The organism is Pseudomonas sp. GM21, assembly GCF_000282215.1.
GTDB lineage: Bacteria > Pseudomonadota > Gammaproteobacteria > Pseudomonadales > Pseudomonadaceae > Aquipseudomonas.
The window spans coordinates 1-56,729 of sequence record NZ_AKJS01000084.1; the positions used below are offsets into that span (position 1 = coordinate 1).

Annotated in this window: 59 protein-coding genes (1 of these 59 running past the window's edge); 8 read left to right on the forward strand and 51 right to left on the reverse strand. The window is 59.4% G+C overall.

The window, feature by feature from the left end; translation table 11 throughout:
* The 6 genes from PMI22_RS15730 to PMI22_RS15705 all read right to left on the reverse strand — a co-directional run.
* On the reverse strand, window positions 1-1,105 hold a 1,105-nt coding region (locus tag PMI22_RS15730; protein WP_007945684.1), incomplete at its 3' end, for an aminotransferase-like domain-containing protein.
* A gap of 209 nt (window positions 1,106-1,314) precedes the next feature.
* Window positions 1,315-2,127 carry an OmpA family protein gene (locus tag PMI22_RS15725; RefSeq protein WP_007945685.1) on the reverse strand — a complete coding sequence of 271 codons (813 nt, stop codon included), beginning with the start codon at window positions 2,125-2,127 and terminating at the stop codon, window positions 1,315-1,317.
* The gene (locus PMI22_RS15720; RefSeq protein WP_007945686.1) at window positions 2,124-2,480 is read right to left on the reverse strand and encodes a DUF4398 domain-containing protein; all 357 of its coding nucleotides are present in this window, start codon (window positions 2,478-2,480) and stop codon (window positions 2,124-2,126) included. Before PMI22_RS15720 ends, PMI22_RS15725 begins: the two co-directional genes overlap by 4 nt.
* Before the next feature lie 9 nt (window positions 2,481-2,489).
* Window positions 2,490-3,314: a substrate-binding periplasmic protein gene (locus tag PMI22_RS15715; protein WP_007945691.1), complete on the reverse strand. Its 825-nt coding sequence runs from the start codon at window positions 3,312-3,314 to the stop codon at window positions 2,490-2,492.
* Window positions 3,315-3,393: 79 nt separating this feature from the next.
* Entirely contained in the window at window positions 3,394-4,323 is a 930-nt protein-coding gene (locus PMI22_RS15710; RefSeq protein ID WP_007945692.1) for an electron transfer flavoprotein subunit alpha/FixB family protein, read from the reverse strand.
* Window positions 4,324-4,325: 2 nt separating this feature from the next.
* The gene (locus PMI22_RS15705) at window positions 4,326-5,075 is read right to left on the reverse strand and encodes an electron transfer flavoprotein subunit beta/FixA family protein (RefSeq protein ID WP_007945693.1); all 750 of its coding nucleotides are present in this window, start codon (window positions 5,073-5,075) and stop codon (window positions 4,326-4,328) included.
* A 547-nt stretch (window positions 5,076-5,622) separates the two neighbouring features.
* Between PMI22_RS15705 and PMI22_RS15700 the strand changes: the two genes are divergently transcribed.
* A complete protein-coding gene (locus PMI22_RS15700) occupies window positions 5,623-7,287 on the forward strand; it encodes an electron transfer flavoprotein-ubiquinone oxidoreductase (RefSeq protein ID WP_007945694.1) in 1,665 nt (554 codons plus the stop codon).
* Between the two features lie 89 nt (window positions 7,288-7,376).
* Here the strand turns inward: PMI22_RS15700 and PMI22_RS15695 are convergent, their stop codons facing one another.
* From PMI22_RS15695 to PMI22_RS15675, 5 genes are all read right to left on the reverse strand, one after another.
* Window positions 7,377-8,180, reverse strand: a complete 804-nt coding sequence (locus PMI22_RS15695; RefSeq protein ID WP_007945696.1) for an IclR family transcriptional regulator — start codon at window positions 8,178-8,180, stop codon at window positions 7,377-7,379.
* 60 nt (window positions 8,181-8,240) lie between these two features.
* Window positions 8,241-9,551, reverse strand: a complete 1,311-nt coding sequence (locus PMI22_RS15690; protein WP_007945697.1) for an MFS transporter — start codon at window positions 9,549-9,551, stop codon at window positions 8,241-8,243.
* Window positions 9,552-9,716: 165 nt separating this feature from the next.
* A complete protein-coding gene (gene dgoD, locus PMI22_RS15685; protein ID WP_007903915.1) occupies window positions 9,717-10,865 on the reverse strand; it encodes a galactonate dehydratase in 1,149 nt (382 codons plus the stop codon).
* Between the two features lie 47 nt (window positions 10,866-10,912).
* Entirely contained in the window at window positions 10,913-11,533 is a 621-nt protein-coding gene (locus tag PMI22_RS15680) for a 2-dehydro-3-deoxy-6-phosphogalactonate aldolase (RefSeq protein WP_007945698.1), read from the reverse strand.
* A gap of 19 nt (window positions 11,534-11,552) precedes the next feature.
* Window positions 11,553-12,545 (reverse strand): 2-dehydro-3-deoxygalactonokinase, encoded by a 993-nt coding sequence (locus PMI22_RS15675; RefSeq protein ID WP_007945699.1) that lies wholly within the window; start codon window positions 12,543-12,545, stop codon window positions 11,553-11,555.
* A 180-nt stretch (window positions 12,546-12,725) separates the two neighbouring features.
* Between PMI22_RS15675 and PMI22_RS15670 the strand changes: the two genes are divergently transcribed.
* Entirely contained in the window at window positions 12,726-13,169 is a 444-nt protein-coding gene (locus PMI22_RS15670) for a hypothetical protein (protein WP_007945700.1), read from the forward strand.
* On the opposite strand, the gene PMI22_RS15665 is transcribed toward PMI22_RS15670, so the two are convergent.
* A complete protein-coding gene (locus tag PMI22_RS15665) occupies window positions 13,166-13,645 on the reverse strand; it encodes a GNAT family N-acetyltransferase (RefSeq protein ID WP_007945701.1) in 480 nt (159 codons plus the stop codon). The two genes, PMI22_RS15670 and PMI22_RS15665, sit on opposite strands and share 4 nt — an antisense overlap.
* A 273-nt stretch (window positions 13,646-13,918) precedes the next feature.
* Here PMI22_RS15665 and PMI22_RS15660 point away from each other — a divergent pair, with 273 nt between their 5' ends.
* The 3 genes from PMI22_RS15660 to PMI22_RS15650 all read left to right on the forward strand — a co-directional run bounded on the left by PMI22_RS15660 (window position 13,919) and on the right by PMI22_RS15650 (window position 15,289).
* Entirely contained in the window at window positions 13,919-14,572 is a 654-nt protein-coding gene (locus PMI22_RS15660; protein ID WP_007945702.1) for an HD domain-containing protein, read from the forward strand.
* A 100-nt stretch (window positions 14,573-14,672) separates the two neighbouring features.
* On the forward strand, window positions 14,673-14,990 hold the full coding sequence (locus PMI22_RS15655) for a hypothetical protein (RefSeq protein ID WP_007945703.1): 318 nt from the start codon (window positions 14,673-14,675) through the stop codon (window positions 14,988-14,990).
* Window positions 14,991-15,034: 44 nt separating this feature from the next.
* A complete protein-coding gene (locus PMI22_RS15650) occupies window positions 15,035-15,289 on the forward strand; it encodes a hypothetical protein (RefSeq protein ID WP_007945704.1) in 255 nt (84 codons plus the stop codon).
* 188 nt (window positions 15,290-15,477) lie between these two features.
* Here PMI22_RS15650 and araH read toward each other — a convergent pair whose 3' ends face one another.
* The 22 genes from araH to PMI22_RS15540 all read right to left on the reverse strand — a co-directional run bounded on the left by araH (window position 15,478) and on the right by PMI22_RS15540 (window position 35,491).
* Window positions 15,478-16,446, reverse strand: coding sequence for an L-arabinose ABC transporter permease AraH (araH, locus tag PMI22_RS15645; RefSeq protein WP_033049225.1), 969 nt, complete (start codon window positions 16,444-16,446; stop codon window positions 15,478-15,480).
* Window positions 16,447-16,458: 12 nt separating this feature from the next.
* Window positions 16,459-18,003 (reverse strand): L-arabinose ABC transporter ATP-binding protein AraG, encoded by a 1,545-nt coding sequence (araG, locus tag PMI22_RS15640; RefSeq protein WP_007945710.1) that lies wholly within the window; start codon window positions 18,001-18,003, stop codon window positions 16,459-16,461.
* A 64-nt stretch (window positions 18,004-18,067) separates the two neighbouring features.
* Complete coding sequence (locus PMI22_RS15635) at window positions 18,068-19,072, reverse strand: substrate-binding domain-containing protein (RefSeq protein ID WP_007945711.1); 1,005 nt, start codon at window positions 19,070-19,072, stop codon at window positions 18,068-18,070.
* 122 nt (window positions 19,073-19,194) lie between these two features.
* The gene (locus tag PMI22_RS15630; RefSeq protein WP_007945713.1) at window positions 19,195-20,013 is read right to left on the reverse strand and encodes an SDR family oxidoreductase; all 819 of its coding nucleotides are present in this window, start codon (window positions 20,011-20,013) and stop codon (window positions 19,195-19,197) included.
* A gap of 196 nt (window positions 20,014-20,209) precedes the next feature.
* Window positions 20,210-21,085, reverse strand: coding sequence for an SMP-30/gluconolactonase/LRE family protein (locus PMI22_RS15625; protein WP_007945714.1), 876 nt, complete (start codon window positions 21,083-21,085; stop codon window positions 20,210-20,212).
* Window positions 21,086-21,127: 42 nt separating this feature from the next.
* Complete coding sequence (locus PMI22_RS15620) at window positions 21,128-21,844, reverse strand: FadR/GntR family transcriptional regulator (RefSeq protein WP_007945715.1); 717 nt, start codon at window positions 21,842-21,844, stop codon at window positions 21,128-21,130.
* 207 nt (window positions 21,845-22,051) lie between these two features.
* Complete coding sequence (locus PMI22_RS15615) at window positions 22,052-22,612, reverse strand: DUF1285 domain-containing protein (protein WP_007945716.1); 561 nt, start codon at window positions 22,610-22,612, stop codon at window positions 22,052-22,054.
* Window positions 22,613-22,628: 16 nt separating this feature from the next.
* A complete protein-coding gene (locus PMI22_RS15610) occupies window positions 22,629-23,234 on the reverse strand; it encodes a DUF4823 domain-containing protein (RefSeq protein WP_007945717.1) in 606 nt (201 codons plus the stop codon).
* 169 nt (window positions 23,235-23,403) lie between these two features.
* Window positions 23,404-24,372 (reverse strand): GTP 3',8-cyclase MoaA, encoded by a 969-nt coding sequence (locus tag PMI22_RS15605; RefSeq protein ID WP_007945718.1) that lies wholly within the window; start codon window positions 24,370-24,372, stop codon window positions 23,404-23,406.
* A 139-nt stretch (window positions 24,373-24,511) separates the two neighbouring features.
* The gene (locus PMI22_RS15600; RefSeq protein WP_007945721.1) at window positions 24,512-25,150 is read right to left on the reverse strand and encodes a TetR/AcrR family transcriptional regulator; all 639 of its coding nucleotides are present in this window, start codon (window positions 25,148-25,150) and stop codon (window positions 24,512-24,514) included.
* 343 nt (window positions 25,151-25,493) lie between these two features.
* Window positions 25,494-26,279, reverse strand: coding sequence for a TatD family hydrolase (locus PMI22_RS15595; RefSeq protein WP_007945723.1), 786 nt, complete (start codon window positions 26,277-26,279; stop codon window positions 25,494-25,496).
* A 97-nt stretch (window positions 26,280-26,376) separates the two neighbouring features.
* Window positions 26,377-27,363 carry a DNA polymerase III subunit delta' gene (locus PMI22_RS15590; RefSeq protein ID WP_007945724.1) on the reverse strand — a complete coding sequence of 329 codons (987 nt, stop codon included), beginning with the start codon at window positions 27,361-27,363 and terminating at the stop codon, window positions 26,377-26,379.
* On the reverse strand, window positions 27,356-27,988 hold the full coding sequence (gene tmk / locus PMI22_RS15585) for a dTMP kinase (RefSeq protein WP_007945725.1): 633 nt from the start codon (window positions 27,986-27,988) through the stop codon (window positions 27,356-27,358). The genes PMI22_RS15590 and tmk overlap by 8 nt, the downstream gene beginning before the upstream one ends.
* Window positions 27,989-28,007: 19 nt before the next feature.
* Window positions 28,008-29,327 (reverse strand): endolytic transglycosylase MltG, encoded by a 1,320-nt coding sequence (gene mltG / locus PMI22_RS15580; protein ID WP_007945726.1) that lies wholly within the window; start codon window positions 29,325-29,327, stop codon window positions 28,008-28,010.
* Window positions 29,328-29,330: 3 nt separating this feature from the next.
* Window positions 29,331-30,146, reverse strand: a complete 816-nt coding sequence (pabC, locus tag PMI22_RS15575; RefSeq protein ID WP_007945727.1) for an aminodeoxychorismate lyase — start codon at window positions 30,144-30,146, stop codon at window positions 29,331-29,333.
* Window positions 30,146-31,390: a beta-ketoacyl-ACP synthase II gene (gene fabF / locus PMI22_RS15570; RefSeq protein WP_007945728.1), complete on the reverse strand. Its 1,245-nt coding sequence runs from the start codon at window positions 31,388-31,390 to the stop codon at window positions 30,146-30,148. The genes pabC and fabF overlap by 1 nt, the downstream gene beginning before the upstream one ends.
* A gap of 110 nt (window positions 31,391-31,500) precedes the next feature.
* Window positions 31,501-31,737: an acyl carrier protein gene (acpP, locus tag PMI22_RS15565; RefSeq protein WP_003442511.1), complete on the reverse strand. Its 237-nt coding sequence runs from the start codon at window positions 31,735-31,737 to the stop codon at window positions 31,501-31,503.
* Between the two features lie 191 nt (window positions 31,738-31,928).
* Complete coding sequence (gene fabG, locus PMI22_RS15560; protein ID WP_007945731.1) at window positions 31,929-32,672, reverse strand: 3-oxoacyl-ACP reductase FabG; 744 nt, start codon at window positions 32,670-32,672, stop codon at window positions 31,929-31,931.
* 16 nt (window positions 32,673-32,688) lie between these two features.
* Complete coding sequence (gene fabD / locus PMI22_RS15555; protein WP_007945732.1) at window positions 32,689-33,627, reverse strand: ACP S-malonyltransferase; 939 nt, start codon at window positions 33,625-33,627, stop codon at window positions 32,689-32,691.
* Between the two features lie 125 nt (window positions 33,628-33,752).
* The gene (plsX, locus tag PMI22_RS15550) at window positions 33,753-34,763 is read right to left on the reverse strand and encodes a phosphate acyltransferase PlsX (protein WP_081502783.1); all 1,011 of its coding nucleotides are present in this window, start codon (window positions 34,761-34,763) and stop codon (window positions 33,753-33,755) included.
* A gap of 4 nt (window positions 34,764-34,767) precedes the next feature.
* The gene (gene rpmF / locus PMI22_RS15545) at window positions 34,768-34,950 is read right to left on the reverse strand and encodes a 50S ribosomal protein L32 (RefSeq protein WP_003179396.1); all 183 of its coding nucleotides are present in this window, start codon (window positions 34,948-34,950) and stop codon (window positions 34,768-34,770) included.
* 13 nt (window positions 34,951-34,963) lie between these two features.
* The gene (locus PMI22_RS15540; RefSeq protein ID WP_004371317.1) at window positions 34,964-35,491 is read right to left on the reverse strand and encodes a YceD family protein; all 528 of its coding nucleotides are present in this window, start codon (window positions 35,489-35,491) and stop codon (window positions 34,964-34,966) included.
* A gap of 106 nt (window positions 35,492-35,597) precedes the next feature.
* Here PMI22_RS15540 and PMI22_RS15535 point away from each other — a divergent pair, with 106 nt between their 5' ends.
* The gene (locus tag PMI22_RS15535; protein ID WP_007945735.1) at window positions 35,598-36,176 is read left to right on the forward strand and encodes a Maf family protein; all 579 of its coding nucleotides are present in this window, start codon (window positions 35,598-35,600) and stop codon (window positions 36,174-36,176) included.
* 46 nt (window positions 36,177-36,222) lie between these two features.
* On the opposite strand, the gene sppA is transcribed toward PMI22_RS15535, so the two are convergent.
* The 3 genes from sppA to rluC are packed head-to-tail and all read right to left on the reverse strand — an operon-like array spanning window position 36,223 to window position 38,848.
* Entirely contained in the window at window positions 36,223-37,212 is a 990-nt protein-coding gene (gene sppA / locus PMI22_RS15530; RefSeq protein WP_007945736.1) for a signal peptide peptidase SppA, read from the reverse strand.
* A gap of 24 nt (window positions 37,213-37,236) precedes the next feature.
* Entirely contained in the window at window positions 37,237-37,899 is a 663-nt protein-coding gene (locus tag PMI22_RS15525) for an HAD-IA family hydrolase (RefSeq protein ID WP_007945737.1), read from the reverse strand.
* Complete coding sequence (rluC, locus tag PMI22_RS15520; RefSeq protein ID WP_007945738.1) at window positions 37,886-38,848, reverse strand: 23S rRNA pseudouridine(955/2504/2580) synthase RluC; 963 nt, start codon at window positions 38,846-38,848, stop codon at window positions 37,886-37,888. The genes PMI22_RS15525 and rluC overlap by 14 nt, the downstream gene beginning before the upstream one ends.
* A 699-nt stretch (window positions 38,849-39,547) precedes the next feature.
* Between rluC and rne the strand changes: the two genes are divergently transcribed.
* Window positions 39,548-42,730: a ribonuclease E gene (rne, locus tag PMI22_RS15515; protein WP_007945740.1), complete on the forward strand. Its 3,183-nt coding sequence runs from the start codon at window positions 39,548-39,550 to the stop codon at window positions 42,728-42,730.
* A 188-nt stretch (window positions 42,731-42,918) separates the two neighbouring features.
* Here rne and PMI22_RS15510 read toward each other — a convergent pair whose 3' ends face one another.
* The 12 genes from PMI22_RS15510 to PMI22_RS15455 all read right to left on the reverse strand — a co-directional run bounded on the left by PMI22_RS15510 (window position 42,919) and on the right by PMI22_RS15455 (window position 54,382).
* Entirely contained in the window at window positions 42,919-43,515 is a 597-nt protein-coding gene (locus tag PMI22_RS15510; RefSeq protein WP_007945742.1) for a nucleotidyltransferase family protein, read from the reverse strand.
* Window positions 43,512-44,495, reverse strand: coding sequence for an XdhC family protein (locus tag PMI22_RS15505; protein WP_007945743.1), 984 nt, complete (start codon window positions 44,493-44,495; stop codon window positions 43,512-43,514). The genes PMI22_RS15510 and PMI22_RS15505 overlap by 4 nt, the downstream gene beginning before the upstream one ends.
* Entirely contained in the window at window positions 44,495-46,816 is a 2,322-nt protein-coding gene (locus tag PMI22_RS15500) for a xanthine dehydrogenase family protein molybdopterin-binding subunit (protein ID WP_007945744.1), read from the reverse strand. The genes PMI22_RS15505 and PMI22_RS15500 overlap by 1 nt, the downstream gene beginning before the upstream one ends.
* Window positions 46,813-47,283: a (2Fe-2S)-binding protein gene (locus tag PMI22_RS15495; protein WP_007945745.1), complete on the reverse strand. Its 471-nt coding sequence runs from the start codon at window positions 47,281-47,283 to the stop codon at window positions 46,813-46,815. The genes PMI22_RS15500 and PMI22_RS15495 overlap by 4 nt, the downstream gene beginning before the upstream one ends.
* A gap of 241 nt (window positions 47,284-47,524) precedes the next feature.
* Window positions 47,525-48,544, reverse strand: a complete 1,020-nt coding sequence (gene murB, locus PMI22_RS15490) for a UDP-N-acetylmuramate dehydrogenase (protein WP_007945747.1) — start codon at window positions 48,542-48,544, stop codon at window positions 47,525-47,527.
* Window positions 48,541-49,005, reverse strand: a complete 465-nt coding sequence (locus PMI22_RS15485) for a low molecular weight protein-tyrosine-phosphatase (protein ID WP_007945748.1) — start codon at window positions 49,003-49,005, stop codon at window positions 48,541-48,543. The genes murB and PMI22_RS15485 overlap by 4 nt, the downstream gene beginning before the upstream one ends.
* Entirely contained in the window at window positions 49,005-49,769 is a 765-nt protein-coding gene (gene kdsB, locus PMI22_RS15480; RefSeq protein ID WP_007945750.1) for a 3-deoxy-manno-octulosonate cytidylyltransferase, read from the reverse strand. The genes PMI22_RS15485 and kdsB overlap by 1 nt, the downstream gene beginning before the upstream one ends.
* Window positions 49,766-49,951, reverse strand: a complete 186-nt coding sequence (locus PMI22_RS15475) for a Trm112 family protein (RefSeq protein WP_007945752.1) — start codon at window positions 49,949-49,951, stop codon at window positions 49,766-49,768. Before PMI22_RS15475 ends, kdsB begins: the two co-directional genes overlap by 4 nt.
* A gap of 25 nt (window positions 49,952-49,976) precedes the next feature.
* The gene (gene lpxK / locus PMI22_RS15470; RefSeq protein WP_007945754.1) at window positions 49,977-50,987 is read right to left on the reverse strand and encodes a tetraacyldisaccharide 4'-kinase; all 1,011 of its coding nucleotides are present in this window, start codon (window positions 50,985-50,987) and stop codon (window positions 49,977-49,979) included.
* Window positions 50,987-51,418 carry an ExbD/TolR family protein gene (locus PMI22_RS15465; RefSeq protein WP_007945755.1) on the reverse strand — a complete coding sequence of 144 codons (432 nt, stop codon included), beginning with the start codon at window positions 51,416-51,418 and terminating at the stop codon, window positions 50,987-50,989. The genes lpxK and PMI22_RS15465 overlap by 1 nt, the downstream gene beginning before the upstream one ends.
* On the reverse strand, window positions 51,415-52,050 hold the full coding sequence (locus PMI22_RS15460; protein WP_007945756.1) for a MotA/TolQ/ExbB proton channel family protein: 636 nt from the start codon (window positions 52,048-52,050) through the stop codon (window positions 51,415-51,417). Before PMI22_RS15460 ends, PMI22_RS15465 begins: the two co-directional genes overlap by 4 nt.
* Window positions 52,051-52,147: 97 nt before the next feature.
* Window positions 52,148-54,382, reverse strand: coding sequence for a DNA internalization-related competence protein ComEC/Rec2 (locus PMI22_RS15455; protein ID WP_007945757.1), 2,235 nt, complete (start codon window positions 54,380-54,382; stop codon window positions 52,148-52,150).
* Between the two features lie 141 nt (window positions 54,383-54,523).
* Between PMI22_RS15455 and PMI22_RS15450 the strand changes: the two genes are divergently transcribed.
* Window positions 54,524-55,039: a DUF2062 domain-containing protein gene (locus tag PMI22_RS15450; RefSeq protein WP_007945759.1), complete on the forward strand. Its 516-nt coding sequence runs from the start codon at window positions 54,524-54,526 to the stop codon at window positions 55,037-55,039.
* 98 nt (window positions 55,040-55,137) lie between these two features.
* Here PMI22_RS15450 and PMI22_RS15445 read toward each other — a convergent pair whose 3' ends face one another.
* Window positions 55,138-55,917, reverse strand: a complete 780-nt coding sequence (locus PMI22_RS15445) for an ABC transporter permease (RefSeq protein WP_007945760.1) — start codon at window positions 55,915-55,917, stop codon at window positions 55,138-55,140.
* Window positions 55,914-56,729 carry the 3' portion of an ABC transporter ATP-binding protein gene (locus tag PMI22_RS15440; protein WP_007945762.1) on the reverse strand. The gene runs 117 nt beyond the window's last position, so 816 of the gene's 933 nt are visible here — the last part of the coding sequence; the start codon falls outside the window, past its right edge; its stop codon occupies window positions 55,914-55,916. The genes PMI22_RS15445 and PMI22_RS15440 overlap by 4 nt, the downstream gene beginning before the upstream one ends.

Sequence of the window (56,729 nt, forward strand, 5' to 3'; positions counted from 1 at the left end):
GTAAGTGGCGGTCGTAACCGCCGTTTTCCAGATAAGCCGCAATGCCCATTTGCGTGACGCTGCAGGCCGAATGGGTACTGAATGTCTGCAAGCGCTGAATTTCCTGCTGATACTTGCCGGCAATCATCCAGCCGATCCGCACGCCCGGCGACAGGGTTTTGGAGAAACTTGAACAATAGATGACCCGATCCAGCCGGTCATAGGCCTTGAGCGATTTGGTACGCCCCTGCTCGAACATCAGTTCGCCGTAAATATCGTCTTCGACAATCTGGATATCGAAATCCGACGCCAGGCGCAGCAATTGTTTCTGCCGCTCCTCGGGCATGGTCCCACCCAACGGATTGCTCAGACGCGTGGTCAGCACCAGCGCCTTGATCGACCACTGGTTGGCCGCCAGTTGCAAGGCTTCGAGGCTCATGCCGGTGGCGGGGTCGCTCGGAATTTCGATCACTTTGAGGCCGAGCAAGTCTGCCAGTTGCAGCAGGCCATAATACGTCGGCGATTCGGCGGCAATCAGGTCGCCCGGCCGGGTCAATACACGCAGGGACATCTGCAACGCATCAACACAGCCGTGGGTGATGACCACTTCGGTCGGATCAACCACCACACCGGCATCGCGCATGCGGATCGCCACTTGCCGGCGCAACGGCTCAAAACCGGGGCTGAACATGTAGCTGAACGCCCGCGGGCTATGGAAACGGGTAACTTTGGCCAATTGCTGATGCAGCGCCCGCACCGGCAGGTAATCGACGCTGGGCACTGCGGCGCCCAACGGAAAAACACCTTCGCGGCGGGATTCGACCAACACTTGTTGAATGATACTGCTACGAGTGACCAGACCCGGACGCTCGACCCGGGCGATGTCCGGTGTCGGCGCGGTCAGGGCTGGCGTCTGGTGAACGTAATAGCCAGATTGCGGCCGCGCCCGGATCAACCCCTGGTCTTCAAGATTCGCATACGCCTGCAACACCGTCGCATGGCTGACGTTGAGCTGAGAGCTCATCTTGCGCACCGAAGGTACGCGCTCCCCCGGTTGATAGACACCACGGCGGATGTCTTCGGCCAGTTGTTGAGCAATACGTTGGTAGAGCAAGAGATTGGTCATGACGCAGCACTCGATTTCACGGGCATTTTATTCTTGTGCGAAACAATACCGGAACAGTTTAGAAGTGTACGGGGACAGTTGCCACAATAGTCGACCGTACAGTGCAGTGTCAGCAAAATCTGTACTGCTTTTGCCCTGAGTCAGGCAATTGGCAGGCGTAAAAAAACCCGGCGCTGTCTGGCAGGCCGGGTTTTCCAGAGACGCAGCCCTTAGCGGGCAGCGCCAAGCTGGCCTTTTTCGTCGGAGAACACAATTTCCACCCGACGGTTCTGCGCACGGCCACGCTCGGAGGCGTTCACGTCCACCGGGTATTCATCGCCGTAACCTTCGACCTTTATGCGTTTGTCGTCGATCCCCAGATCCATCAGCACATCCGCCACTGATTGCGCACGGTCACGGGACAGTTTGAGGTTGTCGTGCTTGCCGCCGGTGCTGTCGGTGTAGCCTTCGATCCGTACCACGCGTTTCGGATTGAGCTGCAGGAACTGAACAATTTTCAGCACTACACGGTTCGCCGAGTTTTTCAGCTCGGCTTCACCCGTATCGAACAGCACATCGCCCAATGTCATCACCAGCCCCCGGTCAGTCTGGGTGGTTGCCAACGCGACAATCTGTTCTTCAAGCCACTTGCCCTGCTGCTGAACGCTGAGCAATTTGGATTCACGCAGTGCCAATTGCAGACGCTGGCGCTCCAGTTCGAGCTTTGCAGCACGTTCTTCGTTGAGCACCTGATTGGTGTGTTCACGGGCGATTTCGCTGTAGCGCTGGCTCAGGTAGGCGTAATGCACCACGTCCGAACCGCTGCCCCAATAGCTGGACAGGCGATCAGCGCGAGCCAGGGACTCACCGGCGCGGATGACGTCTTTGGGCGCGATACGCAGCACATTGGAATCTTCCTTGACCTTCTGGAAGTCAGCACCCGCTTCTTGCAATGCGGCTTCACTGTGTTGGCCGGCGCAGCCATACAAGCTGGCGCACCCGGCAAGGATCAAGCTGCCGAGGACTTTGGACTTGAGGCTCATTGGGCATCTCCCAGTTGCTTGCGCAGACGGGTGATGCGGGTATTGAGCACGTTCAGTTGCTCCTCGCTTTTGAGGGTCAGCACCTTGGCCTCGGCCAGGCGCGCATCCAGTTCGGCCTGTTCGGCCCGCATGCGCGCACGCTTGTAGGACTGATCGGCCATGTTGCCTTGGACACGAGCAAATTTTTCTTCAGCCAGTTTCATTTCCGGCATGTCATCGGCGGTGGCGCCCACGGCTTTGGCTTGTACGAGTGCCTGTTCGGTCAGGCGAATCTGTTCATTTGGCGCCGGATCGGCTGCACAACCCGCCAGAGCCAGAACGGCCAGGGCAGCGAAAAGAGGTCGGATACTCACTAAAAATCCCTACTGTTTTGGGGTACTGACTGGTTGTTGCTGTTGCGCTTTCCAACGCTCGATATTGCGTTGCAACGCGGCGTCCGTCAGTCCTGAGGCGGGCAATTCTGTCATCTTTTTGGCCAGCTGTCCGCGCAACCACGGATCGTTGCAGGCGGAGTTATGGGAAACCGCGAGGTACAGACCGGGCTTGTCGATCGGTTGCGGGTGGGCGACCAGGTCGTTGGCCATGTTAAGCGTCTGCGCGATCGCCGTGCCTGAATAGCGTCCGGCGAGGACAAATTCCACCTCACCCAGGAGCAATTTCTGAAAGGCCTGGGTCAGGTTGGGCGTACGGTTGAGGGTCAATTGCTGATCGGCAAAAGTGCCGAATGCCGGAGTCATTCGAGACTTTTCCGACACCGCGCCGGGATGACCGTGAAGGTCCTGGACATCGCTGTAGATCAATGGGGAATTCTTGCGGGTCCAGACCAGGTAGTCGTTTTCCAACAGGGGCGGATGAATGTAATCCAGGGTTTCCAGCTCACTGACGGTCAACGGCGCATCGGCCAGCATATCCATGCGCCCGCTGCGCACTTCGTCCAGCGCCTGGGATCGTTTGCCGGCAAAAAGCAGTTCGACCTTGATGCCCAACTCCCCCGCCACGTGCTGCAACAGATCAGCACTGGCACCGATCAGTTTTCCAGGATTTTTCGGGTCTTGCCACAGGTACGGAGGTGCGTCCGGGCTGCCGGTCACGATCAGTCGCTCGCACTTGCCCGCTGCATTGCCCAGCGCCGGCAACATCGTCAAACCCAGCAGCAATGGCCAGCCGCACACGCGACGCAGATCCATGGCAACACTCTCCACTCAAATCCGGAACAAAAAAAAGCCCGACCAAAAGGTCGGGCTCTTTATAAGTCAGGCCGCTGGATTAAACCAGCTTCTCGAACTCGGGAATGGCTTCGAACAGGTCTGCCACCAGGCCGTAATCGGCAACCTGGAAGATCGGCGCTTCTTCGTCCTTGTTGATCGCAACGATCACTTTGGAGTCTTTCATGCCGGCCAGGTGCTGGATCGCGCCGGAGATACCGACCGCGATGTACAGCTGTGGTGCAACGATCTTGCCGGTCTGACCGACCTGCATGTCGTTGGGTACAAAACCTGCGTCGACCGCGGCGCGGGAAGCACCGACGGCAGCGCCCAGCTTGTCGGCCAGGGCGTACAGGTGTTTGAAGTTATCGCCGTTCTGCATGCCACGACCGCCGGAAACGACGATCTTGGCAGCGGTCAGTTCCGGACGATCGGACTTGGCCAGTTCTTCGCCAACGAAGCTCGAAGTGCCCGCGTCGTGAGCAGCGGCAACGGCTTCAACAGCGGCCGAACCACCTTCAGCCGCCACCGGGTCGAAACCGGTAGCACGCACGGTGATCACTTTCACGGCAGCGTTCGATTGCACGGTAGCGATGGCGTTACCGGCGTAAATCGGACGCTTGAAGGTGTCAGCGCTTTCGACCGAGATGATCTCGGAGATCTGGTCAACGTCCAGCTGCGCGGCAACGCGTGGCAGGATGTTTTTGCCGTTGGAAGTGGCGGCAGCCAAGATGTGGCTGAAGCCCTTGCCCAACTCTGCAACCAGAGGAGCGACGTTTTCCGGCAGTTGGTGAGCGTAGGCGGCGTTGTCGGCCACCAGCACTTTCGTCACGCCAGCGATTTTCGCAGCGGCTTCAGCCACGGCGCCAACGCCCTGACCGGCGACCAGAACGTGGATGTCACCACCAATTTTGGCGGCAGCAGCAACGGTGTTCAGGGTGGCAGGAGCCACAACCTTGTTGTCGTGCTCAGCGATTACCAAGATAGTCATGATTAGATTACCTTCGCTTCGTTTTTCAGTTTCTCGACCAGTTCAGCCACCGACTTGACCTTGATACCCGCGCTGCGTGCAGCAGGCGCTTCGACTTTCACGGTCTTGTTGGTGGAGGCGGTGGAAACGCCCAAAGCATCCGGAGTCAGCACTTCGAGAGGCTTCTTCTTGGCTTTCATGATGTTTGGCAGGGACGCGTAGCGCGGCTCGTTCAAACGCAGGTCGGTGGTGACGATGGCCGGCAGTTTCAGGGAAACTGTCTGCGCGCCGCCGTCGACTTCGCGAGTCACGGCAACGCTGTCGCCGCTGATTTCAACTTTGGACGCGAACGTGCCCTGACCATAGCCGCTCAATGCAGCGAGCATCTGGCCAGTCTGGTTGTTGTCGCTGTCGATCGCTTGTTTGCCAAGGATCACCAGCTGAGGCTGTTCCTTGTCGACAACAGCTTTCAACAGTTTGGCAACGGCCAGGGAAGTCAGATCTTCGGCGGATTCGACGAGGATGGCGCGGTCGGCACCCAGAGCCAGCGCGGTGCGCAGTTGCTCTTGAGCGGTGGACGGACCAACGGAGACGACGACGATTTCAGTCGCAACACCTTTCTCTTTCAGGCGTACGGCTTCTTCCACTGCGATTTCGCAGAACGGGTTCATCGACATCTTGACGTTGGCGAGGTCGACGCCGGAATTGTCCGCCTTGACGCGAACCTTGACGTTGTAATCAACAACGCGTTTGACAGCTACAAGAACCTTCATGGATTCCTCGTTACTCTCCGGTGAAAAGAAAGTCGCCTAGGCGAACCTGGCGGTTGATGCTCATCGGGCGCAAGGGCACCTCTAAAAACGCTGGCAAAAGTGTCAAGTGACCACCGCTCACAATGATGATGACCATTCGTCAGGGGTGACCGACGAGTCATTCATTATCGTGGCGTGTAAACTGCGCGCCATACGTGCGCTGCGCATCACCTTGTACTGCCATCGCCCTGTCTTTAGAGGTGCTCTTGAAACCAACTGTGTGCCTACGGCGAGCGCAAAACCGCCCGTATCTTGACCGGAACGCCTATTCCGGTCAATACGCTAAAATGGCCGTTCGTAAGCCGCGTGACTTTGATTTCTCTGGCTTTGAGCCAATTCAAACAAACGTTTGTATTGGACGCTGAGAGTGGTGTAGATATAATGCGCCACCCAGAGAGAAAGGTGGACTATCGATTGTCCTGATCCGCGCTCGCGCAGGGATTCATGGATGCGACACCAAACCTCCAATTAGAAAAAAAACTGTTGAGCCTTGAGTAGGAGATAACCTGTGGAACGCGAATACATGGAATTCGACGTCGTCATCGTCGGTGCCGGCCCCGCTGGTCTTTCCGCTGCCTGCCGCTTGAAGCAGAAGGCTGCTGAAGCCGGTAAGGAAATCAGCGTCTGCGTGGTCGAAAAAGGCTCCGAAGTCGGTGCTCACATCCTGTCTGGTGCCGTGTTCGAACCACGCGCCCTGAACGAATTGTTCCCGGACTGGAAAGAACTCGGCGCCCCGCTGAACACACCGGTCACCCGCGATGACATCTTCGTTCTCAAGAACGCTGAAAGCGCGCAAAAAATCCCTGACCTCTTTGTGCCCAAGACCATGCACAACGAGGGTAACTACATCATCTCCCTGGGCAACCTGTGCCGCTGGCTGGCCCAGCAGGCCGAGAACCTGGGCGTAGAAATCTACCCAGGCTTCGCCGCTCAGGAAGCGTTGATCGACGAGAACGGTGTGGTGCGCGGCATCATCACGGGCGACTTGGGTGTGGATCGCGATGGCAATCCGAAAGAAGGCCTGTACACACCGGGCATGGAACTGCGTGGCAAGTACACGTTGTTCGCCGAAGGTTGCCGTGGCCACATCGGCAAGCAGCTGATCAAGCGCTTCAACCTCGACAGTGAAGCCGACGCCCAGCACTACGGCATCGGCCTGAAGGAAATCTGGGAAATCGACCCGGCCAAGCATCAGCCAGGCCTGGTAGTTCACACCGCCGGCTGGCCGCTGGACATCATGGGCACCGAGAACACCGGCGGCTCCTTCCTCTATCACCTGGAAAACAACCAGGTGGTGGTCGGCCTGATCGTCGATCTCTCCTACAGCAACACTTACCTGTCGCCGTTCGATGAGTTCCAGCGCCTCAAGCACCACCCGGTGCTCAAGCAGTACCTGGAAGGCGGAAAACGCATCAGCTACGGCGCTCGCGCCATCTGCAAAGGCGGCCTGAACTCGTTGCCGAAAATGGTCTTCAAGGGCGGCGCGCTGATCGGTTGCGACCTCGGCACCCTGAACTTCGCCAAGATCAAAGGCAGCCACACCGCGATGAAGTCCGGCATGCTCGCCGCTGAATCCGTGGCCGAGGCGCTGTTCGCCGAGAAAGACGGCACCGAAGAACTGACCACTTATGTCGACGCGTTCAAGAAGAGCTGGCTCTACGACGAACTGTTCGCCAGCCGCAACTTCGGCCCGGCGATTCACAAGTTCGGCGCGATCGTTGGCGGTGGTTTCAACTGGTTGGACCAGAACATCTTCGGCGGCAAACTGCCGTTTACCTTGCACGACACCAAGCCGGATTACGCCTGCCTGAAGCTGGCGGCGGACTGCAAGAAGATCGACTACCCGAAACCGGACGGCAAGATCAGCTTCGACAAACTCAGCTCGGTTTTCATCTCCGGTACCAACCACGAAGAAGAACAGCCGTGCCACTTGAAACTGGCCGACCCAAGCATCCCGATCAGCAAAAACCTGCCGCTGTACGATGAGCCTGCCCAGCGCTACTGCCCGGCCGGCGTGTACGAAGTGATCACCATGGAAGACGGGGAGAAGCGCTTCCAGATCAACGCCCAGAACTGCGTTCACTGCAAGACCTGCGACATCAAGGACCCTGCACAGAACATCACCTGGGTGACGCCGGAAGGTGCTGGCGGCCCGACTTACCCGAACATGTGAGTTGAACGCCTGAACATCAAGGCTCCCGATCGGGGGCCTTTTTGTTGCCCGCTATTCAATCCAAACCACAAAACCAATGTGAATTGTGTTCAAACCTTCAGACCAAGCTCCGCCGACAGCCGAGCCGTGACCCCTTTGATCAGGGGAATCAGCTCGGCCATTTTTTCCCGCGGCATATACGGCACGGTGCTGGCGATGCTAATGCCGGCGACGATGCGCTTGCTGGCATCACGAATCGGCGCCGCCACACAGCGGATCGACGGTTCGTTGTCCTCCAGATCAAAGGCATAACCGCCCGCCACGTACTCGACCATGCGCTGCTGAAACTGCTCCCAGGATTGCTCCGGGTGCTGCGGCCAAAACAGATTTTTCCCACCCGCCGGCAAGCTGATTTCGTACAGCCGTTGCCACTCTTCCTGCGTGTCATCCAGCATCAGCGCCTTGCCGATCCCGGTGCGAGCCAAGGGCATACGATGGCCGACCCGCGAACGCATTTCCGGGCCATTGCGCCCCGGATTTTTGTGCAGGTACAGCACCTCGTCGCCTTCGCGAATCGCCAGGTGAATGGTGTCGCCGGTCAACGCCGACAGCTCATCCAGATACGGCCCGGCCAAAGTCACCAGCGGCAACTCTTCGCGCGCCTGGAAACCCAACTCGATCAGCTTCGGCCCCAACAGGTAGCCGATCTGCGGCACCACGCGCAAGTAACGCTCGTCCACCAGGCAACTGGCCAGACGATGGGTGGTGCTGCGCGTCGTGCCGATCAGCCGGGCGATCTCCTTGAGATCGCGGGCGCCGTTGGCCACGGCCTGAACCACACCCAGACCACGAAGCAGTGTCTGGGTGCCGGTCGGCGCGGCGTCCTTGGCGATTTTTGGGGCGTCTTCCTGCATATCCAGCCTTTACCGTTGAGCGAGTGAACGGGCGGCATTATGGTCGCCCGATGCCCGTGACTACAACTTGATACGCTCGACTTTGCCCACCAGCAAGATGTAGGAAAACGCGCCAATCAATGCCAGAACCGAGATGTAGGTAATCGCCGGGGCGAACGAATCACCGGTCGCCAGGAAACCGATGACAATCGGCGTGGTGATAGCCGACAGATTGCCGATGAAATTGAACACCCCACCGGTCAATCCCAACAAACGTGCCGGTGCCAAGGTTGAAACCAGCGACCAGGTGATCGATGCCAGTCCGTTACCGAAAAACGCCAGCGCCAGAAACGCGATCACCAGCGGCGTCGACTCGACGAAGTTGGCGCCAATGATCGAGGTGGAAATCAGCAGGCCACCAATGATCGGCAGCTTACGGGCGAAACCTACCGTGTAACCGCGACGGATCAGGAAGTCGGAGAAGAATCCCGAACACAGCACACCAACGAAGGCGGCGAGGAATGGCAGCGATGCCAACAGGCCGGACTTGATAAAGTCCATGCCGCGATATTTCACCAGGTAGGTCGGGAACCACGTCAGGAAAAACCACAGCGTCGAGTTGAGGCAGAACTGACCGAGGTAGATGCCCCACAGTTTGCGTTTGGTCAGGACAATCCCGAGGTCAGTCCAGCTAAATTTCGCTTTGACCTTGGCTTGTTCGGCCTGGATATCCACCAGCCCGCCGCCTTCGCGAATCAGATCGATTTCAGCATCGTTGACGCCTTTGAAATCCCGAGGCTCGCGGTACACCGCGTACCAGATCACCGCCCACAGAATGCCCACCGCGCCAGTGCTGACGAACACCATGTGCCAGCCGAATTCGTGCTGAAGCCAGGCTAATACCGGCGTCAGGAATGCGAGGCCGACAAATTGTCCGGAGGTGTAGAAACCGATGGCCGTGGCGCGTTCGCGCTCGGGAAACCAGGTGGTGACCACGCGGCTGTTGATTGGGTAGGCCGGGGCTTCCAGGGCACCGACCGCCATGCGCAAGACGAACAGGGCGATGAAGCTGCCGGCGAAACCGAGCATGACCGTGGCGATCGACCACAGCAGCAAGGCGACACTGTAGAGGATGCGCGGGGGCACACGGTCCACCAGCCAGCCGCCGGGGATCTGCATCGCGGCGTAGGTCCAGCCGAAAGCCGAGAAGATCAGCCCGACGTGGATCGGATCGATGCCCAGTTCGCTGGTCAGCGCCGGGGCCGCGATGGACAGGTTGCTACGGTCCAGGTAGTTGATCACCACGGTGATAAACAGCAGGACCATGATGAAAAATCGCTTGCGACTGGGCGTCACCAACGACGCTTGCCCAATGAGGGTTTGCGGTTGCATGAGGAGTGCCTTTTCTTATGTTTGTTGAGGTCGTGATCGTTCCCACGCTCCGCGTGGGAATGCAGCCAGGGACGCTCCGCGTCCCAATAGCGGACGCAGAGCGTCCGGTGAGGCATTCCCACGCGGAGCGTGGGAACGATCACCTTGAGGTGGATCAGGGAGCACTCACCACTCAGCAAAACTGCCATCGGCATGGCGCCAGATCGGGTTGCGCCAGCGGTGGCCGACGGCGGCGCGTTCGATCACGTATTCCTCGTTGATCTCGATACCCAGGCCCGGGCCATTCGGGATCTTCACGAAGCCTTTGTCGTAGTCGAACACCCGCGGATCTTTCACGTAATCGAGCAGGTCATTGCTCTCGTTGTAGTGAATGCCCAGGCTCTGTTCCTGGATGAACGCGTTGTAGCAAACCGCGTCCAGTTGCAGGCACGCCGCCAGGGCAATCGGGCCCAGCGGGCAATGCAGTGCCAGCGCCACGTCGTAGGCTTCGGCCATGTTGGCGATTTTGCGGGTTTCGGTGATGCCACCGGCGTGCGACGCATCCGGCTGGATGATGTCGACATAGCCTTCGCTCAGCACACGCTTGAAATCCCAGCGCGAAAACAGCCGCTCACCGAGGGCAATCGGGGTGCTGGTCAGCGGCGCCAGTTCTTTCAGCGCTTCATAGTTTTCGCTGAGCACCGGCTCTTCGATGAACATCAGTTTGTACGGATCGAGTTCCTTCATCAGCACCTTGGCCATGGGCTTGTGCACCCGACCATGGAAATCCACGCCGATGCCGACGTTCGGCCCGACCGCATCACGCACGGCTGCGACGTTCGCCAGGGCCAGGTCGACTTTTTCGAAAGAGTCGAGAAATTGCAGTTCTTCGGTTCCGTTCATTTTAACTGCAGTGAAACCACGGGAGACCGCTTCTTTCGCCGCGCGCGCGGTGTCTGCTGGGCGATCACCGCCGATCCACGAATACACGCGGATCTTGTCCCGCACCTGGCCACCGAGCAAATCACTGACTGACACGCCCAGCGCCTTGCCCTTGATGTCCCACAGCGCCTGATCGATACCGGCCAGCGCGCTCATGTGGATCGCACCACCCCGGTAGAAGCCGCCGCGATAGAGCACGGTCCAGATGTCTTCGATGTTGCGTGGGTCTTTGCCGATCAGGTAGTCAGACAATTCTTCAACGGCAGCCGCAACGGTGTGGGCGCGGCCTTCGACCACGGGCTCGCCCCAACCGGTCACGCCCTCGTCGGTTTCGACCTTGAGGAAGCACCAGCGCGGCGGAACGATGAAGGTGGTGAGTTTGGTGATTTTCATTTTCTTGTCTCTCTTATTAGAGGCAGCGCTCACAGCGCCAAAAAGTCTTAGCGAAGGGCTTTCCAGGCAGCCACGTAGGCCTTGGCATTGACCGCTACGTCCTCTGGGGTCATCCCCGGTTTGAACAATCCGGAACCGAGACCGAAGCCTTTGACGCCCGCGTCGATAAATACCTGCATGTTGTCCGGCGTGATGCCGCCGACCGGCGCCAGAACGGTCCCGGCCGGCAATACCGCGAGCCAGGCTTTGACGACCGCTGGCCCCATTTGCTCGGCAGGAAACATCTTCAGCACGTCCGCGCCCTCGGCCAATGCCGCAAAGGCTTCCGTCGGCGTCGCCACCCCCGGCGACAGGAACAACCCCGCCGCTTTCGCTGCACGCAACACGTTGGGATCACTGTGCGGCATGACGATCACTTGGCCGCCGGCGGCTTTCACGTGCTCGACTTGTTCCGGTGTCAGCACGGTGCCGGCGCCGATCAGGCAATCGGCGGGCAAGGTGCTGCGCAGGATGCGGATACTTTCGTACGGCTCAGGGGAATTAAGCGGCACTTCGATGACGCGAAATCCGGCGGCGTACAGGACTTCGCCGATGACCGCCGCTTCTTGCGGGCGCAAGCCACGCAGGATCGCGATCAGACCGTTTTGCGCCAAGGCGTGTTTGAGCATGTCAGACCTCCAGTCAGGTTTAACGGGATGGATTGGGAGTGATCAGTCCGGCAGCGAGCGCCAACTGCCAGAACCCGCGTTCGGTGGCTTGTTCGGCCAGCAGCACCCGGGCAAAACCGCAGGCGTCGAGGGCCCGGCTGTAGCGGGCACAGAGTTGGGCATTACCGATGAGGATGATCGAAGGCAGGTGCACGCTATTGCGCCGACGTCGCTGGGCGGTCGCCAGCGCTGAGAGCTCATGACCGATCAACAGCCCCGACAGATAATCCCCTTGGGCCATGGCGCTCAGATCACCGGTCAGACCGAGGCTGCGGGCACTGAACACTGTCGACAGCGGGCCGATCTCGCCGTCCGCCGACACGGCCACTTGCACGCCACGATCAAAGGCCTGGCCATCGAAAGCCGCGCCCTTTTGCTGGGTGCGTCCCAGAATGCTGTGCTCGCTGAGCACGGCGAAGATTTCGCCGGTCATGAACGTATCGAAATGCACGATGCAGCCGTCGGCCACTTCCACCCATTTCGAATGACTGCCCGGCAAGCCGATCAATAGATCCTCGCCCGCCTCGCCCTGAAGATTCTGCAGAACGCCCAGCACCTGGGTTTCTTCGCCGCGCATGACGTTCGGCAACGGCGAACGCTGAATCACCCCCGGCACGATGTGCACATCGATACCGCGAAGACTGCGAAGCGTTTGTAGGGAAGTTCCGAGACTGGCGACGTTCGCCGGCGTTTCGCGGTAGGCCGCTTCACGCCAGCCCTGGGCGCTACCGACCATGCCACAGGCGATCACCGGCAAATCCGGCTGCGCATCAAGCCAGTCACCACACGCCTCATCGAAGGCCAGTTCGAAACCGTCTGTGCATGCCTGGCCTTTGATGATTCGCGGCGTCTTGGGCAACTGCATGATCCCAGATGACAACGAACGTTGTTCGAGCACCAGGCCATCCGCAGCGAGTTTGTAAGCACGTAATGAGGTTGTCCCCCAATCGAGCGCGATCAATTGCGCGTGCATCGCTTCACCTGTTTTGTTTATTGGCAGTGAGTGAGCGGGACTATAAACCCGGAGGTGGCACAATCTCAATATATAAATATCACTCCCATATATTGGGATTTACAACTGTAACCAGATTTTTTTCAGCGAATCTCTAGAATGCCGGGCTGATTCACTCACACCCGACTCTCAAGGAAGAAAATGAAATTTGTTACGAAGCTGATGTTGTTACTCAGCATGCTCTGCTCTGCCACAGCGATCAGTGCATCGAAAGAATTGAAAGTAGGGGATATCTGGGCTTACAAGAATCCACCGGGAGAGGCGACATCGACGCTGACAATTCTGAAAATCGAAAACTATCCAAGATTCGGCAAGATCGTGCACATCCGAATCGACGGTTTGCGGTTGAATAGTCCGGTGACAGGCGAGGAGTTCGATCAAATACCTCACCTTCCATTTCAGGCTAAAGCCGTCGAACGCAGTATTACTCACCGAGTAGGAACCGCTGCTGATATTCCGGATTTCAGCGAAGGTTATGGGGAGTGGAGAGCGGCCTTTGATGAAAAGAAGGCCGGAGTTTTCACAAGCACCGTCCGGCGAACGATCGATGACTTGATGACTGGGGAATGGATTGTCGACGACTAGCCCTCGGCAAACTCGCGCAACACCGCCCCATCCATCCGATACCGCACCCACTCTTCCTGCGGCTGCGCGCCCAGCGATTTATAAAATTCGATCGCCGGTTTGTTCCAGTCCAGCACGCTCCACTCAAAGCGTCCGCAATCATTGGCGCAGGCGATTTTCGCCAGGTGGCGCAGCAAGGTTTTGCCCGCGCCGCCGCCGCGTTGTTCGGGGGTGATGTAGAGGTCTTCGAGGTACAGGCAGTTGCTGCCGAGCCAGGTGGAGTAGCTGAAGAAGAATACGGCGAAGCCGATCGGCAGGCCGTCGCGCAGGCAGATCAGGCCGTGGGCGGTGGCGCCTTCGCTGAACAGGCTGCGCTCGATGTCGGCGACGCTGGCGATGACTTCGTGGCGGGCACGTTCGTAGTCGGCCAGTTCAGTGATGAACCCGAGGATTTGCGGTGCATCGCTGGGGGTCGCCGGGCGGATCTCGATCGTCATAGGGACGTACCTTCGTCAAAGGTTGAAAACGCCATACTAAGTTGCCACGCTGCGTCCGTCACATGGGAAATTAATCCAGCGTCACGGACCATCACCTGTAGCAGCTGGCGAAGCCTGCGTCCGGCTGCGTAGCAGTCGTGATATCAGACAGCGCGGTGTTTCAGGAAAACCGCGTGTGCAGGTTTTACGACTGCTACGCAGCCGGACGCAGGCTTCGCCAGCTGCTACAAGGTCGTGTTGCGGCTGAAAACTTTTTCACTTAACAGGATGTTTATGACCACTGATGCTTTCGCACCTCTGCAAACCCTCGCCGCTGAATTGTTGCCCTACGCGCTGGAACCCGCAGAGGACGGTGCCCACGACCTGTCGCATTTGCAGCGGGTGTGGCACAACGCACGGACGATTCAAGCGCAAGAAGGCGGCGATCTTGAGGTGTTGCTGGTAGCCGTGCTGTTGCATGATTGCGTGGCGGTGGAGAAGAACTCGCCATTGCGTTCGCACGCATCGCGACTGGCCGCCGAGAAAGCGTCAGCGGTGTTGGCCGACATGAGTTGGCCCCTCGCAAAAATCAGAGCCGTCACCCATGCCATTGAAGCTCACAGCTTCTGCGCCAATCTCCCCGCCACGTCGCTCGAAGCGAAAATCATGCAAGACGCCGACCGCCTCGATTCCCTCGGCCTGCTCGGTGTCGCCCGCACATTTTACGTTGCCGGGCGCATGGGCAGCGCGCTGTACGACCCGCAGGATCCAGAAGCAATGCACCGTGACTATGACGACACACGCTTTTGCCTCGATCATTTCCACACCAAGCTGCTGCACTTGGCGGACGGTTTCCAGACCACAACCGGTCGAGAGTTGGCGCTGGTCAGGCACGAGCGGTTGAAGCGGTTCATGGAGCAGTTCATGGAAGAAATCGGCGTCGGCTGAAGCCGTCCAAAACCTGGACCGTTCGTCGTTCGTCCGGCACCAATCCAAACGGGAAGCGGACCAACATCAGGTAGAGACTCTATTAAATGGAGACGATGCCATGTTCATGTCCAGGCTGACCGCCCTCGCTCTCACCTCACTGCTGTCCTGCGCTGCGTTCGCCGTCACACTCGCTGAAGGGACAGGCCCGACCAACCCGGTCGAGGGCCCGAAAGCGCCCGCTATCCAGAGCGCACCCGGCATGAACACCGACGGCACTGCTGTCGACAGCAGCCTGCCGCCCGCTACAGGCATTGACCCACGGATTCAGGGTAATGACGCCGGCCGTCAAGGCGGACTGAACATGCCAGACACCCAGTCACCTGACAACTCCGGCACCACCGGTGGCTCGGGCCCCGAGGACGGCGCCAATCAATAGCTCGCCCACGCGAATGACCTCTCCACAACCATCAAGAGGTAAGCATGAACGACGATAAAAACCTGGAAAAAGAAGTCCTGATCCGCCTGTTGCACGCCCACCCGAATGGCTTGGGCAAAGAGGTTCTGGACAATTATCGGGGGGAGAAAGTCGTGGCCAGTACCCTCGCCACCCTGCAGGACCGGGGGCTGATTCAACACGGCCATGTGAGTTGCAATGAGGCTGGCGAGCACACGGTGAATCTGCCGATCAAACTCAGCAGTGCCGGGGTTGAGGCGGCTCGCAAGCTGGATTGCTGAATACGCGGGGTAAAGTTCAGGATCATTTTTGAGTTTACTGGCCCCATCGCGAGCAGGCTCGCTCCCACCGTGGTTCTGCGTCACAAACAGATCCCTTGTGGGAGCGAGACCGGCTTGCCGGCAACGGCGTCGGCATATCCAACATAGAGGCGTCAGATAGATAGCCTTCGCGGGCAGTTAACGGTGTATCAACGCTGTTTCAGTCGGTCGATGACAACCGCCAGCAATAGAATCGAACCACGAATCACATACTGATAGAACGTATCGATGTTTTTCAGGTTCATCGCATTTTCAATAATCGCCAAAATCAGCACCCCGGCAATCACATGCCGAATCATGCCGATCCCGCCACTCAGCGACACCCCGCCCAGCACGCAAGCCGAAATCACTGTCAACTCAAACCCCTGGCCAATCATTGGCTGCCCGGAGGTCATGCGCGAGGCCAGAATCACCCCGGCCAACGCACCAATCACGCCATGTACGGCAAAGATGATGATCTTGGTCCGGTCAACGTTGACCCCGGCCAGCAACGCCGCTTCCTGGTTGCCGCCGATGGCCATGGTGTTGCGCCCATAGGTGGTGTAATTCAGCAGCCAGCCGAAAAACAGGAAGCAGACGATGGTGATCAGGATCGGCACCGGCACGCCAAACAACTGGCCGTTCCCAAAGACGAAGAACTGCTCCTGCGAGACGCCGACCGCTTTGCCGTTGGCGAAGATGTAAGCCAGACCGCGAACAATCTGCATGGTCGCCAGCGTGGTGATCAACGCATTGACCCGCAGCTTCGCAATCACGATGCCGTTGATCAACCCGACAATCAGCCCCATCACCAGCGCAGCACCCACGCCGAGGAACACACTGTCGGTGTCGCGCATCACCACGGCCGCGACCACGCCGGCACAGGCGATCACCGAGCCCACCGACAGGTCAAAGTGCCCGGACGCCAGGCAATACAACATGGTGCACGCCGCGATCCCCGTCGTCGAAATCGCCAACCCGAGGCCGCGCATGTTCAGTGGTGAGAGGAAGTTGTCGATCAGCAACGTGCACAGCACGAAGATCCCGACCGCCGCCAACAGCATCACCCAGTCATCGAGAAAGCGCCTTAGGTCCAGAGGTTTGCGCTGGGTCGGCAGTACGTTGTTTTGGGTTGTCATCATAGTCACCTCTCAGTTCGCCACGCCGTCAGCGCGTTGGCGCGGCAAAGCCAGTTGCAGCAAGTTGGATTCATTGGCCTCCGCGCGAGACAACTCGCCGCGCATCGCGCCTTCGCAGAGCACCAGAATGCGGTCGGAAATACCCATCACTTCCATCAGGTCGCTGGACACCACAACCACTGCGATGCCGCTTTCAGCCAGGTTATGAATGATCTGGTAGATCTCGGCCTTTGCCCCGATGTCGATGCCCCGGGTCGGTTCGTCCAGCAGCAAGACCTTCATTGGCATCGACAGCCAGCGGCCGAGAATGGCCTTCTGCTGATTGCCACCGGACAGGTACATGATTTTTTGCTCGGCGCTTGGCGTCTTCACCTTCAGCGACTTGATATGTTTGTCGGCGTTGCCCTTCTCCCACAGGCCGCGCAACAGACATCCGAAGGTGGAGTGGGCACCGCGTGCGCTGATGTTGATGTTCTCGGCGACACTGGCGAGCGGAATGATGCCCTCCTTCTTGCGGTCCTCGGGGCACAGCAGAATCCCGGCCGCAATTGCATCGCGAGGTGAACGCAGTTTCAGCTCATGGCCGCGCAATTCCAGGTGCCCGGCGGTGTTGCGCTCCAGGCCGCTGAGCAGCCGAAACAACTCGGTGCGCCCGGCACCGACGAGTCCGAACAACCCCAGAATCTCGCCTTTGTGCGCCTCGAAACTCACCGGCTCGCGCAAGCCCGGGCCAAGCAGGCCATCGACTTTCAACGCCACCGCGCCACGCTTGCGGGGGCGGTAATCGTAGATGTCCTGAATGTCGCGACCGACCATGCACGTCACCAATTGGTCGTGGGTCAGTTCGCTCATGTCCTCGAACGTGCGCACGTAACGACCATCCTTGAACACCGTCACTGCGTTGCAGATGCGGAACACTTCTTCCATGCGATGGGAGACGTAGAGCACCACTTTGCCTTCGTCGCGCAGGCGTCCGATGATCGCCATCAAGCGGTCGATCTCGCGCGCCGACAGACTGCTGGTCGGTTCGTCGAACGCAATCACATGCGCACCACGGGACAGCGCCTTGGCGATTTCCACCAGTTGCCGCTGACCGAGAGACAGGCGCCCGACTTTCTCTTGCGGGTCGATTTCATCGGCCAGGCCTTTGAGGCAAGCCAATGCCTGTTGGCGCAAGGCGCCGCGATTGATCAGGCCGAAACTGGCCGGCAGATGCCCGAGGAACAGGTTCTCCGCCACGGTCATTTCAGGCACCAGATGCAACTCCTGATGGATCACCGCGACGCGGCTGGCGATGCTGTCGGCGGTGGATTTGAATGCCATCGTCTGCTCGCCGATCTGCAGGCTGCCACTGCTGGGCGTGTAAGCGCCGCCGAGGATTTTCAGCAGGGTGGATTTGCCGGCGCCGTTCTCGCCCATCAAGGCATGAACCTGCCCCGGATGGGCGACGAAGCTGATGTTGTCCAGCGCCTTCACCCCGGGAAAGGTCTTGCCGATCCCGTTGAAGCGCAAGCTGCCGCCTACGCTGTGTTCGTGTGTCTGTACTTGCGCGTGCATAAAACCACCTCTTTACAGGTCAGGCGGCTCCGTCGCCGGGGCCACCGTTGAAATCAACCGCGCCTCAGTTCCACAGGCCGATTTTTTCCAGTTCCTGCTTGAAGTTTTCGCGCGTGATCAGCGTCACTTCATCCATGGCGGTGTATTTCGCCGGTTCCGTGCCAGTGGTGACCCACTCGTACATCATGCTGGCGGTGTTATAGCCCTCAATGTGAGGGCTAGGCAGCATCGAGCCGAAGAAGCCGCTGTTGGCTTTTTTCAGTTCGCCGATGGCGTCGGTGCCATTGATGCCGATCCCGATGACATTGGCGGCCGCGAAACCGGCGCTTTCGGTGGCGCGCACGCCGCCGAGCACGGTGTTGTCGTTCATGCCGCCGATGATCAGGTTTTTCGCCGAGCCCGGCAGTTTCACCAGCGCGGAGTTGGTGGCGTCCATGCTGCCCGGTACGTCGAGGGTTTTCAGTGCCGAGAACAGGATGTGGTCTTTGGGCATGCCGGCGTCTTCCAGCGCCTTGACCGAACCGTCGGTGCGTTTCTTGCCAGTGTCGAGTTCGTTGAAGGTGTTGATCACCGCGTAGGTGTCCTTCCAGTCCCAGCCACGTTTCTTCGCTTCGGTGGCCATGGCGCTGCCTTGTTTCTGGCCGACTTCGAACGCGGCCATGCCGAGGTACGGAACGTCTTCCATGAACTTGCCGTTGGCATCGACAAAGCGGTCATCGACGGCGATCACTTTCAAGCCATTCAACTTGGCTTTGGCCATGATCGCCGGGCCCAGGGACACGTCGGGCGGACAGATCACGAAACCCTTGGCACCGTTGGCGGCCAGGCTGTCGATGGCCGAGAGGGTTTTCTCGCCATCCGGCACGGCGATTTTGATGAGGGTAAAACCTTTCTCTTTCCCGGCCTTTTCGGCAAATGCCCATTCGGTCTGGAACCAGGGCTCTTCCGCTTGCTTGACCAGGAAACCGATTTTCACTTCCTCGGCCGCCAGCAGCGTACTGCTCAGGCTAACCGCGGTGACTGCCAAAGCGGCACAGCACAGGGAACGGATCCCACGACGACGATTCATAAGCTGACTCCTTGTTATTTTTTTTGAGCGTTATTTGCAGCCGGTACAAACGATGAGTCTAATAGTCATATCGTATGATGATTGGATTTCAGACGAAGTTCCGCGCCTGAAACCCGTTTTACTCAGTCGTGATACATGACCGAGCGTCCACCATCGATGGTGATGCACGAGGCATTGATGAACGGCGCTTCATCGCTGGCCAGGAATACGGCGGTCATGGCCACTTCAATCGGTTGACCGATACGGCGCGGTGGATGCAAGTCAAAGGCGCGCTGACGCTCGGCTTGCGGGTCGGCGAAACCGTTCCAGTAATCCACGTTCAATTGGGTTTCGATGTAGCCCGGCGCGATGGCGTTGACGCGAATGCCCTTCGGCGCGTATTCGATGCCGAGTGCACGGGTCAGGCCGAGCAAACCGTGCTTGGCCACCGGGTACGGGAAGCAGCCTGGGATGATGTGAGAGGAATGGGTCGAAGCAATGTTGATAATGCTGCCGATGCCCTGCTCGATCATTTGCGGCAATACCGCCTTGCAACCGTACCAGGCGCCGTCGAGGTCAATGGCGAAGCAGCGATGCCAGTCTTCTTCGGTCATTTCCAGTGGGTCGCGGAACACATTGACCCCGGCGCAATTGACCAATACATCGATCCGGCCATGAAGGTCGACCGCCAGTCTGGCCATGGCGTGCAGGTCTTGCTGGCGCGATACGTCAGCCTTGATCGCCACCACATCGGCGCCTTGCTCGCGCCAATACGCCGCGACTTTCTCGACTCTTTCTGCCTGGATGTCGCTGATGATCAGCTTGGCCTGCTGGGCCGCGAACGTCGCAACAATGGCCTCACCGATGCCTTGAGCGGCACCGGTCAGCAGCACCACTTTGTTTTTCAGGCGCTCGCCCTTGGGCGGTTCGGCCACTGGGGGCAAGGAAAGAGATTCAGCCATGAATCAACACTCCTTTTTGCAGGCACGACAAAAACCGGGCATCTCTCGATTTCCGGTCAAAAGACTGTCTGGAAAATCGCTGCATCACTTCACCTGTTTTGTTTTTTTAAGTGTGAGTGCGTGTAACTGATGGCCGACTATAAACCCGCCCATCGAATAATCTCAATATATAATTTTGCATCCCATATTTCGGGATCTAACCGGCAAAACGAGTACAGGGCATTCCGGCCACATCCACTCGAATCGACAACACCGCGCCGTCCAGTGGATGGTTGAGCGGGCTCGCAGCGCTGGTGATGTACAGGGTTTTCAGGTCTTCGCCGCCAAATACGCAACTGGTGGGACGGCTGACGGGCAGCTCAATGATTCGATCAACATGACCGTCCGGGGTCAGCCGAAGCAAGCAGCTGCCGTCCCAGCGGGCATTCCACACGTAGCCTTCGACGTCCATGGCCGAACCATCGGGAACGCCACGCTTATCCGGACCGAACCAGACATAAGCGGTGTCCAGATTGCCATCGGCGTGGATGAAATACCGGTACAGCGTGGCGTCCAGGCTGTCGGCGAACAACAGCGTCGTCGCATCATTGCTCCACAGTAATGTGTTGGGAATCCCCAGCCCGCGAAGCAGTGGCGTCACCCGGGCATCACGGTCGATGCGAAACAGGCCGCCGGAACGACGCGTGACAGGCAGGTCTTCGCCGTTTTCGCCAATATTGTTTTGCATGGTGCCGAGCCAGAGCCGGCCCTGCGCATCGCAACGGGCTTCATTAGGGCGATTGCCGGGTTGCGGGTCAGCAATGCAGAGCAAGGTCAGGCGCGGCTCAAGGCCCGGTGATTCGAGGTCCAGCCAATAGACGCCACTGCTCAAAGCGACCAGCGCATCACCGCTTTCGCAGGGGATGAATGCGGAGATATGTTCCGGCATTTCCCAGATCTGGACGTTGGCGCCGATCAGCCGAAGTGCTTGTTTGCCGGCGATATCAACCCAGTACAGCGCCTGCGTCGGCACGTCCCAGAACGGACCTTCACCAAGCCGCGCACGGTGCTGGGTCAGCGCATTCAACGTCATGAAACCTCCTGCCTTGTTGTTGTTTTTTTGTGGGAGCATTTTTTAGCCGGCTTTTTTATCGGCCATGACTTGCGGGTAGAAGCGCTTGATCGCCAGGTCCGCGTTATCGATCAGGGTCATGCAGGCCCACACCCCGCGCGCGGCGTCGCGCGCGGCGATGGCATCGGCCATGTCTTTGTGAATAGGCAATGTGCGGCGCAGTTCGTCGGGGTCGGCGGCGGACACTTCGAATGACACCGCTAGCAGCGCCCCAAGGGCCGGAACCATTTGCTCAATGAACTGATTGTGGCTGGCGGCGAGGATGCATTCGTGGAATATCTGGTCCGCGCGGTTGTAATCGACCCCGCTTTCCACTGCCCTTTCCAGCGCGTTGTAGGCCAGAAGCACGGCTTGCACTTGCTCGACCGTAGCCCGCTCACACGCCCAGCGCACGGCCATGGGTTCGATGGTGCGGCGCAGGTCGAGCAAATCGTCGACGAAGTTTTCCGGCAACCCACTGCGGGACAGCCAGCCGACGACTTGGGGATCGAAGAGGTTCCAGCGGCGCACCGGCAGCACCCGCGTGCCGACTTTCGGCCCGACTTCGAGCATGCCTTTGGCGACCAGGGTTTTGATGGCTTCGCGGATGACCGTGCGACTGACACCCAGTTGCTCGCCCAGATCGGCTTCGACCTTGAGCGATTCGCCGGGCTTCACCTGGCCTGCGGCAATCCAGCAACCCAGCCAGTCAACGGTCGACGCATGAAAACTGCTGGACATGAAAACCTCGAAGCAGGGACGGCAAAAAGCCGTTCGCGATGGAGGCCTACGCTAATCATCATATGATTGACTGTCAATTTGATTTTCGATACTGGCATAAAAAAATGTGGGAGCGAGCCTGCTCGCGATGAGACCATAACATTCAACATCAGTGTTGACTGTGATACCGCCATCGCGAGCAGGCTCGCTCCCACATTTTTGAGCTGTTTAGGGTTCTAGACCGATGGGGAAAAACTCGCCACCGCTCCAAACACCCAACCAGCGCTGCCCGTCGATTTCACGGGTAACAGCGAGCTCCACCAATTGGTAGAACACGTTGCGATGGATCAGGGCTTCGAGGTTGGTGCGCACATGGACATAGGGTGCCGGCTCTTGGGTGACAGGGTCGATCACCACGCGGATCAGGTGTTCTGCGCCTGCCTCGGCAGCTTCATCAACGTTAGTGGTGAACCGCAGAAGCTGCGCGTCGCCCTCGCCTTCCACCTCCACGGCGATCGCCACAAAGGGTGCATCGTCGACCTTGATCCCGACTTTCTCGACCGGCGTGATCAGGAAATATTCATCGCCATCGCGGCGAATGATGGTGGAGAACAGTTTGACCATCGGTTTGCGCCCGATCGGCGTGCCCAGGTAATACCAGGTGCCGTCGCGCGCGATGCGCATATCGATGTCGCCACAGAAATCAGGGTTCCACAGGTGGACCGGCGGCAAGCCTTTGGTTTTGGGGATTTGCCCCAACAAGTCGTTGGCTTTTTGCGGGCCACTCATGGCGTTCTCCTTGAATTTACTGGTTGCTGATCCCGATCAGGCTGCGCGCATATTGTTGCAGCGGCGGGCCAATCAGGTCTTCCGGGCTGGTGTCGTGGAACGTCAGTAAACCGCCACGACTCTTGATGGTTGCAGTATCAATCAAATACTGGGTGCTGGTCTCGATCAACATGATCTGAATCACCCCGCTATCGATACCGAGGCGATCGACGTATTCCTGATCGATCCACTCATCCATGTTGCCGATGCGGTCGTCAGCATTGGCGAATCGGGTATAAAGCAGATAATGGGCACCGGCGCCGCGGGCTTCAGCCATGGCTCGGTCGAGACCTTCGGGGGCGCTAGCGCGGCGTATCATCGGGAAGTATTCGATAAAGCCGTTGAAGGCCTCTTCGGCCACCACGTTTGGACGAGGATAGGGATAGCCCGGTGGCGAGAAAGGTCCTTGGGCGATGTAGATGAACGAGTCCGGCTGAATACGCAGGTTGTTCACACGACGGCTGTTGCTGTGATCCAGCAGTCCCACGTCGCTCATCTGGTAGCGAGTCTCTTCAGCCATGTCGCTGACATTCATGCAGCCACCCAGCGCCATAACGGCCAGCAGCAAAACCAGACTACGCATTCTATCCTCCAGAGGCCGGTGACGGAAAACCGGCGAATGGCCATTGGATGCAGCTTCCGCGCCAGCTCAAGGATGTTGTTGCCTTATAGATAGCAATCGCGAGCAGGCTCGCTCCCACAGGTTTTGCGCAAATCTTTGTGGGAGCGAGCCTGCTCGCGATGAGGGAGTGTCAGCCGCCAATAATCTTCATGACCGTCGCACCACCCGAAAACGCCACTTCCTGCTTGTCGCCCAAGGCTTTCACCAATAGGCGCTGCAAGGCTGGAAGCGCTTGATGGCGAGGCTTGTCGAGCAAGTCGCCGACATAGTGGCGATTGCTCGACGACAGGCAGCCATGCAGCCACCCCGTAGAGGAAAGACGCAAGCGCGAACATGTACGGCAGAACGGAACGCTTTCGTTGGCGATCACGCCGAAATGCCCCATCCCTGGAATTTCATAACGCACCGCTGTTGCGTCTACTGGCGCATCGGCTTGCAGGTATTCATAACGCTCGCCGATCAGGCTCAGCAACTGCTGGAGGCTGACGAACTGTTGCAGGAAAGCATTGGAGTCGGTGGCCAGGTGGCCCATGCGCATCAGCTCGATGAAGCGCAATTCATAGCCGCGTTCCAGGCAGTAATCGAGCAGCGGCATGACCTGATCAAGGTTCTGTCCGCGCAGCGGCACCATGTTGACCTTGATCTTGATGCCCGCTGCGCTGGCCTGATCCATGCCGTCGAGTACCGTCGCCAGATCGCCGCCGCGCGCGATGCTGCGAAAGGCACTGGCGTCCAGGGTGTCGAGGGAAACGTTGATACGACGGATACCGGCGTCCACCAGCAACGGCAGCTTTTTCGCCAGCAATTGACCATTGGTGGTCAGGCTGATGTCTTGCAGCCCCATCTGGCCGACGGCGGTCATGAAGGCTTCGAGTTTGGGGCTGACCAGCGGCTCGCCACCGGTGATGCGCAAACGTTCGATGCCTGCCGCCTCGATCAAATACGCCACGCCGCGCGCCATGGCCTCGGCCGACAATTCATCCTGCGCAGCCACCAGCCGCTTGCCGTTAGGCACGCAGTAGGTACAAGCATAATTGCAGGCTGAAGTCAGACTGATCCGCAAATTGCGAAAACGCCTGCCTTGACGGTCAACGATCATGGATCACTCCGGCGGTGGAAAACTGGAACGCGCAAAACTTGACTCAGAATTCAAGTTTTAGCAAGTCCTATGCCTGAGTATATTCCTGCGGTACTGCGCCATGTAGCTAAATCATGGCGCAATCAGGCAGCTGAATGATTCAGCTGCTCGGGGTATCGCTATCGCGTTTGCGCTTGTTGCCCATGCGCACGCCGATGTCCATCAGGAACTGGAAGAAGCCTTCCTGATCTTCCAGCACATTGCTCCAGAACGGCGAGTGATACAGCGCCACGGCGCCATGCACCAGCGCCCAGGACGCGCAGTAATGGAAGTAAGGTGGCACGTCTTCGAGCTTGCCTTCGCTAATCCGGCCTTTGATCAGCAGGGTCAGGCGTTCAAAGTTGGAGGCGCGGATCTTGTGCAGCTCCTCGACCATCTCCGGCACTTGATTGCCCTTGACCACCTTCTCTTCCAGTCGGTCGAACAAACGATAACGTTGTGGATCGCGCATGCGGAATTCGAAGTAAGCCCGGGACAGCGCTTCCTTGTCCTTGTCGACATCGGCCGAATGCAACAGCTCGTTCAAATCACGCTCGTAATCGAGCATCAGGCGCAGATAAATTTCCGCCTTGGATTTGAAGTGCTTGTAGATCGTGCCTTTGCCGATACCTACGGCATCAGCAATCATCTCGACGGTGACACTGTCTTCACCTTGGTCGAGGAACAGCTTGAGCGCGGTATCGAGAATTTCTTGCTCGCGGCGACGAAACTCACGGACCTTACGAGGTTCTTTATGCATAAGAAAAGGTCTGTTGGGGGTCAAAATTCGAAGCCGCGTATTATGCCTAACTTACGCAAAAATGCACGGATCATCCGACCATATCTGTGTTTCTTGATGATTTCCAGCAGGGTGGTCCAATGATGAGAACTCTTCCGAAGCGGCCGTATTCCAAAATTGTTTAAAAATCGCCGCCGGTAAACTGGACGAGGCGCAATAGTGATCAATACTTGAACTGTCGGCGAGACATCTCCCCCAAGTGTTTCGCCGATATTGGTACCAACGGACCGCGTGCCATTGTTTTACTCCTAATGGTCTTAACCCGGATTCACCCCCCAGAACCCGGGTTTTTTTTGCCTGCGATTTAACCTTTCACATGCGCCAGCGGGAAAAGCCGCTTGAAGTTCTCGGTGGTCTGCTCGGCAAATCGCTCGTAGGATTCACCTCGCAACATTGACAGAAACTCCGCTACTTCACGCACGTACTGCGGCAGGTTCGGCTTGCCGCGATAAGGGATCGGCGCGAGGTACGGCGAATCGGTTTCCACCAACAAGCGGTCGGCCGGCACCTTGCTGGCGACATCGCGCAATGCGTCGGCATTGCGAAAAGTGACAATACCGGACAAGGAAATGTAATAGCCCATGTCCAGCGCGGCCTTGGCCATGTCCCAGTCTTCGGTAAAGCAATGCAGTACGCCGGCCTGCGGCAGTGCCGCTTCTCGCAACAAGCTCAGGGTATCGGCGCGGGCACCACGGGTGTGGATGATGACTGGTTTGCCGGTCTGTCGGGCCGCTTGCAGGTGCAGGCGAAACGACTCCTGTTGCAACTCGGCCGCTTCCGGTTCGTAGTGATAATCCAGCCCGGTTTCACCAATCGCGACCACACGCGGGTGATTAAGCTCGCGCAACAACCAATCCAGCGCGGGCGCAGCGCCTGGTTGCACGTCCAGCGGATGCACGCCGACCGAACAGTCCACGTCATCATAACGCTCGGCCAGGGCTTTTACGTCGGCGGCGTTGTCAACACTGACGCCAATGCACAGAAAGTGCCCTACTCCGCGCTGACGGGCCGCATCGAGTGCAGCATCCAGAGAGCCGTCGTGGGCGGCGAGGTCGAGGCGATCAAGGTGACAATGGGAATCTACGAGCATAAAAGGGCTGCAACTTACATCGTATGAGTGGGACGGTCGGACTTGAAGGCTCCGACCAGATGGGGGGGGCAGATGCTTAGAGTCTAGGCGCAGACGGTCACTTCTGGGTAGGCAAGGACGCCCATTGCACCAGCAGCGCTTCGAGCAACAACACCCGATTCAGGTTCGCCTTGCTCATCACTTTCTGGCGCTGGGCGAGGATCCAGTCCTGAATACCGAGGACTTTGTCCTGACTGGTTTTCTGCGCGAGGTACTGAACCACCTTGCGCATGTCTGCCAGTCCCAGGCCTTCTTCATCCTGAGTCAATTGATAGCGCAGAATCAGGCTCGACCAGTCACAAAACCAGTCGAACAACAGCAACAGCGGGATCGCATTCCAGCCTTCGGCCAGTTGCGTCGGCGACTGTTGCTGCTTGAGCAACTTCTTCACCCCGTCGACCACCAGCGCCCGCTGTTCGCGCACGCCCTGGGCTTGCAAGTTGACGGCTGCCAGTGGCGAACCGGCGGCCAGGGTCAGCAGTTCGATACGTTCTTCTTCCGCGCAGTCCGGCAAGGCTTTGGCCAGCCACGCAAGGCTCATCGCTTCGCTCGGCAACGGGCAGGCTTGCTGGACGCAGCGGCTTTTGATGGTCGGCAACAGACGACTGGTCTGGTGGCTGACCAACAGCAAAACGGTATCGCCCGACGGCTCTTCAAGGCTCTTGAGCAAGGCGTTGGCGGCGTTGACGTTCATCGACTCGACCGGCTCGATCAACACCACTTTGCGGCCGCCCATCTGCGAGGTCTGCACCACGAAGCTGACCAGATCGCGCACCTGATCGACTTTGATCGCCTTTTCGGCTTCCTCCGGCTCCAAGATGTAATTGTCGGGATGACTGCCCGCCTTGAGCAACAGGCAGGATTTGCATTCACCGCACGCGTCGTGCGCGGTCGGGCGCTGGCATAGCAGACTGGCCATTAACCGTTCGGCCAACGCACGCTTGCCGATCCCGGCCGGGCCATGCAGCAGGTAGGCGTGAGCGTGTTGCTTACGGCCGGCCAACTGCTGCCAGAGACTGTCCTGCCACGGATAGGCTTCAGCCACGGGTCAACTCCAGCAGACGCGGCAGCAGAACGTCCAGCGACTGTTGAACCTGCGCCAGCGGCTGGGCCGCATCAACCAGCACATAGCGCGCAGGGTCCGCTTCAGCGCTCTTGAGAAATGCACTGCGCACCGCATTGAAAAAGGTTTGGCCTTCGAGTTCGAAACGGTCCAGTCGACCGCGAGCGCTGGCACGGGCCAGGCCCACTTCCACCGGCAGGTCGAAGATCAGCGTCAGGTCCGGACGCAGATCGCCCTGAACGAAAGTCTCCAGGGTCGCGATGCGATCCATCGACAACCCGCGCCCGCCGCCCTGATAGGCGAAGGTCGAATCCGTAAAGCGATCACACAAGACCACCGCGCCACGGGCCAATGCCGGACGAATCACCTCGGCCAGGTGTTGGGCACGTGCAGCGAATACCAGCAACAGTTCGGTGTCAGGGTTCATGATTTCGTCAGCCGGCGCCAGCAGCACCTCACGAATCCGCTCGGCCAACGGCGTACCGCCCGGCTCGCGAGTCAGCACCACTTCGATACCGGCAGCGCGCAGGCGCTCGGCCAGGTACTCGCGATTGGTACTTTTTCCGGCACCTTCCGGGCCTTCCAGGGTAATAAACAAGCCAGTCACAGGCAGTCCTTAGTCAGAATTATTGCGGGCCTTGCGGGGCGGCTGCCTCCGGCGCGGGCTCAGGTGCAGGCTCAGGCGTCAGCGTCGGTTCCGGCATCGGTTCAGGAGCCGATTCAGGTGTCGGCGCAGGCACCGGTTCAGGCGCCGCTTCAGGTGTCGGTGCAGGAGCCGATTCAGGCGTCGCTGCAGGAGCCGGCTCTTGCGGTGCCACGGATGGCAAAGCCTCGGGATCGGAATCCGGTGAAGCCGCAGGAATCGGCGCCTCGGTATCCAGCGTTTCGCCATTCATCATTTCTGATGCAGGGATCGGCGCCGGGCTGGAACGATAATCGGCACGACGCCTGATCTGGTACTCGCGCACCGCATTGTTGTGGGCATCCAGATCATCGGAGAACACATGGCTGCCATCGCCGCGCGCAACGAAATACAGGCTGTTACCGGCAACCGGGTTCAACGCAGCATGGATGGCTTCGCGACCGACCATGGCGATCGGCGTCGGCGGCAGGCCCGATATCATGTAAGTGTTATAGGGGGTCGCTTCCCGGAGATGGGCGCGGGTCAGTCTACCGCTGTAGCGATCACCCAGACCGTAGATCACCGTCGGGTCGGTCTGCAGCAACATGCCAATCGCCATGCGTCGAACGAAGACCCCGGCAATCTTCCCGCGCTCCTGCGGCACACCGGTTTCCTTTTCCACCAGCGAGGCCATGATCAGCGCCTGATAGGGTTCAGTGTACGGCACGTCAGCGGCGCGCCCGTCCCATTCTTTGGCGAGGACTTCGTCGAGGCGGTCATAGGCTTTTTTCAGCAGATCGACGTCAGTCATGCCACGCACAAACCGATAGGTGTCGGGAAAGAAACGACCTTCGGGAAAGATCCCGCGGTGCCCGAGCTTTTCCATCACCTGACTGTCACTCAACCCGTCGAGGGTCTGCCCGAGTTTTTCGTCTTTGGCCAGGGCTGCGCGAACCTGACGGAAATTCCAGCCTTCGACCAGGGTCAAGCTGTATTGAACCATTTCGCCACGCTTCCACAGCTCGATCAGCCCCTCAACCGTCATGCCTGGGACCATGCGGTACTCGCCGCTGTGCAACGGTTGCTTGGGTAGATTGAAGCGCCAGTAAACGCGCAGCCAGAACGCATCCTTGATGACGCCTTTGGCTTCGAGCCGATAGAAGGTGCGGGTTGGCGTCGTGCCCTTGGGTACTTCCAGCAGTTCTTCCTGGGTGATGTTCAGCGGCTGCTGCAGCGCCGAATGGATTTTCCAGGCAGAAGCGCCCAGACACAGCCCCGCCAGAACCAATCCGGTTTCCAGCAGCAGCAAGAATTTACGTCTCACGTATCAAGCATCCAGTAGCGCGCGGGCAATGGTTTGGAGTTTACGGGTGAGCGGCCCAACCGGCCAGCCCAGAGCAGCATAGGCGCGCACCGGCCAAACGCCATACACGCTGTTGCAGACAAAGACTTCATCGGCCCATTGCAGCTGATCGAGGCTGATGTCGGTGATTTGTGTGGGAATCCCCAATGACTCGGCTTGAAACATTAATTCGGCACGCATCACACCGGCCACGCCACAGCGTTTTAAATCGGCGGTGATCAGCACCCCATCGCGCACCAGGAACAAATTACTGAACACGCCTTCGATCACGCGACCGGCCTGATCGAGCATCAAGCCTTCGGCATGTTCGGTGTCCTGCCATTCGGCACGGGCAATCACTTGCTCAAGACGGTTCAGGTGTTTGAGCCCGGCGAGCAAGGGTTGTCTGGAAAGTCGTGTGGCGCAGGGAAACAGGCGAACGCCCTGCTCTGCATGAACAGCCGGATAAGCAGCAGGAGGATTGCCTTGCAGAATGCGTCGGGCTTGCGCCGAAGGATCGGGGGCATAACCGCGCAAGCTGTCGCCGCGGGTGAGAATGAGCTTGAGCACACCCTCATCGAGCGCTGCGGCGTAGGCCAACAGTTCGCTGCGGATCATCTCGTGATCAACAGCGATTGCCAGGCGCGTACAGCCTTGCGCCAGACGCGACAGATGCCGGTCCAGCAACAGCGGCTGCCCGCCACGCACGGCAATGGTCTCGAACAGACCATCGCCGTAAGCCAGGCCACGATCCTTCAGCGACAGAGTGTCAGCCGGCTGACCGTCGACCCAGCTGTCCATCAGTCAGCGAACCGGCGGAACACCAGTGAGCCGTTCGTGCCGCCAAAACCGAAGGAGTTGGACAGCACCACATCGATGTCCATGTTGCGCGCAGTATGCGGCACGAAATCGAGGTCGCAGCCTTCGTCCGGCTCATCGAGGTTGATGGTCGGCGGCGCTACCTGACTGTTGATAGCCAGCACGCTGAAAATTGCCTCGACCGCGCCCGCTGCACCCAGCAAGTGACCGGTCATGGACTTGGTCGAACTGACCGCGAGCTTGTAAGCGTGGTCGCCAAACACCGACTTGATCGCACAGGCTTCCGCAAGGTCACCAGCCGAGGTCGAGGTACCGTGGGCGTTGACGTATTGAACCTGATCAACGTTGACCTTGGCATCGCGCAGGGCATTGGTGATGCAGCGTGCAGCTCCCGCACCGTCCGCCGGTGGCGAAGTCATGTGGTAAGCGTCGCCACTGGTGCCGAAGCCGATCAGCTCGGCATAGATGGTCGCGCCACGCGCCTTGGCATGTTCCAGCTCTTCGAGAACCAGCGCGCCGGCACCGTCGGACAATACAAAGCCGTCACGGCCTTTGTCCCAGGGACGGCTGGCACGGGTCGGCTCATCGTTGCGGGTCGACAGTGCGCGGGAAGCACCAAAGCCCCCCATGCCCAACCCGCACGCGGCCATTTCGGCGCCACCGGCAATCATCACGTCGGCTTCGTCGTACATGATGTTGCGGGCCGCCATGCCAATGCAGTGCGTACCGGTGGTACACGCAGTGGCGATGGCGTAGTTAGGTCCCTGTGCACCCAGGTGGATCGACAGGAAACCGGAAATCATATTGATGATCGAGCCAGGCACGAAAAACGGAGAGATCCGTCGTGGGCCGGTATCATGCAGCGTGCGGCTGGTTTCTTCGATATTGGTCAGACCGCCAATACCCGAACCCATCGCCACACCGATACGCTCACGGTTGGCGTCAGTGACTTCCAGACCGGAGTTGCGTACAGCCTGAAAACCTGCGGCCAGACCGTATTGAATAAACAGATCGAGCTTGCGAGCTTCCTTGACCGACAGGTATTCCTCGACATTGAAGCCCTTTACCGAGCCGCCAAAACGGGTGGAATAGGCAGAAAGGTCGGTGTGTTCGATCAGACCAATGCCACTGCGGCCAGCCAGAATGCCCTGCCAACTGCTCGGCACATCCGTGCCCAGTGGCGACAACATACCCATACCGGTGACTACGACGCGTCTACGCGACACAGCACTCTCCTTTTTTTCAGATGACGACTTTGCATCATGCCTAAAGAAAAAACCGCACGCCGTGATGGCAGTGCGGTTTTTCCATGACAGCAAGCAACGATTACAAGCTATTAAGCCTGGTGGTTAGTAACGTAATCGATTGCGGCTTGTACAGTAGTGATCTTCTCAGCTTCTTCGTCAGGGATTTCGGTCTCGAATTCCTCTTCCAGAGCCATCACCAGCTCAACGGTGTCAAGGGAGTCGGCACCCAGGTCTTCAACGAAGGAAGCAGTGTTGACCACTTCTTCTTCTTTAACGCCCAGTTGCTCAGCAACGATTTTCTTGACGCGCTCTTCGATGGTGCTCATACCTTGTTTTCACTCCTAATGGACAAATTCAGGCAGCTGGCCAGTGGGTAAGTGTATAGAAAGACTTTTCAGTTTTTCAACTGAAAGCTTCACTCCTCAAACCCGACAGCCCACTGCCTATAAATAGATTGCAGCTTTATAACGGATTTTAGACAGCTCGTATGACATTTTTTTGAAGCAATCCGTCACATTTAACTCATGTACATCCCGCCGTTCACCGGGATTGTAGCCCCAGTAACGTAAGCCGCACCGTCGGATGCAAGAAAAGCGACCACAGACGCGATCTCTTGAGCTTGCCCCAGACGGCCCAGCGGAATCTGCGTCTGCAAGGCTTCACGCTGTGCCTCGGGCAGCTCGCGGGTCATATCGGTGTCGATGAACCCAGGGGCCACCGAGTTTACCGTAATCGAACGCGAACCGACTTCACGCGCCAGTGCGCGGCTGAAACCTTCCAGACCGGCCTTGGCGGCAGCGTAGTTTACTTGGCCTGCGTTGCCCATGGCACCCACAACCGAGCCAATACTGATAATTCGTCCCCAACGGGCTTTGGTCATACCGCGCAAAACACCCTTGGACAGGCGGAACAGACTGTTCAGATTGGTATCGACAACGTCATGCCATTCGTCGTCTTTCATGCGCATCATCAGGTTATCGCGGGTGATACCGGCATTGTTGACCAGGATCGCCGGGGCACCGAACTGTGCGGTGATGCTCGCCAGTACTGCAGCAACGGATTCGTCGCTGGTGACATTGAGCTCAAGACCGGTGCCTTGAATAGCGTTTTCCTTCAGGGTCGCGGCGATGCGCTCGGCGCCGGAAGCGGTGGTCGCGGTGCCAATCACGATGGCACCCTGACGACCCAGCTCCAGGGCGATGGCCTGGCCGATACCGCGGCTTGCGCCGGTGACCAGTGCAACTTTACCTTGCAGACTCATGCAAGCATCTCCTGATTCAGGCCAGCGCTGCACGGGCGGCAGCGAAAGCGTCTGGGGTATTGAGGTTGGATGTCGACACGCCTTCGGCGCAGCGTTTGTTCAGGCCGGCCAGCACTTTGCCGGGGCCGCATTCGACCAGTTGGGTCGCGCCCTTGGCGGCCAGCGCCTGGACCGATTCAACCCAACGCACAGGCTTGTAGAGCTGTTCAAGCAGATCACGCTTGAGGGTGTCCAGATCGGCCGGCACATTGGCGCTGACGTTCTGCACAACAGGAATTTGCGGCACTTGCCAGTCGATTGCAGCGATGGACTCGGCAAAACGCTCGGCTGCCGGGCGCATCAGTTCGCAGTGCGACGGCACGCTGACCGGCAACGGCATGGCGCGCTTGGCACCACGGGCCTTGCAGCCTTCGATGGCGCGCTCGACCGCTGCCTTGGCACCGGCGATCACCACTTGGCCCGGGGAGTTGAAGTTGACCGCGCTGACCACTTCACCTTGCGCCGCTTCGGCACAGGCTGCCAGCACATCAGCATCGTCCAGACCGAGAATGGCGGCCATGCCGCCCTGACCGGCCGGAACGGCTTCCTGCATCAACTGACCACGGCGCTCCACCAGCTTGACCGCGTCACCCAGGGTCAGGCTGCCCGCAGCAACCAGCGCGCTGTACTCACCCAGGCTGTGACCGGCAACGTAAGCCGGACGCGCGCCGCCTTCGGCCAACCACAGACGCCACAAGGCGATCGAGGCGGTCAGAATGGCCGGCTGGGTTTTATCGGTTTGATTGAGCTGCTCTTCCGGCCCCTGCTGGGTCAGCGCCCACAGGTCGTAACCCAGAGCATCGGAAGCTTCTTTGAATGTTTCGAGGACAACCGGATGTTGCGCGCCCAACTCGGCCAGCATGCCGAGGGACTGCGAACCCTGTCCAGGAAAGACGAATGCGAGGGAAGCAGACATGTAACAAGCCCCTAATGATCTTGTCGTCGGAGAATTGATGTCCCAAGTGGGGGACGCAAGAAACTGACAGTTGGATGGCCAAACGAACCAAGCGGTCACATTTAAGCATTGTCCGACGAAATCACCTAAAGCAACAAATCCTCCAGACGACCGTGTATCCGCTCCGGCAGGTTTTCCTGAATCTCGATCAGCGCGCGGGAAATCGCACTTTGAAACCCCTGAACCCCGGCCGAACCATGACTTTTCACCACAATTCCTTGCAAACCGAGGAAGCTGGCACCGTTATGGCGCGCAGGTGCGAGCTCGGCCTGAAGACGCCTCATCAGCGGCAACGCCAGGGCACCGACCATTTTCGACGCGAGGTTTTTCCTGAACAAGGCTTCGATGCGCCCGGCAATCATGGTCGCCAGGCCCTCGCTGGACTTGAGCAGGATGTTGCCGACAAAGCCGTCACACACCACCACATCCGCCTCGCCACGGTACAACCCGTCACCTTCGACAAAGCCTATGTAATTGATACCGCGAGCGGCCTGCAACAAGGTGGCCGCCAGCTTGACCTGCTGATTGCCCTTGATGTCTTCGGTGCCGATATTCAGCAGCGCTACGCGCGGGCGAACAATACCGAGCGTCTCCGCCGCCACCGAGCCCATGATCGCGAACTGCAACAAATGCTCGGCACTGCAATCGACATTGGCGCCCAGATCGAGTAACTGGCAATAACCCTTTTGCGTCGGAATCGCCGCCACCATTGCCGGACGATCGATACCTGGCAGAGTCTTGAGCACAAACCGCGACAACGCCATCAGCGCCCCGGTATTCCCGGCACTGACACAGGCCTGGGCCTTGCCATCGCGCAACAACTCGAGCGCCACGCGCATCGACGAGTCGGGCTTGCCGCGCAAGGCCTGCGCAGGCTTTTCGTCCATGGTGATGACTTCAGACGCGGGGGCAATCGACAAGCGCGAGCGATCCACAGCCGATTGGCCGCAGAGCAATTCTTCAATAAGGGAAGGTTGACCGACGAGGGTCAGGTGCAGCGAGGGTGTAGCAGACAGGCAAGCGAGGCTGGCCTGAACAATGCTGCGGGGACCGAAGTCCCCGCCCATTGCGTCAATCGCGATGACTTGAGCGGACAAGTGATTACTCGTCAGCGCCCTTGTCGATCACTTTACGGCCACGGTATACGCCTTCTGGCGATACGTGGTGACGCAGGTGAACTTCACCGGTGGTTTTTTCTACAGACAGGGTGCTAGCCTCGAGAGCGTCGTGCGAACGGCGCATGTCACGGGCGGAGCGGGATTTTTTGTTCTGCTGAACAGCCATAATTGATTAACTCCTAAACGTTTGGGTCACGCTTTAACTGCGCCAATACACTGAACGGGTTGGACCGCGTTACCTCGTCCTCGCTCGGTTCGGGCTCATCGAGACCCGCCGGCTGCTGGCATTCTTCCGGATGATGAGCAGGCACAATGGGCAAGGCGAGCAGAAGCTCCTCCTCGATCAGTGACTGCAGATCCAAAGGATCTTCGCCCAGTTCCAGCACGTCATAACCTTTCGGCAACGACTGGGTATTCGCACCCTCCTTCACCACAGCATAACTGCATTCGCTATGGATCGGCAGGGTGACCAGCTCAAGACAACGCTGGCAAACCATTTTGACTTCGGTGTCGATAAAGCTGTGGATGACCACAGATTTACGTTCATCTCGTTCAAAAACGAATTTAGCCTGCACCGTACCGACAGTATCGGAAAGCGGGTCGCAGAGTCTCTCCAAATCGGCCAGCAGCAGTTCACCTTGAAGGGTGGTGCCACGGTCAGCCAATTTGCGCGGGTCAACGTGAGGTGGAATCGGGTCATTCAACATAGGCGCAGCATTATAGGGATGCCCCCAGCCATGTCAAAGGAAATTCAGCCCTGTCCGTCACTTGCAGGCCTCCGCTAGAATTCACGCCTGACTTTTGGAGTTGCGCATGCTGCCTTTATTACTCGCTTCAAGCTCGGTGTATCGCCGGGAATTGCTGGCCCGCTTGCAGCTGCCGTTCACCTGCAGCTCGCCGGATATCGACGAGAGTCATAGAGCGGGTGAGCCGGCCGTCGAACTGGTCAAACGCCTCGCCAAAGAAAAAGCCCAGGCACTGGCGGGCAGCCATACCGCCCATCTGATCATCGGCTCCGACCAGGTCGCGGTACTCGGCGACCGGATTATCGGCAAACCCCACACTTTCGAAAAGGCCCGCGAACAACTGCTGGCGGCCAGCGGTGCCAGCGTAACCTTCCTGACCGGCCTGGCACTGCTCAACAGCCAGACCGGCGACTTCCAGGTTGATTGCGTGCCGTTCACCGTCCACATGCGCACACTCGATCAGGCACGCATCGAACGCTACCTGCGCGCCGAACAGCCCTACGACTGCGCTGGCAGCTTCAAGGCCGAAGGTTTGGGGGTGAGCCTGTTTCAAAGCACCGAAGGCCCTGACGCCACCAGCCTGATCGGCCTGCCGCTAATTCGCCTGATCGACATGCTGCTGGCCGAAGGCGTGCAAATCCCCTGAGCACAAAAAACCGGCCACGAAGGCCGGTTTTTATGCAGCCACAGGATCAGCGCATCGATGGACCGTGAAAACCCATCCACATCGCCAACTGTTCCGCCACACTGGCACCGAGCTTTTTAGAGAAGCGATCGAACGGCGATTCCTGAACGGTGAAGTCCACCAGCTCTTTCTCACCAATCACGTCCCGGGCCACCGAGCTGGCGTTACCCAGGCCATCAATCAGACCGAGCGGCAGCGCTTGCTCACCGTTCCAGACCAGACCAGAGAACAGCTCAGGATGCTCCTTGTCCTTGAGGCGGTCGCCACGTCCCTTTTTCACGCTGTTGATGAACTGCTGGTGCGTGGTATCCAGCACGCCCTGCCAGAATTGAGTTTCCTCAGGTTTCTGCGGCTGGAACGGATCGAGGAACGATTTGTGCTCACCTGAATTGTAGGTGCGACGCTCGACACCCAGCTTCTCCATGGTGCCGACAAAGCCGTAGCCCGCCGCCGTCACACCAATGGAACCTACCAGGCTCGCCTTGTCGGCATAGATCTGATCCGCCGCACTGGCAATGTAGTAAGCGCCGGAAGCGCCCAGATCCGAGATCACCGCATACACCTTGGTATCCGGGTGCAGGCCGCGCAGGCGGACGATTTCGTCATACACGTAACCCGACTGCACCGGACTGCCGCCCGGGCTGTTGATGCGCAGAATGACGCCTTTGACTTTCTCATCCTCGAAGGCCGCACGCAGACTGCCGACGATGTTGTCGGCACTGGCCGGCTCTTTGTCGGCGATCATGCCCGTCACGTCGATCAATGCCGTGTAGTTGGCGCTGCTGGTCGCACTCTTTTCAATGTCCATCAGCGGCGTGAACAGGATCAGCGCGACAAACAGGTACACGAACGTCAACAACTTGAAGAAAATCCCCCAGCGACGCGACCGGCGCTGCTCCGTCACACTGGCCAGCAAGGTCTTTTCCAGCAGCTTCCAGCTTTTTTCGTCACCGCTCTCTGCGCTCGCCTTGGCGGGCGCTTTCCATTCGTCGGTCATGACATCTACCCCAGCAAAAATCTATTAAGCCCGCTGACTCAGCCAGGCATGCAATTCTGAAAAACGATCAATGGCCAGTGCCGGCTCGAACAACTTCAGCGCCTCGATCGATTGCGCGCCGTAGCTGACTGCCACCGAATCCATGCCGGCGTTGCGCGCCATCTGCAAGTCGAACGAAGAATCGCCGACCATCAGCGCCTGCTCGGGACGGACCTCGCAATGGGCGAGAATCTGCTCAAGCATCAGCGGATGCGGCTTGCTCGCAGTTTCGTCAGCGGCGCGGGTGATATCGAAATAATCTTCCCAACCGTGCGATTTCAGTACCCGATCCAGCCCGCGACGCGCCTTGCCAGTCGCCACAGCCAAATGATACCCCTCGGCACGGAACGCCTCCATCGACTCGACTACACCCTCGAACAGCGGCGAAGGCACGGCTTCGGAGGCGATGTAGTGATCGGCATAGTGCTGACGAAACGCTACAAGTTCGGTTTCGCCAATCTCGGGATACAGGGTGCGAATCGCCTCAGGCAAACCCAGGCCGATAATGCCCTTGACCGCCAAGTCATCACACAACGGAAATCCGGAGCGCTCGGACGCGACGTGCATTGCCTCGACAATCCGACCAATGGAGTCGGCCAACGTGCCGTCCCAATCGAAAATCAGCAGCTTGTAATCAGAGTGGCGCACTCAATCGCTCCACGGTCTTGGCCCACATTTCATCCACTGGCGCCTGCAATTTCAGCTCGCTGCCATCGGGCAGCGGCACGGTCAGCATGTAAGCGTGGAGAAACAGGCGCTTGCCACCGAGGTCACGAATTTCCTTGCTGAAACCCTCATCGCCATATTTGGTGTCGCCAGCGATGCAATGCCCGGCGTGCAAGGTATGGACGCGGATCTGGTGTGTACGGCCAGTGATCGGCTTGGCTTCGATCAGGGTGGCAAAGTCGCCGAAACGACGCAGCACCTTGAACACGGTCACGGACTCCTTGCCCTCCTCCTCGTCGACTTCGACCATGCGTTCGCCGGAGCGCAGATTGCTCTTGCCCAGCGACGCACGGACTTGCTTGATTGAGGCCGCCCAGTTACCGCGGACCAGCGCCATATAACGCTTGTCGACGCCATCGCCGCGCAATGCCGTGTGCAAGTGACGCAGCATGCTGCGCTTCTTGGCGATCATCAGCAGGCCCGACGTATCACGGTCGAGACGGTGAACCAGTTCGAGCTCCTTGCAATCGGGACGCAACTGGCGAAAGGCTTCGATCACCCCGTAAGTCAGGCCGCTGCCGCCATGAACCGCGATACCGCAAGGCTTGTTGATCACGATCAGCGCCTTGTCTTCGAAGACAATCGAGGCTTCGAGGCGCTGCAGCAGGCCTTGGGCCAACGGCACCGGCTCATCACGCTCAGGCACACGAACCGGCGGCACGCGCACGATATCGCCCGCCTGCAGCTTGTATTCGGGCTTGATCCGACCTTTGTTCACTCGCACTTCGCCTTTACGCAAAATGCGGTAAATCAGGGTCTTGGGCACGCCTTTGAGCCGAGCGAGAAGGAAGTTATCAATACGTTGGCCGGCATATTCCGGCGAGACCTCCAGCAGTTGTACGGCTGGGGTCGAAGGGGCTGTAGTCGTCATGGCGCGGATGATAACAATTTTTTATGGAATTGAAGCACTTAATCATTGCTGCTATAGTCGCGAACGCCGCCAAAAGCGGCTGGACAGCGGACCAACGGTCAAAAACCGGCCCTGACCAACGCAATTCACCAGGACGCGAGGCCGTCCTACGGGGCTTTCGCTACGTATCGGTGGAGTTTGCAGCTGTAACGAGCGCAGGTGACATGAGGCCTGAATCATGCCGCAAAGCAGAGTTTTAACTCGCCTTGCGAGCAAATATTCACGGCCAGTTCACAAAGTGCAGTCAGCCACGAACGACCCTGGGCGAACGCTTCGGAAACAACGCCTAAATTAGCCATGATGCGTGACCTCCCCCTTCGGAGCTCACGGTAAATGCCAACCCGCTGCGGATTCTGCGCGCGGCAGCACCCGAATTATCAGGGATACGTGTAGGGTGGAGATGCACAACCGCTGGACTGTGTAGCAATAGGCTTTATCAAGACGCTTCATCTCGTCCACAGCCGCTGGTTGATTCCTCCTCCTGACTGAGTGCTTAAGTAGCCACAGCAAGCAGGACGCGTACGTCGCAACACCGGCCCAATTGGTCGGGGTTTGCTAGACACTGGAGTGGCCAACCACTCCTGACGCACCTGACACCGACCGTGAGAAGTCGTGTGTGCCGAACGCCGTTTCCGGCAGCCCGGAAACCGACGGTACTACATGAAAAGAATGCTGATTAACGCAACTCAACCCGAAGAGTTGCGTGTTGCACTGGTAGATGGCCAACGCCTCTACGACCTGGACATCGAATCCGGTGCACGCGAGCAGAAGAAGGCCAACATCTATAAAGGCCGGATTACTCGCATCGAACCAAGCCTTGAGGCTGCCTTTGTCGATTTCGGCTCCGAGCGCCACGGCTTCCTGCCCCTCAAAGAAATCTCCCGCGAATACTTCAAGAAAGCCCCCGAAGGCCGCGTCAATATCAAAGACGTCCTGAGCGAAGGCCAGGAAGTCATCGTTCAGGTCGAAAAAGAAGAACGTGGCAACAAGGGCGCCGCCCTGACCACCTTCATCAGCCTGGCCGGTCGTTACCTCGTACTGATGCCGAACAACCCGCGTGCCGGCGGTATTTCCCGTCGCATCGAAGGTGAAGAGCGCAACGAACTGCGTGAAGCCCTCAACGGTCTGGTTGCCCCGGCCGACATGGGTCTGATCGTGCGCACTGCGGGCCTTGGCCGCAGCAGCGAAGAAATGCAGTGGGACCTCGATTACCTGCTGCAACTCTGGACCGCCATCAAAGAAGCTTCGCTGGATCGTTCCGCGCCGTTCCTGATCTACCAGGAAAGCAACGTGATCATCCGCGCCATCCGCGATTACCTGCGCCAGGACATCGGCGAAGTGCTGATCGACAGCGTTGAAGCCCAGGACGAAGCCCTGACCTTCATCCGCCAGGTGATGCCGCAGTACGCCAGCAAGATCAAGCTGTACGAAGACAGCGTTCCGCTGTTCAACCGTTTCCAGATCGAAAGCCAGATCGAGACCGCTTTCCAGCGCGTCGTTGAACTGCCTTCCGGCGGCTCCATCGTTATCGATCCGACCGAAGCCCTGGTGTCCATCGACATCAACTCGGCGCGCGCCACCAAAGGCAGCGACATCGAAGAAACCGCTCTGCAGACCAACCTTGAAGCCGCCGAAGAAATCGCCCGTCAGTTGCGCTTGCGCGACATCGGCGGCCTGATCGTCATCGACTTCATCGACATGACCCCTGCCAAGAACCAGCGCGCCGTGGAAGAGAAAGTCCGCGAATGCCTGGAAGCCGACCGCGCTCGCGTGCAAGTCGGTCGCATCTCGCGCTTCGGCCTGCTGGAAATGTCCCGTCAGCGCCTGCGCCCATCCCTGGGCGAAAGCAGCGGCATCGTTTGCCCGCGTTGCAACGGCACCGGCATCATCCGTGATGTTGAATCGCTGTCGCTGGCCATCCTGCGCCTGATCGAAGAAGAAGCCCTGAAAGACCGCACCGCCGAAGTTCGCGCCCAAGTGCCGATCCCGGTGGCGGCGTTCCTGCTCAACGAAAAACGCAACTCGATCACCAAGATCGAACTGCGCACCCGTGCCCGCATCGTCATTCTGCCGAACGATCACCTCGAAACGCCGCACTTCGAAGTTCAGCGTCTGCGCGATGACAGCCCGGAAGCCAGCATCAATCAGTCCAGCTACGAAATCGCCGCTGCCGCTGCCGAAGTCGAAGAAGTCCAGCCAGCTGCCGCGACCCGCACCCTGGTTCGCCAGGAAGCCGCGGTCAAGACCGCTCCGGCCCGCGCCAACGCTCCGGTTCCGACCGAAGTCGTCGCTGCCGCCCCCGTGGCTGCACCGGTTGCCGCGCCAGAACCGAGCCTGTTCAAAGGCCTGGTGAAGTCGCTGGTCAGCCTGTTCGCGACCAAGGAAGAGCCAGCGGCTCCGGTTGTGGTTGAAAAACCAGCGACCACCGAGCGCCCGGCCCGTAACGAAGAGCGTCGCAATGGTCGTCAGCAGAGCCGCAACCGTAATGGTCGCCGCGATGAAGAACGCAAGCCTCGTGAGGAACGTGCACCGCGTGAAGAGCGCGCACCACGTGAGCCACGTGAAGCCCGCGAAGAAACCCCGGCCGTTGCCCGCGAAGAACGTGCTCCACGTGAAGAACGCGCACCACGCGCACCTCGTGAAGAACGTGCACCGCGTGCTCCACGCGAAGACCGCAAGCCCCGTGGCGAGCGTGAAGAGCGTCCGGTTCGTGAGCTGCGCGAGCCCCTGGATGCCGCCCCGGCCGCTGCTGCCGCCATTGCCGCTACTGCTGAAGAGCGTCCAGCTCGCCAGCCACGTGAAGAACGCGCTCCACGCCCTCCGCGTGAAGAACGTCAGCCACGTGCGGAACAAGCCGCTGCCGCCGTCGCTGAAGAAGAGCTGACCGCCAACGAAGAGCAACTGCAGGAAGACGGTCAGGAAGGCGCCGAAGGCGATCGTCCACGCCGCCGCTCCCGTGGACAGCGTCGTCGCAGCAACCGCCGCGAGCGTCAGCGTGATGCCAACGGCAACGTGATCGAAGGTTCGGAAGAATCCGAAGGTAACGAAGCTGGCGAAAGCAACGAAGCGCCAAGCACTTCCGATCTGGCCGCCGGCCTGGCTGTGACCGCAGCCGTTGCCAGCACCGTGATCAGCGCACCGGCTGAAGCACAAGCTCACGAGCAAGCCGAACGCGCCACTGCTGCCGTTCAGGAAACTGCTCCGGTTGAAGCGCCAGTGGTCGAAGCAACGACTCCGGTCGAAGCGACTGCCGCTGCGGAAATCGAAGTGGCTCCGGTTCGTGAAGCCCAACCTGTTGTTGAAGCTGCCGCCGAGCCTGCGACCGTCGCTGAACCTGTCGCCGAGCCAGTGGTTGCTGCCGAACCTGCTGCCGAAACCGTCACTGAAACCGTGACCGAAGCTGTCCGCGAAGTTCGTGAAGAACAAACCGCGTTCAACTGGGTTGCCGAGCCGGTCGCTGTTGAAGCACCTGCACCGGTTACTGAAGCCATGGTTTCCGAACCAGTGGTGGCGGCTGCCGAACCAGCTCCAGTCGTTGAGGCGCTGGCTCCAGTGGTTGCCGAAGTAGCGGAACCGGCCGTTGAAGCCGCCCCTGTCAGCGCCCTGACGCCAAGCGGCCGTGCGCCGAACGACCCACGTGAAGTGCGTCGTCGCAAACGTGAAGAAGAGCGTCTGCAGAAGGAAGCCGAACAAGCTGCCGCTGCTGCTCCGGTTGAAGCTGAAGTGGTCGAAGCGGCGCCTGCCGAATCGGTCATCGAAGAAGCACCGCGTTCCGTTCAGGAAGCGGTAGAGCAACACGAACAAGCCCAGGAAAAAGAGCACGAGCCTAAACCCCTCGTCTAATATCCCAGGCCATTAAAAAGCCCCGTCTGGTCATCCCAGGCGGGGCTTTTTTTATGTCCCAATCACCGCAATCCCCCTGTGGGAGCGAGCCTGCTCGCGATAGCGGTTTAACATTCAACATTGATGCAAGCTGATCCACCGCTATCGCGAGCAGGCTCGCTCCCACAGAGGATCTCTCACAGGGGGAACTATGCTGGTTTGAAGGACAGTGCCTCTGGCACATCCACATCCCACATCACCCCGGGATCATCCACCGCCACCTCAACCACCCGCCCCTGCGCAAACAATGGCTTGGCGCCATGGTCACCGGACAATCCCGCCAACCCCGCCCCAAAGCTGCGACCGAACCCGACCGGATGCCCGTATTTGCCCTCATGCACCGGCACACTGACGCAATCTGCAGCAATCTGCGCCACCACCCGCTCAATACTCGACGGCAGGAGAAAAGGCATATCCCCCAGCACAATCAGCCAGCCACCAAGGTTCGGACACGCCGCCACTCCAGCCGCAATGCTGTCGCCCATCCCACTCGACTTGATCAACACAATCTCGAAACCGTAGGCCTTAGCCATGCGAATCACCTGCGGGCGATCCTCAGTCGTCACCAGCACCCGTTTATCCAGCGAAGCCGGCACGCTCACCAACACCTGCTCGACCACCGAACGCACAGTGCCGTCGCGCCCCGTGCAGTCCGCCAACAGCTTGTCCTTGTCAGCCCCCGCCACCTGACGAAAGCGACTGCCCTGCCCCGCTGCCAGCACAATGACGCCGATGGGTTCACTCATATAGCCTCCTGCAACGGCTTTTTTTGCTTCAGTTCGACGCCATTCTTGATCGCGACAATTTCGGCCATCAGTGACAAGGCGATTTCCGCCGGACTGTGGCTGCCTATGTGCAACCCGATCGGACCATGCAGGCGCTCGATCGCCCGTGATGACAAGCCTAGCTCGGCAAGGTTTTTCCGGCGCTTCAGGCTGTTGACCCGCGAGCCCAGCGCGCCGACATAAAAGGCCTTGGAGTCGAGGGCCGTGAGCAGCGCCATATCATCCAGGCGAGGATCGTGAGTCAAGGCGACGATGGCCGTACGCTCGTCAGTCTGGATGGTCAGCACCGCCTCATCAGGCATGCCCGAGACAAAGCGACCGTGCTGCTCTTCCCACCCGTAAACGAACTCGGAGCGTGGGTCGCAAATCAGTACTTCGAAGTCCAGCAGCCGCGCCATCTCAGCGACGTAACGGGACAATTGCCCGGCGCCGATCAGTAACAGACGCCAACGCGGACCATAAATCGCGCGCAGCGTGTTGCCGTCGAAACTCAGCACATTGACCTTGTCCGCTGACTGCAACAGCACTTCACCCGTCGCAATATCAAGTGAACGAGCGACAATTTCATGGGCCTCGCAGCGCGTCAGCAACTCGGCGACCCAATGCGGATCGCCAACCTGCTCCTCGGTCAGGCGCAGCGTACCGCCACAGGGCAAACCAAACCGCGCGGCCTCCTCGCGAGTGACGCCGTAGGTGATCAACTGCACCGGTGGCCCGTCAGTCGGGATACGCCCGTCGTGCAGCCGGGCAATCAGATCATCCTCGACACAACCGCCCGACACCGAGCCAATCACCACGCCATCTTCACGCAAGGCCAACATGGCGCCAGGTGCCCGAGGCGCGGTGCCCCAGGTCTGGACCACGCTGTACAGCACCACCCGCTGACCAGCGCGGCGCCATTCGAGCACGCTGCGCAGGACATTCAGATCGACGCTGTCCATCAGGCTTGTGCCTTCTGCCAACCTTGCAGTTGAAAGCGAACGGGCAGGCTGCGGATACGTTTGCCCGTGGCGGCGAAAATCGCGTTGCACAGCGCCGGCGCAATCGGCGGCACGCCCGGTTCACCGACACCGCCCAGGGGCACAACGCCCGGCGGGGTGACCAGATGAACGGCGATTTCCTTGGGCGCCAGGGACATACGCGCCACTTCGTACATGTGGAAGTTGTCTTGCTGAACCTTGCCGTCCTTGAAACTGATCTCCCCTAGCACCGCATTGCCCAGCCCCATGACGCAGGCCCCCTCGAACTGCGAGCGAATGCGTTCGGGGTTGATTTGCGGCCCGCAATCCACGGCGATGTCAGCCTTGTGCACGATCAGTGTGCCATCATCCTTGACTTCGACCTCGATCACCGCCGCCACATAGGTGACAAAACTGTATTGCACCGCCAGCCCCAAGCCTCGGCCTTTGGGCAGCTCGCGCCCCCAACCGACGGCTTTGGCAGCGGTTTCCAATACCGTGCGCAGCCTTGCAGTATCGATCGGATAACGCTCGGGGGATTCGCCGTAGTTCCACTCGTCACTCAGCGTGCGCGGATCGATCTGGCGATCAGGGCCAAGCAATCTGATCTGGTACTTGAGCGAATCCTGCCCGGCCTTGTGCGCCAGTTCATCGACAAAGCTTTGAATCGCAAAGCCGTGCGGGATGTTCGACACCGAGCGATACCAGCCGACGCGGGTATGAGCCGTCGCCTCCGGGTTTTCCAGGCGCACGTTGGGAATCGCGTAGGCCATGTTGGTGAACCCCATGCCCAGCTCAAACGCTGCCTCATGGTTCATGCCCGGTGCAAACAGCGCAGTGATGCTTGGCGCCACGGTGCGGTGCAGCCAGGCGGACGGCAGGCCGTCCTTGTTCAGCCCGGCTTTGAGATACTCCGCCGACACGGTGTGGAAATAGGAACAGTGGATGTCGTCTTCACGGGTCCATTGCACCCGCACCGCCTTGCCGGGGAATTCCTTGGCGAGGATCGCCGCTTCAATGATGAAGTCAGGCTTGGATTTTCGACCGAAACCACCACCGAGCAATGTGACGTTGAACGTGACGTTATCGAACGGGATGCCGAGGCGCTCGCCAATCCTTGTGCGGGTCACTTGCGGCGCCTGGCTCGGCCCCCAGGCTTCGCAGACTCCGTCTTTGAAGCGGGCAATGGCAACCATCGGCTCCATGGGTGCCTGCGCCAGGTGCGGCAGGTAATAGGACGCTTCGAGGACAGTGTCGGCGCTGTCCATGGCCTCCTCAAGGTTGCCGGTATTGCGCACCACTTTGCCGGGCTTGAGGGACGCGGCTTCCAGCTCCTTGCGATAGGCAATCGAGTCGTAGCTGGCGTTCGGGCCGTCATCCCACTCGATCTTCAGTGCGTCGCGGCCCTTGATTGCCGCCCAAGTGTTTTTGGCCACCACGGCCACGCCACCCAAGGGTTGAAATTCAGACGGCACCGGGCTGGCGCCGATCTGCAACACCTTAATCACGCCAGGGACTTTCATCGCGGCGCTGGCATCGAAGGTTTTGACCTTGCCGCCATACACCGCCGGACGCGCAATGGTGGCGTAGAGCATGCCATCGAAATGCACGTCGGCCCCGTAGACGGCGCGGCCATTAACGATGTCTGCCCCGTCGATGGCCTTGGTGCCTTCCTTGCCGATGTAGAGAAACTGCGATGGATCCTTGAGCCGTACGCTGTCGCGAGCGGGTACCGCCAGCGCACCGGCCGCCACGGCCAGTTCGCCGTAGCCCAACTCACGACCGGTCGGTGTATGGATGACTTTGTGCAATTGCGCATGGCACTCGCCAAGCGGCACTTTCCATTGGTTGGCGGCGGCCTGTTCCAGCATGGTTCGAGCGGCGGCACCGCATCGGCGCATGGGCTCGTACCAGTGACGCATGCTGCGCGAGCCGTCAGTGTCCTGGTTGCCGAAACGCACTTCGTCGCCTGGTGCCTGTTGCACTTTCACCATTGCCCAATCGGCATTCAGTTCATCGGCCACCACCATCGTCAGGCTGGTGCGTACGCCCTGGCCCATTTCCGAACGGTTGCAGATCACGGTCACCGTGCCATCGGTGGCGATGCTGACATATACCTTGGGATCATCAATCGCGCCGTGGGGCATGCCGTCGGCGCCGAACTTCTTCGATGCTTCTTCCGCGAAAGCGTCCTGCCAACCCCAACTGGCAGCCAGCACCAACGCACTGGTAGCACCGACACCTTTGAGGAAACCGCGTCGGCTGAGGTTGCTCAGGGCAAAATCATTCGGTAACTGGCTCATGCCTTGGCCTCCTTCAAGTGGGTGGAGGCCTGGCGGATGGCGGTCTTGATGCGGTTGTAAGTCCCGCAGCGGCAAATGTTGCCGACCATCGCCTCTTCGATTTGCGCGTCGGTGGGGTTCGGATGGGTTTTGAGCAGCGCTGTCGCCGACATGATCTGCCCGCCCTGGCAGAAGCCGCATTGTGCGACGGCGGTATCGAGCCAGGCTTGCTGGACCACTTGGCCGATCGGGTCAGTGTGCAAATTTTCAATGGTGGTGACGTTCTGCCCGACCACCGAGCCAATCGGCGTGATGCAACTGCGGGCGGGCGATCCTTCGATGTGAATGGTGCAAGCGCCGCACAGGCCCATGCCGCAGCCGAATTTGGTGCCGTTGTAACCGGCCACGTCGCGGATGGCCCAGAGCAGCGGCATGTCCTCGGTGACGTCGAGTGAATGGTCTTGACCGTTGAGCTTCAGGGTAATCATGGGCACGCCCGCATAGTGCTTGGGTTATGGGGTCGAGCAATCTGCCGTGGGATCTTGGTTCGTGACACGCAGATCGACTCAGGCTAATGAGGCTCTCTTATGCGACGGGAATGTCTGCACCGGGCCTTTGTGGAGCAAATGTTTGCATCGTTAGGTGGCTAAGTTAACCCAGTATTAACAAAAAAGCCCTGCACAGCAGAACGTGTGCAGGGCTTTTGAGATCAGTCTTGAAAGCGTAGCTTCAATACTGATTGGGCTCCATTTCCAGGTCGACATGAAAACGATCCGAAATGTCTTTCTGGATACGCTGCGCCAAATGGAGTAATTGCAGGCCCGTCGCGCTGCCGTAGTTGACCAGCACCAGAGCCTGCAACTTGTGCACGCCGGCGTCGGCCTCGCGGAAACCTTTCCACCCTGCCCGTTCGATCAACCAGCCCGCCGCCAGCTTCATTTGCCCGTCGGGCTGTGCATAAGCCACCAGATCCGGGTATTCGCCCTTGAGCTGTGCGACCAGCGCTGCGGGCACCAACGGGTTTTTGAAGAAGCTACCGGCATTGCCCAGCACGGCCGGGTCCGGGAGCTTTTCATTACGGATGCTGCAAATCGCCTGGCTGACATCCGTGGCCGTCGGCTGCTCGATGCCTTGTTCGGTCAGGCGCTGACGCACCGGGCCGTATTCCAGATGCAGGTGCGCAGCGCGGTCGAGGGCGAAACGAACACGCAGGATCAACCAGCGTCCCGGCTCCTGTTTGAACAGGCTGTCGCGGTAAGCGAAGTTGCATTCTTGCAGGGTGAAATCCCGCAGCTCACCGCTCCGGCGATCCAGCGCGGTCAGGCCGGCGAAGACGTCCTTGATCTCGACCCCATACGCGCCGATGTTCTGCATCGGTGCCGCACCGACAGTGCCGGGGATCAGGCTAAGGTTTTCCAGGCCCGACAAGCCCTGCGCCAGGGTGTGCTGCACGAACGGATGCCAAGGCTCGCCGGCCTCGGCTTCGATCACGACTTTGCTGCCGTCATCACTGAGGATGCGAATCCCGCGTGTGGCCATGTGCAGCACCAGTGACTGGATGTCAGCCGTCAGCAGCAGATTGCTGCCTCCGCCGATCACCAATAACGGAACATCATGGTGTGCGGCGTAGGCCAGGGCTTCACGCACGTCGGCATCGCTGTGGGCCTCGGCGAACAGGCGAGCCTGAACGTCGACCCCGAAGCTGTTGAACGGCTTGAGTGACACCTGCGATTGAACCTGCAAACTCATAACCGTCCCTTCAATTCGATCACCAGCAAATCACTGGCACGCTCGATCAGGTCCAGCACCTGTTCGAAGCCCTGATCGCCGTCGTAGTACGGGTCCGGCACTTCATCGAGTTCCGACTGGAAGCGACGCAGGAACAAATCCAGCTCGGCTTTGCCCTTGGCGGGTTGCAAGGCCTTGAGGTGGCGCAGGTTGCTGTTGTCCATCGCCAGGATCAAGTCGTAAGTGGCGAAATCGGCGCGGGTGACTTGCTGGGCGCGCTGGGCGGACAGGTCATAGCCGCGCAGTTTGGCCGCGGCCTGGCTGCGTTTGTCCGGCGCCTTGCCGACGTGCCAGTCACCGGTACCGGCGGAGGCGACTTCAATGTGATCCGCCAGCCCCGCTTCACGCAGTTTGTGCCGCAGCACGCCTTCGGCCGTTGGCGAACGGCAGATGTTGCCCAGGCACACGAACAGAACGCGCATCAGGCCTCCAGCAGGCGACGAACGCGCTCAAGGTCTTCAACGGTGTCGACACCGGTGGGCGGCGCGATCAACGCATCAGCCACGTGAATCCGCACGCCGTGCCACAAGGCACGCAGTTGCTCCAGGGATTCGGTGTTTTCCAGCCAGCACGGGCCCCAGCTGACAAAGTCATGGAGGAAACCGGCGCGGTAGGCATAAATCCCGATATGGCGACGATACGGCACGCCTTCCGGTAATTGCTCGCGGCTTTGGGCGAACGCATCCCGCGCCCATGGCAATGTCGCACGACTGAAGGTCAACGCCAGGCCATTGAGGTCGCTGACGACCTTGACCACGTTAGGGTTGAACAGGGTTTCCACGTCTTCGATGGGCTCGGCCAGGGTGGCCATGCGCGCTTCGGTGTGGGCAGCGAGGTTGGCCGCGACCTGGTCAATCACGCTCGGCGGGATCAGCGGTTCATCACCCTGGACGTTGACCACAATGGCGTCGGGCGCCAAGCCGAGTTTCGTTGCCACTTCGGCCAGGCGGTCGGTGCCGGAGTTGTGGTCTTCGCGGGTCAGCACGACTTCAGCGCCAAACCCGTTGCAGGCCTCGACAATGCGCGCATCGTCAGTGGCAACCACCACGCGCTGCGCGCTGCTTTTGCTGGCCTGTTCCCAGACGTGCTGGATCATCGGCTTGCCGGCGATCAACAGCAGCGGTTTGCCCGGCAAACGGGTGGAGGCGTAACGCGATGGAATGACAACGGTAAAGGCTGTGGTCATTTATCCAGACGCTCGTCGGTGGTCAAGGTGCGCGCTTCGGTTTCGAGCATCACCGGGATGCCGTCGCGGATCGGGTACGCGAGGCCTGCGCCCTTGCTGATCAGCTCGGTCTTGTCGGCGCTGAGCTTGAGTGGGCCTTTGCAGACCGGGCAAGCGAGGATGTCGAGCAATTTGGTGTCCATGAGCATTCCCTGGGTAAAAACGGAGTTAAGGCAAAAGACGATCCGGCAACAGGCGCATCAGCTGCGTATCGAACCAGGCCACGAAGGCCGGAGTTGGCACAGCATCGACCGCCAGGTACCACCAATCGGCGGCGGCGAAGGCACGGCACTTCACCGCGTCCTTTTCCGTCATCACCAACGGCAATGACGGTGTGAAATTCAAAGCCTGCGCGCTGTATTCGGCGTGGTCGGCAAACGCATGCGGGACTGGCCGCCAGTGTAGCGTTTCGAGGGTTGTGAAGAAACGCTGCGGATTGCCGATCCCGGCCACGGCGTGCAGCGCCTGGCCGGCGCAAAAGTGGTCGAGGGGACGTCGTTCACCACTTTGCACGTTGATCAGGGCGGTAGGCCGCAGCTGGAAGGCAAACCCGCCGTCGCGATCATCCGTGGCACCGTTGTAGAGCACCGCGTCGACGCTTTGCAGGCGCTCGACCGGTTCACGCAACGGTCCGGCGGGCAGACAACGCTGGTTGCCCAGGCCTCGGGCTGCATCAATCAGTACCAGTTCCAGATCGCGCGCCATGCGGTAATGTTGCATGCCGTCATCAGAAAGAATCAGGTCCAGCGGTTCGCTCGCCAGCAGTGCCTTGACCGCGCTGCTGCGGTCCGGGTCGATCATTAACGGCACGCCGGTGCGCTGGACGATCAACAGCGGCTCATCGCCCGCCAAGTCAGCGCTTTGATCCGCTGCAACGCGCCATGGCAATTGCGGCGGCTTGGCGCCGTAACCACGACTGACCACGCCCACCCGCAAGCCGCTACGCTGGCAATGCTCGATCATCCACAGAATCAGCGGCGTCTTGCCGGTTCCACCCACCGTGATATTGCCGACGACGATCAGCGGTACGGGTGGCTGATAGATCTCGCCCTCACCGGCCAGGAATCGCTTGCGCTTGTTCATGACCACGCGCCGATACAACCACTCCAGTGGCTGCAACAACTTCAGGGCCGGATGACCTTCGTACCACGCGGCGAGCAAGCGATCAGACATGGCCATCAGGGCGCGGGAGGAGCCGCTTCGACAGTGGTCATGCGCAAGTGGCTGAAACCGAGCTTGCCGGCCGCGTCCATGGCGGTGATGACGGACTGATGTTGAGTCTTGCCGTCAGCGCTGATGGACAGCGGCAGGCTGGTGTCGCCGTTGGATTCTTTTTGCAGCGCTTCCATCACTGTCGCCAGGTCACTCTTGGGCAATACCCGGTTGTTCAGCGAGAACACGCCTTCGGCGTTGATACCGATGTCCAGTTGCTTGACCTGTTGATCTTCAGCCGGAGCACCGCTGACCGCTTCCGGCAACTCGACACGCAGCTGGGTTTCACGGGTAAACGTGGTCGTGACAACGAAAAACAGCAGCAGAATAAACACCACGTCAATCAGCGACGCGAGGTTGATGTCCACCGTTTCCCGCGGCTTGCGGCGGAATTTCACGCTTTGCCCTCAGTCAGGTCCACATCACGGTCACCTTGCACCACCTCGACCAGTTTGATCGCTTCCTGTTCCATGCCCACCACCAGTTCATCGATGCGACGTTGCAGGAAACGGTGGAAGAACACGGCCGGGATGCCGACCATCAGGCCCGCAGCCGTGGTGATCAAGGCCTTGGAGATACCACCGGCCAGCACCGCTGCGTTAGTGCCCATGCCCGTACCCATGAACGCGCTGAAAATATCGATCATGCCCAGCACCGTGCCCAGCAGCCCCAGCAATGGGGCCATGGCCGCGATGGTGCCCAAGGCATTGATGTAGCGTTCGAGTTCGTGAATCACCCGCGCAGCGGCCTCTTCGATGCACTCTTTCATGATCTCGCGACCATGCTTGGAGTTGGCCAGGCCCGCCGCAAGGATCTCGCCCAACGGTGAGTTGGCGCGCAGTTCCTTGAGTTTTTGTTTATTGAGTTGCTTGTCCTTGATCCACACCCAGACCTGTCCGAGCAGATGCTCCGGGGTCACGCGGCTGCTTCTCAGGGTCCAGAGACGCTCGGCGACAATCGCCATGGCCGCGATGGAACTCAGAATGATCGGCAGCATCATCCAACCGCCGGATTTGACCAATTCCCACACAGTGTCGTCCCCTCGAAAAAGTGCGCCACTCTAACATAGGGGGTGAGCGCACCGAAGACCGTGATGTCGCTTCCGGTCGGGCTTTAATAACTCTCGGCTATTTATTGGTGGGCGGTGGATCGCGCCAGAAACGCCGTTCCAGACGCATTGTCCACGGTGGCTTGAAACGCCCCAATTGCAGATGAATGGCACCTTGCTCGGCGCTGTCGTAAATCGCCATGCCGCGTTTCTGATAGCGCGCCACGACCGTAGGGTGTGGATGACCAAAAGAATTGCCCTGCCCACGGGAAATCAACACCGCCTTGGGTTGCAACACGCTCAACAGGGCCATCGATGAGGAACTGCGGCTGCCGTGATGCGGTGACTGCAACCAATCGGTGGTCACCGCCAGCGGACTCTCAAGCAAGGCCCGTTCGGCAGCGGTGTCGATATCACCGGTCAACAACAGACGCTCGCCGCTGGCCTCTATGTGCAAGACGCAGGACTTTTGATTGCTGTCATGGCCTGACGGCCATTGCCACAGTTGGAAATTCACACCGTCCCAGCTCCATTGCCGACCACTTTCACATCCTTGGGCTTGCAGTTCGACCGGCAACGCCTCGGGATCGCCACTGAGTACCTGCTTGACAGGCAAGCCATTGGCCACTGCTCTCGCACCTCCGGCGTGATCGGCATCGGCGTGGCTGATCAGCATCAGGTCGAGTTCCTTTACCCCGAGTTTGCGCAACGACGGCAGCACCACCCGCTCACCGATATCGAGATCGCCAAAACGCGGTCCGGCGTCATACAACAGCGTGTGGTGGCGGGTACGCACGAGGATAGCCAACCCTTGGCCGACGTCCAGTTGCCAGATATCAGCCATGCCTTCAGACAACAACGGCCGAGGCGGAAAAACCAGCAACAGCAACAATGGCCACCCTAAAGGGCGCAGCGGCACACCTTGCGGCAGCAAGAGTAGAAAGGCTCCCAAAGTACCGAGCCCCCAACACCACAACGGTACCGCCGCCGGCACCCATGCGGGTAATTTCGCGGCCACCCATGTCAGCGCCTTGAACAGCCCGTCGATCAAACCGCCTGCCAGCCACAGCAACCCTTCACCCACATAAGGGATGGGCAACAACGATGTCCCGAGCAAGGCAGGCGGCAACACCACCAGACTGATCCAGGGCACCGCCAGCAAATTGGCCACCGGCCCGCTGATGCTGATCGGCAAGCCGAGCACCAGCAGCAACGGGCACAGACCGATTGCGATCAGCCATTGAGCCCGGGTCCAGGTTTGCCACCATCGCCAAGGGCCCAACCGCCCGCCAAAGGTGAAGATCAACACAGCCACGGCGGCGAAGGACAACCAGAAGCCCGGTTGCAGACTGGCCAATGGATCCAGCAGCAACACACCAGTCAGCGCCAGCAACAGCGGCCACCAGGCGCCGAGGTGACGAAAGCGCAGCCGCCACAACAGCACCAGGCCGATCATCACGCAAGCGCGTTTCACCGGAACATCGAAACCGGCCAGCACCCCGTAAGCCAGCGCTGCCGAGAACGCCAACCCGCAGGCCCAGGGCAGCCACGGCAAACGCCCTGGCCACAAGCCAAAGCGCGCCAACCCGGCAATCAGCAGGTAGACCAACCCCGCCAACAATCCAATGTGCTGCCCGGAAATCACCAACAGATGCACGGTGCCGGTGTCTTGCAGTACTTGCCATTCCTCACGACTCAACCCGGCGCCATCTCCCAGTACCAGCGCCGTCAACGCTGCGGTTCGGCCCTGGGCATCGACCGCTTGTAAACGCTGGCGGATGCCATCGCGCCAAGCCCCTCGGGCTTCGTTGAGTCGCTCACCCGCCTTGACCGTGCCGGTCGCGCCGATGTGTTGCGCCAACAGCCAGGCGTCGTAATCGAAGGCATTCGGATTGAGCAGCCCGGAGGGTCGCTTCAACTTCACCGCCAATCGCCAGCGCTCGCCACTGTTGACGGACGGTCCGTCGTACCAGGCCAACCGCAAACGTTGGGGCAGCTTCGTTCGGCGTGATTGACTGTCCGTCAGTTCGAATCGCACCACGCCGTCGGCATTCTGCGGCAACCCCGTCACCCGCCCCTCTATCCAGCGGGTTTCGCCATCCAGCTTCAGTGGCAGGCGATCATCCAGCGCCCACTGCGCATTCGCGCATGCCCAACTGAAGCCGAACAGGAAAAAAGCCAACGGATACGTCCGAAAGGGCAACAACATCAAACCCACTGGCGGCAGTAACATCCATAACCCGACCGGCGGTAAAACCGGTAAAAAACGCAAAGCCAACAGACCCAACGCCAGCGCCAACGTCCCTGTGCGCATACACTCCTCCTGGAGAGTTCCCACCTTGGCTTAGGCTTAGCCGGCTAATCGCACAGACGCCGTTAATAATTGTCACAAAGTCTGAATGGGGGGTTCGCAGAATCCAGACATACTTGCCGCCTTAACCGACCGAGAAGCCTTATGCCCCGGCGCTTGTTCAAACGCTACATGCCAGACCCGACCAGCATCAAGGAACACAAATCCTTACGCTTTCTCGGCACATTGCTGCATGACCCCAACCTCTGGCACCTCAACCGCCACTCCGTGGCCCGAGCGATGGCAGTGGGCCTGTTCGCGGCTTTTTTGCCGATCCCGATGCAAATGCTGCTGGCCGCCGTGCTTTCCATCATCGTGCGGGGCAACATGCCGATTGCGGTGAGCCTGGTCTGGCTGACCAACCCGATTACCATGCCTGCCGTATTTTTCTGCACGTACCAGACCGGCGCCTGGCTGTTGGATGTGCCCACCCGCCAGTTACCCGACTCAATGTCCTGGGAATGGGTCAGGAGCGAACTGTCGACCCTGTGGCAACCGTTTTTGCTGGGGTCGGTCATCACCGGGCTGGTGTTGGGCGCCCTCGCCTATTTCCTGACCATGATGTATTGGCGCTGGTGGGTGGCGCGGCAGTGGAAGCGGCGCAAGCAAAGCCGGATGTAGAATGCAAAACGGCCTCCAGAGTGGAGGCCGTTTTTTATGTGTTGTTTGTACTGGCGCCATCGCGGGCAAGCCCGCGATGGGCGCGCTGCGGTCTTGAATCAGGTACGCATCCCGCGACCGCTGACCAGCAGCCTCGCGCAACCGACGTACAACACGATGGTAGCCACCACCATGAAGGTGATCGCAATGCTGATCCGGATGTCCGAAACGCCGAGGATGCCGTAACGGAATGCGTTGACCATGTGCAGCACCGGGTTCGCCAGGGATACGGTCTGCCAGAACGGCGGCAACAGGGAAATCGAGTAAAACACCCCGCCCAGGTAAGTCAGCGGTGTCAGCACGAATGTCGGGATGATCGAGATATCATCGAAATTGCGGGCAAACACTGCGTTGATGAAACCCAGCAGCGAGAAAATCGTCGCCGTCAGCACCACCACCAGAACGGTCACGCCCAGGTGATGCACCTGCAAATCCGTGAAGAACAGCGACAGCAACGTCACGATGACCCCGACCATCAACCCGCGCAGTACACCTCCCAGGGTGTAGCCGATCAGAATCGTATGCGGTGACACCGGCGACACCATCAGCTCCTCAATGGAACGCTGGAACTTGCTGCCGAAGAAACTCGACACCACGTTGCCGTAGGAGTTGGTGATCACCGACATCATGATCAGCCCCGGCACGATGTACTCCATGTAAGTGAAGCCACCCATGTCACCGATCTGGCGACCGATCAGATTGCCGAAGATCACGAAGTACAAAACCATGGTGATCGCCGGTGGCAGCAGCGTCTGCGGCCAGATCCGGGTAAAGCGCCGGACCTCACGGTAAACGATGGTATTGAGGGCAACGAGGTTGGGTTGCAGCTCGGAACTCATACCGCCACCTTCGACAGATTTTTCTCCACCAGAGACACGAACAACTCCTCGAGGCGATTGGTTTTGTTACGCAGGCTCAGTACTTCAATGTTTTGCTGCGCCAATTGAGTGAACAACGCGGTGATGCCCATGGCTTTGTCGACCTGGACTTCCATGGTGTGGCTGTCGATCAGCCTGGTCGGGTAGCCGAGCAACTGCGGCGCACTGGTCAACGTGTTTTTGGTATCGAGCAGGAACGTTTCCACATGCAGTTGGCTGAGCAACTGTTTCATGCTGGTGTTCTCGACGATGGTGCCGTGGTCGATGATGCCGATGTTGCGGCACAGCTGCTCAGCCTCTTCCAGGTAGTGCGTGGTGAGGATGATGGTGATGCCTTTCTGGTTCAGCTCGGTAAGGAAGGTCCACATCGAGCGACGCAGTTCGATGTCCACACCTGCCGTTGGTTCGTCGAGGATCAGCAGGCGCGGTTCATGAACCAGCGCACGAGCGATCATCAAGCGACGCTTCATACCGCCGGACAGCGAGCGTGACGGCGTGTCGCGTTTGTCCCACAGCCCCAGCTGGGTCAGGTATTGCTCGGCGCGCTCCTTGGCGATTTTCGCCGGGATGCCGTAGTAACCGGCCTGGGTCACGACGATATCGAAAGTCTTTTCGAACTGGTTGAAGTTGAATTCCTGGGGCACCACGCCGATGGAACGCTTGAGCTGCGCAGGGTTCTTGTCCAGGTCGTGACCGAAGATATTCACCGTTCCGCTGGTCTTGTTCACCAGGGTCGAGAGAATGCCGATGGTCGTGGATTTGCCGGCGCCGTT

Coding starts and splice junctions, on each gene's coding strand:
- PMI22_RS15725 (WP_007945685.1), bottom strand. CDS start 2,127: ATGAGCCTCAAGTCCAAAGTCCTCGGCAGCTTGATCCTTGCCGGGTGC.
- PMI22_RS15455 (WP_007945757.1), bottom strand. CDS start 54,382: ATGCGCACAGGGACGTTGGCGCTGGCGTTGGGTCTGTTGGCTTTGCGT.
- lpxK (WP_007945754.1), bottom strand. CDS start 50,987: ATGGCCATGTCTGATCGCTTGCTCGCCGCGTGGTACGAAGGTCATCCG.
- PMI22_RS15690 (WP_007945697.1), bottom strand. CDS start 9,551: ATGCAACCGCAAACCCTCATTGGGCAAGCGTCGTTGGTGACGCCCAGT.
- PMI22_RS15705 (WP_007945693.1), bottom strand. CDS start 5,075: ATGAAGGTTCTTGTAGCTGTCAAACGCGTTGTTGATTACAACGTCAAG.
- PMI22_RS15650 (WP_007945704.1), top strand. CDS start 15,035: ATGAACGACGATAAAAACCTGGAAAAAGAAGTCCTGATCCGCCTGTTG.
- PMI22_RS15635 (WP_007945711.1), bottom strand. CDS start 19,072: ATGAATCGTCGTCGTGGGATCCGTTCCCTGTGCTGTGCCGCTTTGGCA.
- PMI22_RS15695 (WP_007945696.1), bottom strand. CDS start 8,180: ATGCAGGAAGACGCCCCAAAAATCGCCAAGGACGCCGCGCCGACCGGC.
- PMI22_RS15450 (WP_007945759.1), top strand. CDS start 54,524: ATGCCCCGGCGCTTGTTCAAACGCTACATGCCAGACCCGACCAGCATC.
- PMI22_RS15615 (WP_007945716.1), bottom strand. CDS start 22,612: ATGAGTGGCCCGCAAAAAGCCAACGACTTGTTGGGGCAAATCCCCAAA.
- PMI22_RS15540 (WP_004371317.1), bottom strand. CDS start 35,491: ATGTTGAATGACCCGATTCCACCTCACGTTGACCCGCGCAAATTGGCT.
- acpP (WP_003442511.1), bottom strand. CDS start 31,737: ATGAGCACCATCGAAGAGCGCGTCAAGAAAATCGTTGCTGAGCAACTG.
- PMI22_RS15495 (WP_007945745.1), bottom strand. CDS start 47,283: ATGATTACCCTGAAGCTCAACGGTCAAGACCATTCACTCGACGTCACC.
- sppA (WP_007945736.1), bottom strand. CDS start 37,212: ATGACCGACGAATGGAAAGCGCCCGCCAAGGCGAGCGCAGAGAGCGGT.
- PMI22_RS15675 (WP_007945699.1), bottom strand. CDS start 12,545: ATGCACGCGCAATTGATCGCGCTCGATTGGGGGACAACCTCATTACGT.
- PMI22_RS15665 (WP_007945701.1), bottom strand. CDS start 13,645: ATGACGATCGAGATCCGCCCGGCGACCCCCAGCGATGCACCGCAAATC.
- PMI22_RS15605 (WP_007945718.1), bottom strand. CDS start 24,372: ATGATCGTTGACCGTCAAGGCAGGCGTTTTCGCAATTTGCGGATCAGT.
- PMI22_RS15510 (WP_007945742.1), bottom strand. CDS start 43,515: ATGAGTGAACCCATCGGCGTCATTGTGCTGGCAGCGGGGCAGGGCAGT.
- araH (WP_033049225.1), bottom strand. CDS start 16,446: ATGACAACCCAAAACAACGTACTGCCGACCCAGCGCAAACCTCTGGAC.
- PMI22_RS15630 (WP_007945713.1), bottom strand. CDS start 20,013: ATGGCTGAATCTCTTTCCTTGCCCCCAGTGGCCGAACCGCCCAAGGGC.
- kdsB (WP_007945750.1), bottom strand. CDS start 49,769: ATGACCACAGCCTTTACCGTTGTCATTCCATCGCGTTACGCCTCCACC.
- PMI22_RS15655 (WP_007945703.1), top strand. CDS start 14,673: ATGTTCATGTCCAGGCTGACCGCCCTCGCTCTCACCTCACTGCTGTCC.
- PMI22_RS15505 (WP_007945743.1), bottom strand. CDS start 44,495: ATGGACAGCGTCGATCTGAATGTCCTGCGCAGCGTGCTCGAATGGCGC.
- rne (WP_007945740.1), top strand. CDS start 39,548: ATGAAAAGAATGCTGATTAACGCAACTCAACCCGAAGAGTTGCGTGTT.
- PMI22_RS15610 (WP_007945717.1), bottom strand. CDS start 23,234: ATGCGTAGTCTGGTTTTGCTGCTGGCCGTTATGGCGCTGGGTGGCTGC.
- PMI22_RS15500 (WP_007945744.1), bottom strand. CDS start 46,816: ATGAGCCAGTTACCGAATGATTTTGCCCTGAGCAACCTCAGCCGACGC.
- PMI22_RS15475 (WP_007945752.1), bottom strand. CDS start 49,951: ATGGACACCAAATTGCTCGACATCCTCGCTTGCCCGGTCTGCAAAGGC.
- PMI22_RS15620 (WP_007945715.1), bottom strand. CDS start 21,844: ATGTCCAGCAGTTTTCATGCGTCGACCGTTGACTGGCTGGGTTGCTGG.
- PMI22_RS15445 (WP_007945760.1), bottom strand. CDS start 55,917: ATGAGTTCCGAGCTGCAACCCAACCTCGTTGCCCTCAATACCATCGTT.
- PMI22_RS15670 (WP_007945700.1), top strand. CDS start 12,726: ATGAAATTTGTTACGAAGCTGATGTTGTTACTCAGCATGCTCTGCTCT.
- PMI22_RS15660 (WP_007945702.1), top strand. CDS start 13,919: ATGACCACTGATGCTTTCGCACCTCTGCAAACCCTCGCCGCTGAATTG.
- fabD (WP_007945732.1), bottom strand. CDS start 33,627: ATGTCTGCTTCCCTCGCATTCGTCTTTCCTGGACAGGGTTCGCAGTCC.
- PMI22_RS15600 (WP_007945721.1), bottom strand. CDS start 25,150: ATGCATAAAGAACCTCGTAAGGTCCGTGAGTTTCGTCGCCGCGAGCAA.
- araG (WP_007945710.1), bottom strand. CDS start 18,003: ATGCACGCGCAAGTACAGACACACGAACACAGCGTAGGCGGCAGCTTG.
- PMI22_RS15625 (WP_007945714.1), bottom strand. CDS start 21,085: ATGACGTTGAATGCGCTGACCCAGCACCGTGCGCGGCTTGGTGAAGGT.
- PMI22_RS15715 (WP_007945691.1), bottom strand. CDS start 3,314: ATGGATCTGCGTCGCGTGTGCGGCTGGCCATTGCTGCTGGGTTTGACG.
- PMI22_RS15485 (WP_007945748.1), bottom strand. CDS start 49,005: ATGCGCGTTCTGTTCGTGTGCCTGGGCAACATCTGCCGTTCGCCAACG.
- pabC (WP_007945727.1), bottom strand. CDS start 30,146: ATGGACAGCTGGGTCGACGGTCAGCCGGCTGACACTCTGTCGCTGAAG.
- PMI22_RS15680 (WP_007945698.1), bottom strand. CDS start 11,533: ATGCTCAAACACGCCTTGGCGCAAAACGGTCTGATCGCGATCCTGCGT.
- murB (WP_007945747.1), bottom strand. CDS start 48,544: ATGAGTTTGCAGGTTCAATCGCAGGTGTCACTCAAGCCGTTCAACAGC.
- PMI22_RS15710 (WP_007945692.1), bottom strand. CDS start 4,323: ATGACTATCTTGGTAATCGCTGAGCACGACAACAAGGTTGTGGCTCCT.
- PMI22_RS15595 (WP_007945723.1), bottom strand. CDS start 26,279: ATGCTCGTAGATTCCCATTGTCACCTTGATCGCCTCGACCTCGCCGCC.
- rpmF (WP_003179396.1), bottom strand. CDS start 34,950: ATGGCTGTTCAGCAGAACAAAAAATCCCGCTCCGCCCGTGACATGCGC.
- dgoD (WP_007903915.1), bottom strand. CDS start 10,865: ATGAAAATCACCAAACTCACCACCTTCATCGTTCCGCCGCGCTGGTGC.
- PMI22_RS15535 (WP_007945735.1), top strand. CDS start 35,598: ATGCTGCCTTTATTACTCGCTTCAAGCTCGGTGTATCGCCGGGAATTG.
- rluC (WP_007945738.1), bottom strand. CDS start 38,848: ATGACGACTACAGCCCCTTCGACCCCAGCCGTACAACTGCTGGAGGTC.
- fabG (WP_007945731.1), bottom strand. CDS start 32,672: ATGAGTCTGCAAGGTAAAGTTGCACTGGTCACCGGCGCAAGCCGCGGT.